Below are 56,126 nucleotides of genomic sequence, written 5' to 3'. Positions count from 1 at the left end.
GACGTTGGAGGCTTTAACCGCACGGTCGGCGGCGCAGATGCAGGCCGCAACGCTCCATGTTTCAACAATGCCTACGGCCTGGCGCTGATCCACGCTGTTTAATCCACTAATCGCAGGAAGTACGCTGGCGTGAATGTTAGGCAGTACCAGACTGTCAACGAGCATATCGCCAGCAAGAGAGGTGCCGGTGGCGATCGCCTGCTGAACTGCACCTACGTCACCGCCGAGCATGAGCAGAAATTTTCCCGGGCAGATGGTTTTGCTTACCAGCAAATTCACATTCGCGCTTTTTAACATGGCATCACCAGCTTCCATTCCTTTGGCAATGCTGGTGAGTTCTAAAATCCCTATAGCCTGAGACATGATTAACCTCTTATTACCGTGATGGATTGTTCAGTAATTTCGCTGACAATACCGTCAATACTGGCGTGGACAGGTGCGCCTAATGCTCCGGACGGCACATCGGCGACGCATTGACCGCGAACAACGCGTTCGCCTTGCTGTACGCATGGAATGGCGCTGGCACCAATATGCTGGCGTAGCAACAGCGTCGTTTTATCTGTGGGATAATCAGTCTCAGCCAGTGGCGCGTCGTGATACCAGTCGTTAAGACCCAGTTTGGTGATAAGGCGCTTAACCGGGATCAGCCGGTACTTGGCCATTTCATCCTCAGGATTTAGCGGCCCTTCATATCGATGGTTGAGCGCCCGCAGCTCGCGTTTAAGCATGCGGTTGATGCGCATCGGTGAAATCCCTACCGGACAAGCCACACTTTCACAGACATTGCATTCTGAACAGGTCAGGGCCGTGAGCAGCAACTGCGGCGTGGCTGCCTGCTGATAATTAACCGCGCGAACCAGCAGGTGCGGTGATAACTCGTGGCCAATCAAGTGCCTTGGGCATAAGTCCGTACACAAACGGCACTGTTCGCAAACGGTTTTCGCGACGGAAAGCACAGTACGTTCATCCTGCATCCGCCGCTGAATCAACGCATGAGACTTAGGCAAAACCAGCAGGCCTCCGGTGGTCTTGCTCACAGGGGTATCCAGAGAGGTAATCAGGCCGCCCATCATCGGACCACCGTTAATAAAGCCGGGGTCATCAACGGTTGCGCCTCCGGCCAGTGCCAAAACGTCGCGTAAAGACATGCCGACAGGGACGGTGAGGGTGATTGGTCTGGCGACCGCACCGTTGACGGTCAGAGTACGACGGGTAACGGGGTACTGTTGTTCTACCGCTCTGGCGATGTTGAGCACGGTCTGGACGTTATTGACCACCACGCCGACGCTGACTGGCAGCGCAGCAGGTGGAACTCTCCGGCCTGTTGCCATCCAGATGGTCAGCACCTCATCACCAGCCGGATAAACATCGGGTAAAATATGTAAGCGGATGCCGGCAGGCAGAAGAGGCGTTAACGCATTGATAGCCTTCTGGTATTTCTCTTTGAGCGCAATAATACCGTCACTGGCGCCGGTAGCCGTCATAGCGTATTGAACGCCGCGGATAAGTCGCTTAGCCTGGACGGCCATCAATTGCTGGTCAACTTTCAGCATCGGCTCGCATTCTGCGGCGTTCACCAGAAACGTATCAACCTGCGCCTGGAGTTTAACGTGTGCAGGAAATCCCGCACCACCGGCCCCAACCACGCCTGCTGCACGCACGCGATCGCGTATCATTTGTGCGTCATAAAGAACATGTTCTGCCGTCATGGCTGTCTTCATAATAATTCCTCAAGCAGTTCCTGAATGGCACTGGCATCGGCTACGCGGGGATTGGTTTGCAACGTGACATCAGCCAGCGCGGCCTGAACCATCGACGGTATACGTTGCGACCAGGTATGCTTCTCGTCTTTCAGTGCATCAATAAATGCAGGCAATGCGCACTGTTTTTTGAGTAGTTCGATATGATGAATCAGCGCATTCAGAGCCGTCGTATCGTTCGCGTTATCCGGGCATAAGTGGCAGGCTTTAGCGAAACGGGCATAGCGCTTTGCGGCCCGGGGATCGCGGGCATTAAAATGAATGACATGGGTCAGCAGCAGCGCATTGGCGAGTCCGTGGGGCAGATGAAACTGGCCGCCCAACTGATGGGCAATCGCATGATTGATACCCAGTCCAGCCTGACTAAATGCCATTCCGGCGAGCGTTGACGCGTTGTGCATTTTTCCTCTGGTTGCCAGGCAGTCGCCTTTACTGACGGCGACAGGCAGGTACTGGAAGACGATTTGTGCCGCTTTCTCAGCCAGTGCGTCGGTAAAGTCGCTGGCCTTCGTAGACACGTAAGCTTCCAGCGCGTGCGTTAACACATCCATGCCGGTATTCGCAGTGATGGCTGGCGGTACGCTGACGACCAGCGTCGGATCGAGGATGGCCATGTCCGGGTAAAGCGCATTATTGAATAATGGATACTTAATGCCTTTGTCCGGATCGCTAATCACGCAGGCGCTGGTCACCTCCGATCCCGTACCGCTGGTGGTAGGGATCGCGACACAGGTTTCAATTTCGATACCGAACTGTCGGCTAAACCAGACGATGGCTTTTGCGGCGTCAAGTGCGGAGCCACCGCCGAAACCAATCACCACATCCGGTTGCAGGGATTGCATTTGTGCGATCCCTTGAACTACCGTACCAATGGTTGGATCGGGTGTGATATCACTGAAAATGCTGATGCGATTATCCGCGGGCAGCGTATTTCGCAGCTTTTCAATCAAGGGAGAACGCGCGAGAAAACTATCGCAGATAACCCAGATGTGCTTATTTTTGAAGCGCTTGAGCACATCCAGACTTCCCTGGCCGCTGTACAATCGAGTTTGCAGTGAAAAGCTTTTCATAACGGCCCCATTAGCGAATAGAAAAACCGTTGGTGAGCACACAACGACGAGAGCGTGCGAAAGTTCGCGCTGACGTTGTGCCTTCACCGGTTGGAGTAGCGATAGTAAAGGTGGTAAAGCCTTCACCGCCGACACCAATACCGGCGTAAGAGGGGCCATTTTTCACAAAGATTGAGGTCTGAAGGGTGCGGGCGGCAAGATTCAGACGTGACACGTTTTGTGAATGCATGATGGCAGTGTGATGCAGTCCCTCTTCAACTTTCAGTGCCAACGCCAGTGCACTGTCAAAATCCTTTACGCTCACGATGGGCAGCATTGGCATCAACTGTTCGCTGGTGACCCATGGATCGTCAGCATTGACGATGCCAATCAACAGGCGAGGTGTTTTTGCCGGAACCGGTATGTCCGCAGCTTCAAGCAGGGCTGCTGGACTCTTTCCAACCAGTTTTTTATTGGCTATGCCTTCAGGCAGACAGGCGGCGCGCAGTTTGTTGATGTCTTCGTTGTGCAGAAGTAACGCGCCAAAAGACTGCATTTGTTGGACCAGTCGTTCAGCAACAGCATCGACAACAATCAGGCTTTTCTCAGCAATACAGGGCAGGTTGTAATCAAAGGATGCGCCGTTGATGATATCTTCCGCCGCCTTAACCAGGTCGGCAGTTTCATCAACAATACAGGGCGGATTTCCTGCACCTGCGCCAATGACTTTTTTCCCGCTTTTCATACCCATAGCAACAATGCCAGGGCCGCCGGTAATCGCCAGAACTGCGATTTTAGGGTGTGCCATCATCTGCTGGGTAGCCTCAAAAGTGGGTTCTGTGACCGTGACGACAAGATTCCGGATCCCGCAGCAGCGGAAGGCTATATCTTCAATCATGGCAATCAGTTTCAGTGATACTGCTTTTGCGCCAGGGTGCGGGCTAAAATAAACGCTGTTTCCCGCGGCCAACATACTGATGCTGTTATTGATGATGGTTTCCGTCGGGTTGGTACTTGGCGCAACGGAGCCAATCACACCAAATGGAGAGTACTCAAACAACACCATGCCACCGTCACCGGTTAGCGCCGTGGTAGTGAGATCCTCGATACCCGGGGTGTTGTCCAGCGCGGCTTTGTTTTTGAGGAATTTATCCTCTTTGTTGCCCATTCCTGTTTCGGCAGCGCTCTCGGCGGCCAGTGAAGCCAGGTGAGGCGTCAGTTCTTCTCGCAGGGCATTGATGATGGCGCTGCGGGTTTTCAATGGACATTGCTGATAACGCAGAAAAGCCTGATACGCGGCATCAATTGCTTCGTTAACGGAAGGAAAAATTCCATTACCCTTAACTTCTGCTTTTGCCGGGGCGAGTTGTTCACTCAAAATGTTACGAATAAGCGTTTCAAGTTCTGAAGTATTCATTGATGTGTTCTCACGTTAATCGCCGCAATGGCCGTTTCTGCAATGTCCATATCCTGCTCAACGCTTCCCCCGCTGATGCCAAGACCCCCAAGGAGTAAACCCTCTCGCCATAATGCGTACCCGCCACCGAAGGTGACGACTTTTCCCTGCATATGGCTTTCCAGACCGTAAAGCGCGGCCCCTGGTTGCACCGCTGATGTCAGCTCGTGCGTGGCGGTTTTCATCGCCACGGCGGTCCAGGCTTTTTTCGGTGCCAGTTCGCTACTGACGAGCAATGCGTCAGGCATGCGCCAGGTCACCGTTTGAGTTCCGTTCGCATCAACAATGCAAATGACGACCGGAACCTGAATTTCTTCTGCTCTCGCCACCGCCGCGCGAGTCAGTTGGTGGAGCTCCTGAAAAGACAGTGACATAGTCGGCTCCTGGGTGGCTGATGTGCGGATGGCTGCGAGATAGCGCTCCGTCACTTTCTGAATAATGTGGCTTTGATGGGCGTCATGATCTTCTGCTCGTGCAAGCGCATATAAGCAGTCGGACAGGCGATTGATGTAACGCATCAATACATGTCTGACGGAGATCTCTGTGGAGAGTTCGACCAGTCGCCGCTCTGCGCGGCGAGCCAGTGTGCGGGCGAAGTGTAGTCGGCTGGCGGCTTCGCTGCGGCCTGGTAAAATAAAGCTGCGTAGGGGCGGTACTCTCCCCATCGCGGTATCGATGGCGGCTTCCAGTGCAGCAATTTCTTCTGAGCTGATGTAGCGCTGTTCTGGCGTTGGCTGTTCGCTTTCGCTTGCCAGTTCGGCGCTGAACCAAAAAAGCTGCAGCTGAATATTTTCAAGCAACTGGCGGTGCTGCGGGTTTTTCGCCGCGCAAACGCACAGGCTAAGCGCTGCATTAAGCTCATCCAGCGTACCATAAGCCTCGACGCGCGGATGCGTTTTACTCACGCGTTGTCCGGTAAAGAGAGCTGTTGTACCGGCATCGCCCGTTCGGGTATAAATCGCCATAGTTCCTCCTAACGAGAAAGCGTGTCGACAATGCCGACGATAGCCAGGTCGATGGCCTCATTCGGGCCGGAAAAAACGTGTCTGGCGCTGGATCCACTGCTGAGTAACACCAGTTCGCCCGTTCCTGCACCGACTGAGTCAACCGCGACTTCATCTCCGGTAGCGGGGGAGGCGGGGAGCTCTCCGTCAGCACTCACCCGACGTACCAGCAAGAGTTTTTTTCCCACCAGTGATGGGGATTTTTGCGTGGAAACCACAACGCCTGTAACCCGGGCCAAATGCATAGCTCACTCCTGCTTAATTAATTGGACATTTCGCGTACCGACAGCTTCCTGAGCCAGAGCCGTCACGACACATCGACGGCGTAGTACCAGTACACCACCCTTCAATTGGGCGACGTCGGCGTAGCTGAGAAGCGTTTCAGGATGCAGCACGATGATTCGTCCCAACTCGTCACTGAACTCCAGCGGCAGACGCGCGAGCTTTTTCACGGGGAGTGCCGGTAGCAGCCGATGCTGTAGAGAGATTTTTACGCGAAGCCCGCATGCCAGCGCCTCGTGGATTGTTACCACTGCGACACTGGACGGACTGCAATCTGCAATTTTTTCCAGTAAAGGCAGGTCTGCCTGAAGGAGGTGCAGTGACGAGTACTGACAACATAATGTCCGGGAATCGATTTCCCGTAACTGTGCGACGCTCAGCGTGATGGTACTTTCCGCGCGTTTTTTTAATCGGGAAACAACCTCCTCGATAATGCGTTGCAGCAGTTCGTTGTTCATCGTGAGGTCACCAGTGTGGCAAATGCCTGCGGATTATCAGCGCCTGCTGCATTGGCTTCGTCTGTATCGATATGCATCTCAAGGCGCATATCCGGCGAAACACGTACGGCGACGTTATCGAAAATCAGTCGGCGTTCATCGCCATTGATTGCCACGGAGACTTTATCTCCATGAGAGACACGCAGTATCAGCGCATCCAGCGGCGACATATGGATATGTCGCTGGGCAACAATAACCCCGGAGGGTAACTCCAGTTCAGCAAAGGGGCTGATAAGACGAATGCCAGGCGTACCCTGAATATTGCCGGACATGCGCAGCGGCGCAGCGATACCTAATGTGCGGGCGTCGGTACGAGATATCTCCACCTGGCTAGTACTACGCAGTGGACCAAGCAGACGCACATTCTTTAACTGACCTTTCGGTCCGACCAGCGTGACGGTCTGATCTGCGGCATATTGTCCGGGCTGCAACAGACCCTTTTTCTCGCTAATCGGCTGATTAGGAAACAGGCGAGTGTAGTCCTCGGCGCAAAGGTGGATGTGGCGATTCGAAATCCCGAGAGGGATAGGGCGTTCACGCATTTCATCCAGTATTTTACTGACCGTTGTTTCCAGTTGCTGTTTATCCATTACGCTTCACCTCGTTTACCAGAGTGCAGACAAAGAGTGCGCGGCTCGCCCTTTTGACGGGGACAAGCAGGGTCAAGACACAGATTGCAGCTAATCAACTCTGCCTGTTGCGCGGCTTCAGGTAATGCAATTTCTGTAGCCATCTCTTCTTGCTCTTGCGATAGATAAGGTATCGGTTCTGGTGCTGGCTCTGGCTGCACGGGCACACTGTGGGAAAGAATGCCTTCTCCGGGCCTGGAAATGACCCTGTGCGCGACCAGTCCATTTCGCAATTCTGCTAAATTAGCACCGGTGGATATAGCCGCCTGAACGGAGGCCACATCCCCGATTATCTTGATCACCGTCCAGCCTGAGCCGTTGGTTTTTTCGAGGCCCACCAGCGTGATGGAGGCGGCTTTCGCCATGACGTCCGCGCAACTGATGGCTAATGCCAGACCACTAACTTCAAGTAATCCCAGTGATTGCTTCACGCTGTGCTCCTTGTTTGCAACGACTTATGCAGATTTAGGTAAAATGGCTTCAACGTCGCTATGCGGACGCGGGATAACGTGGCAGGATTTCACCTCGCCAACGGCGCTTGCTGCTGCGCTTCCTGCATCTACCGCTGCTTTTACGGCGCCGACATCCCCGCGGACCATCACGGTGATCAGGCCTGAACCAATTTTTTCGTAACCAACCAACTGCACGTTTGCGGATTTCACCATGGCATCAGCGGCTTCAATAGCGCCGACAAGCCCTTTTGTTTCAACCAGTCCCAGTGCGTTATTCATACTGCTTTTCTCCTGTGGATTATGAGTGGCATTCGCGGAACGGAATGCCTTTAACCAGCCGCGCAGCGTTATTGCCAATGCTGCGGCGATCATGGCTATTTTGTTGATACGTCAGCGTAAAAAGTGGCGCTGATGTAGGTAAGTTTTTGTAGTGCACGACCAGTTTTTCATGACTGCAGCCAATGCCAACCAGCAATGGTGATTGGCAGGCAGCCAGCCATGCATTGTGGATAACGTCAGTTGAATGGCTCTCCTGAATCACAAAGGGGATCCCTTCTTCCTCAATACCCAGCAGCACGTCATTCCAGACTTCAGCGCAGCCGGTAGTAGTGAAGATAACAATGGCTGGCGTGGTGAGATTACTTTCCATGAGCGAATGCCTTGTACCAGGAGAGAATCAACCCTGTGGCAACCGCATTGCGCGGACCTTCGGTGCCACGAATGTTGCCGCGCCCGGCAACGAGGCGATAATGAGCCAGTGCATCGGTGACCAGTTGCGGAACTTCGAAGTCCAGCGAGGAACCGCCAACCAGCACGACAAAAGGAATGTCCCGAATATTCCCGGTCGGACTTACCTGACGCAGCGCTCTGAGCGCGTTGGTGACGAAAACGCGCTCCTTGGCGCTGCGGCGAATGGCGCGAACTTTCTCCAGCGCCAGTTCGCCCGGCAGTGGCACCAGTTCATCGGGTTTCACCACGCACACGCGGGCAAACACCGTTGGCGGGAGCGGGGTGGGGAAGAACTGGACGCTGCCGTCTTCGTGGCGAAGATGGAACAAGCTTTCAACTTTCGCCAGCGGGTATTTTTTAATTTCTTCAGCGAGATAACGATCATCCAGCCCCAGTTCTCGGGCAATGATCATTGTGACCATATCGCCGGCCCCTGCCAGATGCGTGGCAATAATTTCGCCTTTCGGGTTGATGATAGAGGCGTCAGTAGATCCGGCCCCAAGATCCAGAATAGCCAGTGGACGTGTAGTACCCGGTGTGGTTAAGGCACCCAGAATAGCGGCTTCGGCTTCAGCACCACCAACCTGCACATCAATGTTGAGTTTTTGCGTTATTTCCTGGGCAATCATCGCCATTTGCAGGCGATCTGATTTCACCATAGAAGCAATACCAACGGCCTGTTCCAACGAAAACTCGCCGGCAAGTCCCCCGGTCACGCTGACTGGGACTGAAGTATCAACTGCCAACAGATCCTGAATAAAGATTTCATGACTGGGTTTGTTGGTTAATTCAGCCATTGTCTGGCGTACGTGCTCCAGCATGCCACCAATATTGGTTCCCGCCTCTCCGGTGACGTTATCCAGTTTCGGGCATTCGCCAACCGCTTTCATAATCGCGTCGGCACCTGCCGCGACGTCGACGCGTACTGTTCGTCCTTGCGATTGCAGTTCCAGGTTTCCGGCAGGTATTGCACGAGCTTTCACATCACCTGACGGCGTTTTCACCACTACCGCAGAGCGGTTGCCAATCAGTGCGCGGGCCATGGGGACAATGTTCTTGGTCTCCTCTGCGCTAAGGCTAAAGACAGTCGCGATTCCGTACGGGTTGGAAAGGGTTTCGATAACCTTGCCTGGAACAGCGACCTCAATAGCGGCCAGCATACCCAACGGGATGCGGTCGATATGAAGCACTTCATCGACGATGGGCAGGGGATGAGTCAGACGATTGCTGACCAACACGCCATCGTCCTGCTGCAAAATAACGCCAGTTAACTGGTACCCGGCGCGGACGGAGGCATTTATCATCGTGGCGACATCGGCGAAATCAAATGCAGATGACACTACCAGAATATAGGGCGTATCCGCCGGACGACTAAGCAGGTCTTCCGGCGTAATCGTGATGCCGACGCCTAACCCGACGCCGCCTGGCGTTTTAGGGTTATGACCGATCATAGTGGACTCAGTGATGATGGTTTCGGTGATCGTTTCCATCGCCACGTCGCCAATGACCGGAGTAGCTTCGTTAATACGGATGAGCGCAATATCGCTGACATTGATTCCGGCGTTTTTAGCCGCCAGCGTAAGCGCCTCCTGAATGCCAAACACATTACGCAATGTGCCCTTAATCCCGGTGGTTTCCGCCAGCGCACTGCTGGTGATGCTCAGTGCGCCAGACTCATCCAGGGTAGCCAGAGCGACTTCCGTGGATGAGTTGCCTATGTCAATGCCAGCTATATATCGCATGATCCTGTCCCTGAGTTAGTCGTCGCCTTTGAGTTTTTTACGCTCAACGTACAGCGCTGCCGCTTCACGAACGAAAGCTGCGCAGATCTTTGCCTGATAACGATTTTCGAGATCGTCGGCGATGGCCATCAGCTCGTCTTTCGTTGAGCGGTACGGGCGCAGCGCGTTGTAGATCTCAAGAATACGGTCGTCAGGTACGGCGGTTAGCTCAGCGGCGCGCTCGAAGTTCATCGCCAGCCTGTCACGTCCGGCATCCTTGGCGATTTCCGCCTGGAGGCGCAGCGTTTCAGGGGTGATGCGCATGTCTTGCGCCGTCACTTTATTGCTCAGAACATTTTCGAGCGTGAAGTCATCCAGGGTTTTGTTGGTTGCGGTTTTTACCCACTCAGGATGTTTATTCGCGAGAGGGTAGTCCGAGACTTTCGCGGTATGAGCTGATGAACTCGCCGTGGTCGGAGTTGCGGACTCTCCCTGCAGGCTGTTCATCCGGCTCAGCACATCCCGAACCATCGATTCAATTGCGTCGGTATTCATGGAGTTATCCTTTATCAAAGCGCCACGCGCAGTTCCTGCGGGTTTTTGCCCGTCACGACGTATTTGGTCTCTTTAATGTGCAGAATGGCTGATTTCGCCTGGTACTTAGGACGAGCCATCTGGTCATTCAGCGTAGGGACCGGTTGCGGAGATTCACGCTTGGCATAACGCGCGGCGTTTTTACCGATCTGACGGTAGGTTTCCAGCGTCAGAAGCGGCGCCTGAGGGAACAGCTCCAGGTTAGAAAGCGGCGGTAATCCCTGCTGATGAATAACCGTGGTGCCTTTTGACTGGATGCCGATAGAGATCCCGGAGCCACTCAGGCGGTTACCTTCCACGGCAACAAACGCCACATCAGAGGATTTAAAGCAGCGGATAACGCGCGCTTTAATGCCTTCTTCTTCAATACCGGCAATCACTTCGCGTAAGATATTTTTGTGCGGTATACCGACGATATTGACGGTTTGCGACAGACCAAACGCTGGCCCTACGGCAATAATCACTTCATCCTGCTGCTGGCCCTGTTTGGCTTCGCCAATCTCAGTCAGAAAACTGTCGCCTTGTACCGCTGCAGCCTGTGGTGCGCTAGCCGCTGTCGTTGAGCGGAATGAGACAGGTTTGTCGCTGGTTTGCATTTCAGACAGTACGTCTTCAATTATCTGGCGCAGCAGCTTTTCATTGATTTCCATTTTTCACCCCTTAGCCAAGTTCGTTGGGATCAAGTGCGCCAGGGATGTTTTTGATCTCTTCCCAGCGTTCGCCTTGCAGGCGATAACCTGTTGCCGGACCGGCATAGTCATTGACGTCATTTACTGCGGACAGCACCTGTCCGTCGCCAACGATAATGGCGGAGGTATGCAGATAATCCCCGGTTAACTTGGCTTTCTGGATGTTGAGCATGTCCTGAGCGACATCGGTAAACCCGCCCTGAGCAAGAGCTTTCACCACTTCCAGACCGTTACGGTTTTTATTGATGATCTCTTGCGCAAATTTGATGTCTTCAACGATGTTACGCTCTGGCATATCTTTTGAACCGTGGGCGTAGGTCGCGGCCTCGACTTCTTCGTCGGTGATTGGCGGTAATCCCATCCCGGCGAATACGGCCTGCAGTGCGCGAGCTGCTTTATTGCGAATGGCGATAACGTCTTCTTCTCGCACCGGACGCAGACCACCGTCGACTTTCAGATCGCGCTGGATGACGTTGTAATCGTCAAAATCTTCGGCATCCTCGTTGGAACCGGCGAACATGTTGTCGTAGTTCGGAACAGCGGAATAACCAGATGAAATGAAATCTGTACCCGGCAAGAATTGCATCAGCAGACGAGCAGTACGACGCATATCGGAGTGGGTAAAGGTCTGGTCATTACTGGAGGCACACTCCAGATCCAGTGACGAGCAGATCAGGTTTTCTGCCAGCACCGCGCGAATACCCGATGGCACGGCTGAAGGTACGCCAATGCAACTTACTGAACCGTTTTGCAAACCCTGAACGCCAGCTGCCTTGGTGATGTAAATGCAGCGCGCTTCCAGATAAAGCATCGATTTGCCTTCGGCGTAGCCCATCTGAACTTCTGAACCGGAGCCAGACGTGAAGCGCATTTTCAGGCCGCGTGAAGCGTAAGAAGAGGCCAGAAAACCTTTTGACCATGGCGTATCGTCGCCGTCGGTAAAGACGGGTTCAGTACCGTAGACGGAGATGGTTTCTGCGTAGCAGGTATGACCTAACATACCGAGTTTCAGCTCGGTGGCTTCTTCCAGAGAACACTGAGTTAACACACCTGGGCGTCCAACCTGCGAACCTACCAGCAGTGCAATCGCGTTAAACGGTGCGTAACGTGCAACAGCAACGGTCGTTTCCTGCTCATCAAAGCCACGCCAGGCACCCTCTGCAGCATCGGCGGCAATCTGTACCGGGTTATCTTTGACGTTAGTCACGTGCGCTTGTTGAGATGGGGTACGGCGGGCACGCATTTTCTGCATGGCCATCATCATCTCAACGACGTTCATGTGTGAAACCACTTCCACAATTTTCGCTGGCGTCATTGCCGTGGTCAGAGGAACAATGTCCATACGCTTGACGTTGGGGTCGCAAAGCATATTGGCGAGTTTAACCGAGTCCATCGCCATCACCTCTTCAGCGCGAGCCAGGTTAATGCCGTAGCGCGCGATGAAGTGGTCAATCAGATCAAATTCACTGGCGGATTTGCCGTCCAGTTCAGTGACCATCCCGTTGACGATTTTAATCGACGGCTTAGGGTCGTTCGGGCTTTCCATCGCAATGAAGCCTTCTTCGATCCACTCCTTAACGAAGCCGTCCTGATTCACAGGGCGTTTCGCCAGTGCTTCAAATCTTTTCGATCTCATGAATCAGCCTCACTGATATCAGATATAGGACGGACGGTCGTTTTTGGGATCTGAGCCGAGGGTCGCCAGCACGGTTTTACCGATTTCACGGGCTGAGATAACAGCCTGACGCACGGCCCCTGAGTCACCGGAAATGACCAAAATGGCTTCGTTGCTGAAACTGGTGCCATGGGCGGGGGAGCTGTAGGCCACCACTTCAACATTGGCGGATTTCAGCGCCGTATCGGCCATCAGGACACCTACGGATGCGGGTGCGCCGACGATGACGCCACAGGCACGACCAATCGGTGCGCCAAAGGCTTTTTCCAGCGCGTAGCTGGCGCGTGCGGTGTATTGCATCTCGATGTGACCGGCTTCGTTGGCATAAACGTCGCCAAAGGTGCGATCCAGCTCTTTCAGCGCAACTTCAATCCCGCGCTTCACGTCAGAAACGTCATTACCGCCGAGAATTATTAGCGAACCATGACCAGCGCCGCCTTTGGTATCACGCGGCAACTCGATGCTGACGACTTCAGTATTTGTGGCTTTCACCGCTTCATCAGCGGCCATGATGTGTGGACCCGCACCAGTACGTGCGCCAAGGATGCCAATGGAGCGATAACGCTTTTCAAGTTTCATCGCGTCCAGTAAGGCGCTATCTACGTTGGCGATCACCAGACCGACGGTGTCGCCAATCGCAGTACCGACAAATTCCGTTAAACTGCAGCTCTTCTCTGCCATAGCCGTTTCTCGTGTTGGAGGATTATTTTCAGGGATAGCCTGCTGTTCTGGCGTTGCCACACGAGCAATCACCTGCGCCATGATCTGTTCAACCAGCTCATTGCTGCTCATTAGCTAATTCCCTTCGGTAAGATTTTTTCGACATCGGTATGAGGACGTGGAATGACGTGTACGGCTTTCACTTCTCCCACGTTACGGGCCGCGGCGGCACCGGCATCTGTTGCTGCTTTAACCGCGCCGACATCACCGCGGACAATGACTGTTACCAGTCCCGAACCAATTTTTTCGTAGCCGACCAGCATTACATTGGCTGACTTCACCATTGCATCTGCGGCCTCTATGGCTGCAGTTAAGCCTTTGGTTTCTACCATTCCTAACGCTTCTTGTTGCATAAAGACCTCGCCTGGGTTGTCCCGATTTTCATGACTATAAAAAGAAGCGAGGAAAAAGAATGGCTGACTTGAATGTAGGAGAGAAAAAATAGTGAGGAACTGGTGATATAAAATTGCTGTTAATTATTTTATTGTGTTGTTTTTATTGATCATTTTTAGATTTGTTGATGTGATTATTTGGTTATGTTAATTCCATATTTACACTTTTGAACGTGACAGGTGAAATATCATTTGCTATGCGGGGAAAATGAATTTGTGACGGTTATCTGAAAACAAGATTATGCTATTGGCAATATTTTATTATTTCTAAAATGTACAAATAATAGAGAAATTCCCCGTCATTTGGCTTTGTTTAATAAAAGTGATGGCAAGAATTTGCTATCGCAACACGATTTTTAAAGTCATACCGCCCGCAGATTGCCAACAATTTGCCGACATGGCTTTTTATAGTAAGCCTCGAAGTATTCTACTTGCCAGCAAGGAGTCCGCTGGTAAAGACACGAACTCTGCTTAGAAGGTGTCACAATGAACGATTCACTAAAAGCGCAATGCATTGCCGAGTTTTTGGGTACCGGGTTGTTTTTGTTTTTTGGCATTGGATGCCTGAGCGCCCTGAAAGTAGCCGGTGCCAGTTTAGGGTTATGGGAGATCTGCATTATATGGGGACTGGGGATCTCTCTGGCAGTTTATCTGACAGCAGGGATCTCAGGTGCACATCTCAATCCCGCTATCACCATTGCACTGTGGTTGTTTGCCTGTTTTCCAGGTCGTAAAGTGTTGCCGTACTCCATTGCTCAGGTGGCTGGTGCCTTTGGTGGCGCTCTGCTCGCCTATTTGTTGTATGGCAGTTTGTTTATCGAGTACGAAACCGCCCACCACATGGTGCGGGGTAGCCTCGAAAGTTTGCAGCTTGCCAGCATATTTAGCACTTATCCTGCCGCTGCACTCAGCGTCTGGCAGGCTGCACTGGTGGAAGTTGTGATTACCTCCATTCTGATGGGGATGATCATGGCGCTCACCGATGATGGCAATGGGATTCCCCGGGGGCCGTTGGCACCACTACTGATCGGTATTCTGGTTGCCGTTCTTGGGGCATCGACCGGACCGCTTACCGGATTTGCCATGAATCCGGCTCGTGATTTTGGGCCAAAATTGTTCGCATGGATGGCGGGCTGGGGGGATGTCGCGATGACTGGGGGGCGTGATATTCCTTACTTTATTGTCCCGATCGTGGCACCTATCATTGGCGCTTGTGCGGGGGCAGCAATTTATCGTTACTTTATTGGCAAAAACTTACCGTGTAATAGCTGTAAGCTGGAGGAAAATGAGCGTTAGCTTCACGGAAAATGTTTATTTTTGAAATGTAATAACTGTTTTCGTGATCAGGTTTCCTGAACCGCTTAAAAAGTCTCCCAAGAATGGGAGACTTTTGTTATGTTCGAATACGCCTTTTATCATTGCTCTGGATAGCGAGATGAAAAGCAGATGTAAATAATGTGTTTTATTTATAACAATAAATTAACTGAGAGGTTTTATCATGATTTCTGCGAGTGCCCTGAACTCAGAACTCATTAATAAAATCGCACAGGATTTTGCGCAGGCCACCAGTCTGGCTGTTGTGGTTGTCAATATTCACGGTGATGAAATTTCTGAGCTTTTTAATTTCACTCCTTTTTGCCAGTTGATGCGCCAGCATCCTCAGCATAGTACACGATGTCGTATGAGCGATCGCTGTGGGGGACTGGAAGCTTCAAAATCCGATCAACCCTGCATTTATCGCTGCCATGCCGGACTTACCGACTTCTCCATTCCGCTGGTCATTGCGGGACATCTGGTCGGGTTTGTCTTATGTGGCCAGGTGCGCCTAAGCAATGACGTGGGGCTGGTGGATATTCTGAACGTGGACGACCGTTGGCAAGCCGATCCCGAACTGGTGAGTGAATTTCGTAATGTACCGGAAATGGACTATTCGCGGGTTATTGCTTCCGCGGATTTGCTAAAGCTCATTGTAGAAAATTGTCTTAAAAAACAACTGAATTTCGTCGTAATCAAAGACAATCCGCAGCAGTCAGAACCGGTACGCGCTAACCGCAGTACCAATCCGCATGACAGTAAAATGAAGAAAGCCTTGCGCTATATTGATGCGCATTTATCAGACGAGCTGCGTCTGGAAGATGTTGCCTCTCACGTTTATCTCAGTCCTTACTATTTCAGCAAATTGTTCAAAAAATATCAGGGGATAGGGTTTAACGCATGGGTAAATCAACAGCGAATGGCAAGTGCCAAAGAGTTGCTTTGTCATAGCGACTGGAGCATCGCCAGTATTGCGCGAAATTTAGGCTTTTCACAAACCAGTTATTTTTGCAAAGTATTCCGTCAAACGTACCAGGTTACGCCGCAGGCTTTCCGTCAGCAAATAAATGTCACCTCATCTGAAGAGACAGCTTAAATAGCAATAATTTGCTATTGCCGATTTTTGATATCGTACGCTATGTCAGTCATTATAAAATGAAAAATAACTACAGCAGTCAATAAATTGTCATAGCGCAACAAAATAATAGTATTTGAGGGATAAACTGCACCAGTTTTTATTTTTGTGATGAGATACAGTGTCTGAGTGAAAGACTTTCTTTATTCTTTAATGACGCTTTCATTCAAAAAATGAACATATGAATAAACGGGTTGAGGCCATAACATTGGTTGAATGTACCCGGCAAGATATTAAATTGAATTATTGTCATGAGGTCGTGAATTTGCCTCAAGACACAGAGCCAAATTAAATCGGCTCTTGAACTGACAGGTTTGCCACATTTGTGGTAGGGAAGGGGGTGAGAATCCCCCGCAGCCCCCGCTGCTGTGATGCTGACGACCCCGTATAGACCACTGATCGTAAGATTGGGAAGGACGGGCGAGGACGACGCTAAGCCAGAAGACCTGCCTGTCGGTGACTACCAACAACTTCGGTGGGAAGTGGGTTGCGCAGATGCATACAGTCGAGAGACTGGGTATCTATACACCCCTACCACCCTGAACAGGATCAGGGTATGGCGGCCAGTTTTCACGCATTTGTTCTTGCAGGTACCGGTAGCGGCTGTGGCAAAACCACGGTGACGCTGGGCTTGTTGAGCCTGATGAAAAAGCGCGGTTTACGCGTCCAGCCATGCAAAGTTGGTCCTGATTACCTTGATACTGGCTGGCACACCGCGGTGTGCGGCACGGCTTCCCGTAATCTTGATAGCTTCATGCTACCCACCTCTACACTGAATGCCTTATTTTGCGAGCAGATGCAGCACGCGGATATTGCCGTTATCGAAGGCGTTATGGGGTTATATGACGGCTATGGTACAGACCCTGATTACTGCAGTACTGCGGCGATGGCGAAACAGTTAGGTTGCCCGGTCATCTTGCTGGTTGATGGTAAGGCGGTTTCCACTTCGATAGCCGCCACGGTGATGGGATTCCAGCATTTTGATCCCAGTCTGAACATTGCAGGCGTGATTGTTAATCGGGTCAACAGCGAAACACATTACCAGCTACTCAAAGTTGCCATTGAGCGTTACTGCTCCGTGCCTGTATTAGGCTACGTTCCCCGCATGGAGGGCGTCGCGCTTCCTGAACGTCATCTGGGTTTAGTTACCGCTCGTGAGTCAGTTATCAACCAGCAGCCGTGGCAGGATTTTGCCGCGACGCTGGAACAGACGCTGGATATCGACGCGTTGTTGGCATTAAGCCAGTTAAACACCCTTCCTGTTGGCGAATGGCCCGCGCTACCGGCAGCAGACGCAGGGGTAGGGCTAACGCTGGCCATCGCTGATGACGAGGCGTTCAACTTTTATTATCCGGATAACATTACATTACTGGCGCGTACGGGCCTCAATATTGTTCGTTTTAGCCCGCTGCATGATACCTGTTTACCAGACTGTCAGATGATTTGGTTAGGCGGCGGATATCCGGAACTGCATGCTGCGGCCCTGGCCCGTAATGTCACCATGCTGGAGCAACTGCGAGCGGCGCATCAGCGTGGCGTCGCTATTTATGCAGAGTGCGGAGGGTTGATGTATCTCGGTAGCTCGCTGGAGGACAGCAACGGCGATTGCTGGCTAATGGCGGATATCATTCCAGGACACAGCAAAATGGGCAAACGGCTGACCCGGTTTGGCTACTGCGAGGCACAAGCCACACAGCAAACATTGCTGGCAACGGCCGGTGAAGTCCTGCGCGGGCATGAATTCCACTATTCCGACTTTACCCCTGAAACCCCGGCGGTGATGAATTGCCGCAAGGTGCGTGATGGCAAAACGCTGCAGGCCTGGTCAGGTGGATGGCAGGTCGGAAATACCTTCGCCAGTTATCTGCACGTTCATTTTGCCCAGCGCCCCGAAATGCTCAATCACTGGCTGGCCGCTGCGAGGAATGCGCTATGACGATACTCGCATGGTGCGTTGCCTGGCTGCTGGATTTTATCATTGGTGATCCGCAGAACTGGCCTCACCCGGTGCGCTGGATTGGCAATCTGATTTCTGCCGTGCAACGCGTTGTTCGTCGTTACTGCCATAGCGACCGCGCGCTTCGCATTGGTGGTGCAGTGATGTGGATTGTGGTGGTTGGACTGACCTGGGCTGTGTCCTGGGGGGTACTGGCGCTGGCGCAATCAATTCATCCCTGGTTTGGTTGGGTCGTTGAGGTGTGGATGATTTTCACTGTGCTGGCGGGGCGTTGTCTGGCAAATGCTGCGCTGGATGTAGAGCGTCCATTGCGTGCCAATAATCTTGCCGAAAGTCGGGAAAAACTCTCCTGGATTGTGGGACGTGATACCTCACAGCTGCAACCAAAACAGATCAACCGCGCCGTGGTGGAAACCGTGGCGGAAAACACCGTTGACGGCATCATCGCGCCGTTGTTCTTCCTCTTACTGGGCGGTGCGCCACTGGCGATGGCCTACAAAGCGGTGAATACCCTCGATTCAATGGTGGGGTACAAACATGAAAAGTACCGTGCTATCGGCATGGTCAGCGCCCGTCTGGACGATGTCGCTAACTTTATTCCGGCAAGACTGAGCTGGCTGTTGCTGGGTGTGGCGGCGTTTTTATGCCGCCAGGACGGCGTACGCGCTTTGCAGCTTGGCTGGCGTGATCGCTACAACCATAGCAGTCCAAACTGCGCATGGTCGGAAGCTGCTGTGGCCGGCGCATTAGGTATTCGCCTGGGGGGACCCAATGACTACTTCGGCGAGCGCGTTGAAAAACCGTGGATTGGCGATCAACAACGAGACATTTCTGTAGACGACATTTCCCAAACGATTCGATTGATGTGGGTAGCATCGACCCTGGCACTGGCGCTTTTTATTGCGCTGCGCTGGCTGTGGCTCGGTGTCGCCTGAGGACAACAAAATGCACTATATCCAGCAGCCTCAAGCAATTGAGGCCAAAAGTTTCGACATCATTGGTGAGATTATCAGTGAAACCCGCCCGGACTATCAGTTTGCCAGTCCGTTGCATGAAGCCATCATCAAGCGGGTGATCCACACCACCGCGGATTTCGACTGGCTGGACATTCTGTGGTTTTCCAGCGATGTGCTGGAACAGTTTTGCGCTGCATTGAGTCGCCCGAGCGTGATTTATACCGATACCACGATGGCGCTTTCCGGGATCAACAAAAACCTGCTGGCAAAATTCGGTGGCGAATGCCGCTGTTACATCAGCGACCCACGTGTGGTGCGGGCAGCAAAAGAACAGGGGATCACTCGTTCAATGGCTGCAGTCGACATTGCCGTGAAGGAAGAGGGCGAAAAACTGTTTGTCTTTGGCAACGCGCCAACCGCGTTGTTCCGACTGCTGGAACATGATGCACCTGTCAGCGGTGTGGTTGGCGTACCGGTAGGATTTGTTGGCGCGGCGGAGTCGAAGGATGCCCTGACACAAAGTCATCTGCCCGCCATTGCCGCATTAGGTCGCAAAGGTGGCAGTAACGTCGCCGCCGCTATCGTCAACGCCATGCTTTATCACATGCAGGGGGCGCGATGAGCGACCAGTCCTTCGACACGCCAGTGTGGCACAACGGTAAAGCGCTGCGTAAAGGATACACCACGGGATCGTGTGCGACGGCGGCGGCAAAAGTCGCTGCGTTGATGGTGCTGCGCCAGCATCTGATCCATCAGGTTTCCATTGTGACGCCTTCCGGGGTGACGTTATGCCTGAACGTGGAGTCACCGCATATCGAAGGGCAGCAGGCGATTGCCGCCATCCGCAAAGATGGTGGCGATGATGTGGACGCCACGCATGGGATGCTGATCTTTGCCCGCGTGACGTTAGACGATAGCAAAGAGATCGTCTTACAGGGCGGTGAAGGTGTCGGTACGGTGACCCGTAAAGGGATTGGTTTGCCGGTGGGCAGTTCGGCGATTAACCGGACACCTCGTCAGACCATTGAGTCCGCAGTACGTGAAGCGATTGGACCAAATCGCGGGGCAAAAATTGAGATTTTTGCGCCTGAAGGTGAAGAACGGGCGCAAAAAACCTACAACTCGCGGCTGGGGATTCTGGGCGGTATTTCGATCATTGGTACCACGGGCATTGTTACGCCGATGTCAGAAGAGAGCTGGAAACGTTCGCTATCGCTGGAGCTGGAGATCAAACGCGCGGCAGGGCTGGATCGCGTAGTACTGGTACCGGGTAATCACGGCGAACGTTTTGTGCGTGAGCAAATGGGGATCGACACACAGGTTGTGGTCACTATGAGCAACTTTGTCGGTTACATGATTGAAGAAGCGGTACGCCTGGGATTCCGCCAGATCGTGCTGGTCGGCCACCCCGGCAAACTTATCAAAATCGCGGCAGGGATCTTCCATACCCACAGTCATATCGCTGATGCCCGCATGGAAACGCTGGTGGCTCACCTCGCATTACTTGGCGCGCCGTTGGAACTACTGACGCTGGTCAGCGACTGCGATACCACCGAGGCGGCGATGGAACACATCGAAGCGTATGGTTTCCAGCACATTTATGACCATCTGGCCAGGCGCATCTGTATGCGTGTCCTGCAAACGTTGCGTTTTACCAAAAATCCCCCGACCTGCGACGCCATCATGTTCTCTTTTGATAACCAGGTGCTGGGGAGCAATCGCCCGATCGCCGAGATCGCTGAGGAGATGCAATGTTAACCGTTGTAGGGATGGGGCCCGCAGGGTTGCATTTGATGACGCCGGTGGCGCGCGATGCGGTTGCAATGGCCGATGTGCTGATCGGTGGCAAGCGACATCTGCAGCAGTTCCCGGATTTTGCCGGTGAGCGGTTTGCTCTTGGCGCCAATATTCCGGAGCTATTGAACTGGATAGGCGAACATCAGGCGCAAAACGTGGTGGTGCTGGCATCCGGCGACCCGCTGTTCTACGGCATTGGCACGCGGATGGTGGCGCATTTTGGTATTGAAAATGTGCGCATTATTCCCGGCATTAGCGCGGTGCAGTATCTGTGTGCGCAAGCTGGTATTGATATGAACGACATGTGGCTCACCAGTAGCCATGGTCGCAGTGTCTGTTTTGATGAACTGGCGCGACATAACAAGGTTGCGATGGTGACCGACGCGCTGTGTGGTCCGCGTGAAATTGCACAGCAGTTGGTTGCCAGAGGCAAAGGACATCGCTGGATGGTGATTGGCGAAAACCTGGCGATGGACAATGAGCGTATCCACTGCCTGCCTGTGAGCAAAATTACAGCCGACTATGACATGAATGCAGTGGTGATACTCGATGAAAGATGAGCTTTTTCTACGTGGAGAGAAAGTGCCGATGACCAAAGAAGCGGTACGCGCACTTGCCCTCTCAAAACTTGAATTACACCGCGCCAGTCACCTGATTGATATTGGTGCCGGAACCGGCAGCGTGTCGATAGAAGCCGCGCTGCAATACCCAGGATTACGCGTGACGGCAATTGAGCGTAATCCGGATGCGCTCAGGCTGCTGGACGAAAACCGTCAGCATTTTGCCTGCGCAAATATCGACATTTTTCCAGGTATCGCGCCGATGACTATCGCGGAAAAAGCCGATGCCATTTTTATGGGCGGCAGCGGCGGCCATCTGACCGAACTGATTGACTGGTCAATGCGTCAATTGCATCCCGCAGGGCGGTTGGTGATGACATTTATCCTTCAGGAAAACCTCAACACCGCGCTGGCTCATCTGGACCGTCCTGGCGTACAGGGTGTGGATTGCCTGCAACTGCAGGTTTCCTCACTTACCACGCTGGGTAGTGGTCACTATTTCAAACCGAATAACCCCGTATTTGTTATCGCCTGTCAGAAGGAAGGAACCCATGTCTGAGATTTTTGATCCCCGTAGTGTGTGGTTTGTTGGCGCAGGTCCTGGCGATCGCGAGCTGATTACCCTCAAAGGGTACCGGTTGCTCCAGCAGGCACAGGTAGTTATCTATGCCGGATCGCTGATTAACACTGAATTACTGGAATATTGCCCGGCCGGAGCGGAATGTCATGACAGCGCCGAACTGCATCTGGAGCAGATCCTTGATCTGATGGAAGCGGGTGTGAAAGCCGGTAAAACCGTCGTGCGTTTGCAAACCGGTGATGTTTCCTTATATGGCTCCGTGCGTGAGCAAGGCGAAGAGTTGACTAAACGCGGGATCGACTGGCAGGTGGTGCCTGGCGTTAGCGCATTCCTGGGCGCGGCTGCGGAGTTGGGCGTCGAGTATACCGTACCGGAAGTGTCGCAGAGTTTGATCATTACCCGTCTGGAAGGTCGCACGCCGGTACCGGAACGTGAACAACTGGAGTCGTTTGCCAGTCACCAGACATCGATGGCGATTTATCTTTCCGTCCAACGTATCCACCGGGTTGCTGAGCGTCTGATTGAAGGCGGTTACCCGGCGGCCACGCCAGTGGCGGTGATCTACAAGGCAACCTGGCCGGAAAGTCAGACCGTGCGTGGTACCCTGGCAGATATTGGCGACAAAGTTCGCGACGCAGGGATCCGTAAAACGGCGCTCATTCTGGTCGGTAATTTCCTGGGCTCGGAGTATCACTACTCCAAACTCTATGCGGCGGATTTTAGCCATGAATACCGTAAAGCCTGAATCACTTGCGCTATTTTGCCTGACCCCCGGCGGCGTTGTGCTTGCTAAACGTCTGGCGGCGATGCTGCCGGTAACCTGTTTTACCAGTGAAAAGCTGCTGGAGGAGGGGTTTATTCCCTTCGAAAACGGCTTTGCTAATACCGCCCGCGAAGCGTTTGCGAATTACTCGGCGCTGATTTTTATCGGGGCGACCGGCATTGCGGTGCGCGTGCTGGCCCCGCTGGTCAACGACAAATTTTGCGATCCGGCAGTGGTGGTCATTGATGAACGTGCCCAGCATGTCATTAGCCTGCTCTCCGGTCATGCGGGAGGAGCTAATGCTCTGGCGCGTTATCTGGCGGGGATGCTGGGGGCCGACCCGGTCATTACCACCGCGACGGATGTTAACGATATGGCGGCGCTGGACACGCTGGCGTTTCAGTTAAATGCCCGTATGAATGATTTCCGCTCGGCGGTCAAAATTGTTAACCAGATGCTGGTCAGCAACAAACGGGTTGGTCTGTGGTGGGACGACGAACTGGCACAGGACGTCAGCCATTGCGACCGCCGTGGATTTATCACGGTGACCGACCTCAATCAGCTTCCTGAACTGGATGTGCTGATTTGTATTACCTTGCGCAACAATCTGCCTGAGCTGCCAGTTGTGCACTGGAAGCTGGTACCGCAGCGAGTGGTTGCCGGAATTGGCTGTCGTCGGGATACGCCGTTTCCACTGTTAGCAGCGCTGCTGGCACGTCAACTCGAAGCACAGCGCTTCGACCCGCTGGCGTTAAAAGCCATTGGCAGCATCACGCTGAAAAAAGACGAACAAGGGCTTATCCAGTTGGCCTCCTGTTGCCGCGTGCCTTTCGAAACCTTTACCGCTGACGCGCTGCGTGAGCATGAACACCGTTTTCCGGCCTCATCGTTTGTTCGCAAAACGGTGGGTACAGGAAGCGTTTCCGGTCCTGCAGCCTGGCTGCTGAGCCACGGACAACTGTTAGGCGAGACCCTGCGAGAACAGGGCGTCACGATCACTTTGGGAGTTTCACACTGATGTTAAGCGTAATTGGAATTGGCCCTGGCTCGCAGGCAATGATGACCATGGAAGCCGTTGAAGCATTGCAGGCAGCGGAAATCATCGTGGGTTATAAAACCTACACCCATCTGGTAAAAGCGTTCACAGGCGACAAGCAGGTGATCAAAACCGGGATGTGCAAAGAGATTGAACGCTGTCAGGCAGCGATCGAACTGGCGCAGGCGGGTCACAACGTGGCGTTGATCAGCAGCGGTGACGCTGGGATTTATGGTATGGCCGGGCTGGTACTCGAACTGGTCAGCAAGCAAAAGCTGGACGTTGAGGTCCGGTTGATACCTGGCATGACCGCAAGTATTGCCGCCGCTTCTTTGCTGGGTGCGCCGCTAATGCACGACTTCTGCCACATCAGCTTAAGCGATCTGTTAACGCCATGGCCGGTTATCGAAAAACGCATTATTGCTGCCGGTGAAGCTGACTTCGTTATCTGTTTCTACAACCCACGCAGCCGGGGTCGCGAAGGACATCTGGCGCGTGCATTTGAACTGCTTTCCGCCAGCAAGAGCGCACAAACGCCGGTTGGTATTGTGAAGTCAGCCGGACGTAAAAAGCAGGAAAAATGGCTGACCACGCTCGGTGATATGGATTTTGAACCGGTGGATATGACCAGTCTGGTGATCGTGGGCAATAAAACAACCTATGTTCAGGACGGCCTGATGATCACGCCACGAGGTTATGTGCTGTGAATTATGGTGATGTGCTGGTCATGGGCGGCACCAGCGACGCGCGCATGCTGTGCCAGCAACTGGATGCGGCAAACGTGGCTTACACCCTGTCAGTTGCGACCCCGACGGGAAAGCAGCTGGCGGGAGACATCAAAGGTCAGGTGCGCTGCGGGCGTCTGGAACGTGAGCAAATGATTGCCTGGCTTCAGGAAAATCGGACGCGCTGGGTGATCGATGCCTCGCATCCTTACGCCGAGGTGGTGAGCCGCAACATCATGAATGCCTGCGAAGCGGCGGGCGTACTGCTGAGTCGCTATCAGCGCCCTGAACAGTTAAGCGGTTTAACCCACCCGCACCTGTATACCGTACAGAGCATTCAGCAAGCCAGCGAGGTTGCGCGGCGCTTCGGCGATCGCGTGCTGCTGACGACCGGCAGTAAAGATCTGGCCATCTGGCGCGAAGAGTTGCCTGAAAAAACGTTGCTGGCGCGCGTCCTGCCTGTACCCGAAGTCATTCAGCAATGCGCGGACCTGGGATTTGGCGTCGGTGAGATCTTTGCGCTGTGCGGACCGTTTAGCGCCGAGTTCAACGCTGCGTTTTATCGCCAGTGTCAGGCTGATGTGGTGATCACTAAGGCATCAGGCGCGGAAGGGGGTTATCAGGAAAAAGTGCAACCCTGTCTGGATGCCGGTATCCCCTGCATCGTGATTACACGCCCGGCACCGTTGGTGACGGGAGAAGAATTACTGGAAAGTCAGGCTGCCTTTGCGGCGCGTTTAACGCGCTGGCTGGCCGCGGCTTAAGGAGTTAGAGATGAAAAAGGCGCTTCTGGTGGTCAGCTTTGGCACCAGCTATCACGACACCTGCGAGAAGAATATTGTGGCCTGTGAGCGCGATCTTGCAGCCAGTTGCCCTGACCGCGACCTGTTCCGGGCGTTTACCTCAGGGATGATTATCCGCAAGCTCAAGCAGCGTGACGGCATTGAAATCGACACGCCGCTGCAGGCGCTGCAAAAGCTGGCGGAGCAGGGGTATCAGGATGTCGCGATTCAGTCGCTGCACATCATCAACGGCGACGAATACGAAAAAATTGTCCGCGAAGTACAAAGTATGCGCCCGCTGTTTTCTCGCCTGACGCTGGGTGTACCACTACTGAGCAGCGTTGAAGATTACGCACAACTGATGCTGGCGCTGCAACAGCAGATGCCGGCGCTTGGCGAAAATGAAAAAGTGGTCTTTATGGGGCACGGGGCCAGCCATCACGCCTTTGCTGCCTATGCCTGTCTTGACCACATGATGACGGCGCAGCGCTTCCCGGCTCGCGTAGGTGCAGTGGAAAGCTACCCGGAAGTTGAGGTGCTGATCGAAAGCTTAGGTCAGGAAGGCGTGACGGCGGTTCATCTAATGCCGCTAATGCTGGTTGCAGGCGACCACGCTATCAATGATATGGCCTCCGATGAAGAGGATTCGTGGAAAACGTTGTTTAACGCAGCAGGCATTCCAGCTACGCCATGGCTCAGCGGTCTGGGTGAGAATCCGGCGGTTCGTGCCATGTTCGTCGCCCATTTACAGCAAGCGCTGAACGTAGCGTTGGAGGAAGCAGCATGAGTGGCAAATTGTATGCACTGAGCACCGGGCCTGGTGCTGCCGATCTGATAACCGTGCGCGCAGCACGCACGCTTGGGGCGCTGGATATTCTTTATGCGCCAGCCGGGCGTAAAGGTGGCGATAGTCTGGCGTTGTCGATTGTGCGGGAGTATATCGGTGAGCAGACCGAGGTTCGCTGCTGCCATTTCCCGATGAGTGCCGACAGTGCTGAAAAAGAGGCCGTCTGGGATGAGGTCGCTGCTGCGTTGGTACAGGAAGTGGAAGCGGGTAAACAGGTAGGTTTTATTACCCTCGGCGACGCCATGCTGTTCAGCACCTGGGTCTTTTTACTGCAGCGTATTGGTTCGCCTGACTGGTTAGAAATCGTCCCGGGCGTGACCTCTTTCGCTGCGATTGCCGCGCGTTCGAAAACTCCGCTCGCCATGGAGCAACAATCGCTGGCAGTGGTCTCCTGTACCGCGCCGGAAGCTGAAATTCAGCAGGCGTTAAAGCAGCATGACAGCCTGGTGCTGATGAAAGTGTACGGTCGTTTTGCGCGCATCAAAGCGCTGCTGCAACAAGAAGGCTTGTTGGACTGTGCACTGATGATGTCTGAAGCCACGCTGCCGGGCGAGCAGTGCTGGCGCCATCTCGACGAGGTGAGCGACGATCAGCCGCTGCCTTATTTCTCGACCATTCTGGTCAACAAACAGTGGGAGTATGCACAATGAAGCTTGAACAACAGCTAAAACAGCTGTCTTTCAGCGGGTTGGCAGCGGCGCTATTACTGATGATTGTTCCTGAGCAAGCGTTCGCGATGCACATTATGGAAGGCTTTTTGCCACCGATGTGGGCGCTGGCATGGTGGCTGCTGTTTTTGCCCTGCCTGTGGTACGGGCTGGTGCGCCTGCGCCAAATCGTGCAGGAAGATAACCACCAGAAAGTTTTACTGGCACTGTGCGGCGCCTTTATTTTTGTGCTGTCGGCGCTGAAAATTCCTTCCGTTACCGGAAGTTGTTCACACCCTACCGGCGTAGGCCTGGCAGTTATCCTGTTTGGACCAGGCGTAGTGGCCATCCTCGGGGCAATCGTTTTGCTGTTCCAGGCTCTGCTGCTGGCGCACGGTGGTTTGACGACGCTTGGCGCTAACGGTATGTCGATGGCGGTAATCGGCCCGGTTGTTGGGTATATGGTGTGGAAGTTGGCCTGTCGCGCGGGGTTCCGCCGTGATGTTTGCGTCTTCTTGTGCGCGATGCTGGCGGATCTTGTTACCTATTTCGTCACCTCAGTGCAACTGGGCGTGGCGTTCCCGGATCCGTCTGCTGGCGCTACCGGTTCAATCATTAAGTTCATGGGAATTTTCTGTCTGACGCAGATCCCCATCGCGATTGCGGAAGGGTTACTCACCGTGCTGATTTACGATCAGCTAACCAAACGCCAGTTAATAACCGCACAAGGACATTAACGATGAAAAAGACGCTGATTATATTGGGCATGGTAGTGGCGCTGGTGATCCTGCCGTTCTTTATCAACCACGGTGGTGAATACGGCGGCTCGGACGGTGAGGCGGAGAGTCAGATTCAGGCTATTGCCCCGCATTATGAGCCGTGGTTCCAGCCGTTATATGAACCGGCAAGCGGTGAGATTGAAAGCCTGCTGTTTACGCTCCAGGGATCGCTGGGCGCAGCCGTAATTTTCTACATATTGGGTTACACCAAGGGCAGGCAACGTCGTGATGACCGGGCTTGACAGGCTTAGCTATCAAAGCCGCTGGTTTCATGTCTCACCGGTGCGGAAATTTCTGCTCTGGCTAATGATGATGATTCTGGCCTTTACTCTGCCCCCGCTGGGGCAGGGTATCGAGATGTTGCTGATAGCGGCGCTCAGTTGCTGGCTGCTGCGGGTTTCTTTCTGGCGCTGGTGTCGCTGGATGGCGTTACCGTTTGGCTTTCTGCTGGTGGGCGTCGTGACGATTTTGTTTAGCGTCAGTCGCGACCCGCATACCTTACTGGCCAGCGTACCCGTGGGCAGCTACTGGTTGGGCGTTAGCGCCCCAGGACTTGTCACCGCCAATGAAACCTTCTGGCGCAGCCTGGCTGCGCTGGCGGCAACGTTCTGGCTGGTGCTGAATTTACCGTTTCCGCAGTTAATTATCCTGCTCAAACGTGCACATGTCCCACGACTGATGACCGAGCTGATTCTGCTGACCTGGCGCTTTATTTTTATCCTGTTAGACGAGGCACTCGCCATTCATCGCGCACAAACGCTGCGTTTTGGTTATCGTAGCTTGCCATTAGGCTATCGCTCGCTGGCGATGCTGGTGGGATTATTGTTTACCCGCGTGTTGATCCGTTATCAGCAAATGACCACCACACTGGATATCAAACTGTATCAGGGTGATTTTCACCTGTAAGGAAAAGTATGCTTGCCACCTCAGCGCTTTGGTTTCGCTACCAGGATGACCCGATTCTCAAAGGGCTAACGCTGGACTTTTCTCAACATGCCGTCACCGGACTGGTGGGGGCCAATGGCTGTGGGAAGTCCACGCTGTTTATGAACCTGAGCGGTTTACTGCGCCCACAACAGGGGGCGGTGATGTGGCAAGGAAAACCACTGGATTACAGCAAGCGCGGCCTGCTGGCGCTACGTCAGCAGGTGGCAACGGTATTTCAGGACCCCGATCAGCAAATCTTTTATACCGACATCGACAGTGACATCGCGTTTAGCCTGCGTAATCTCGGCGTGGACGAGGCTGAAATTGTCCGTCGGGTGGACGATGCCTTGACGCTGGTCGACGCCCAGCATTTTCGCCGTCAGCCCATTCAGTGTTTAAGCCACGGGCAAAAAAAACGCGTGGCGATTGCCGGGGCGCTGGTGCTGCAAGCGCAGTATCTGTTACTGGATGAACCCACCGCCGGTCTCGACCCATCAGGGCGTACGCAGATGATCGAGATTATCAAACGCATTGTGGCGCAAGGAAATCATGTGGTTATTTCCAGCCATGATATTGATCTCATCTATGAAGTCAGCGATGCGGTGTATGTTTTACGTCGCGGAGAAGTGCTGACGCACGGCACGCCGGGGGACGTTTTCGCCCGTACCGATCTTATTGAACAAGCCGGGTTAACTCAGCCATGGCTGGTGAAATTGCACACCGAGCTGGGCTTCCCGCTGTGTAAAACAGAGGCTGAATTTTTTAGTTGTATGCGAGAGAACGCACTGAAGGAGGCGTCATGACGCAGGCGATAATGTTGCAGGGAACGGCATCTGATGTGGGTAAAAGCGTGTTGGTCGCCGGGCTGTGTCGTATTTTTTATCAGGATGGGCTGCGTACCGCGCCGTTCAAATCGCAAAACATGGCGCTGAACTCTGGTATTACGCCAGAGGGCAAAGAGATGGGCCGCGCGCAAATTTTTCAGGCTGAAGCCGCTGGCATTACGCCAGATGTGCGTATGAATCCGGTGCTGCTTAAACCGACCAGCGACCGTAAAGCGCAGGTTGTGCTGATGGGCAAAGTGGCAACCGATATGGATGCGGTCAGTTACCACGAGTACAAACCGCGTCTGCGGGATCAAATCCTGTCAGTTTATAACAGTCTGGCGCAAGAGTTCGATGTGCTGGTGCTGGAGGGGGCGGGAAGCCCGGCCGAGATTAACCTGCGCGATCGCGATATCGTCAATATGGGCATGGCTGAAATGGCGCAATGTCCTGCCATTTTGGTGGCGGATATCGACCGTGGCGGGGTGTTTGCCTCCATTTACGGCACGCTGGCGCTATTGCACGATCATGAACGCGCCAGGGTCAAAGGGGTGATCATCAATAAATTTCGCGGCGATGTGGCGCTGCTGTATTCCGGTATTGAGCAAATTGAAGCGCTGACCGGGGTGCCGGTACTGGGCGTCATGCCATGGCTGGATGTGGATCTGGAAGATGAAGATGGCGTTGCGCTGCAAAAGGGCAAATATTTGCGCACTGATAAACGCGACATCGACATCGCCGTTGTGCAAATCCCGCACATTTCTAACTTTACTGATTTCAATGCGCTTGCCGCACAGCCGGATGTGCGCGTGCGCTATGTGCGCCAGCCTGAAGAACTGGCGGGGGCCGATCTGGTGATTCTGCCCGGCAGCAAAAATACGCTGGGCGATCTTGTGTGGCTGCGTGAGAGCGGAATGGCGCACGGCGTCGTGCAATTGCATCGTAATAATGTGCCGGTGGTGGGGATTTGCGGCGGCTATCAAATGCTCGGCGATACGATCATCGATGAAGTGGAGTCAGGGCTTGGCACGCTGCCGGGTCTGGGCTTGCTCAATACCGTCACCCATTTTGCCCAGCACAAAACCACCACTCTGGTTGAGGGAAAAATGTCCTCCTCGCTGCCTGACTGGCTGGCGGGCGCGGCAGGGTTATCCGTTCGTGGTTACGAAATCCATATGGGCGAAACGACGTTAACCGAAGAATGCCGGTCGGTGATGACGCTGCGCAAAGACGGCGGCAATGTGGCTGACGGCGCGGTTACGCCGGATGGCCTGGCGTTTGGTACTTATCTTCACGGTCTGTTCGACAGCGATGAATTTACCCGGGCGCTGGTTAATGGCCTGCGCGTACGTAAAGGGTTAGCACCGCTGGATTCCACCTTCCATTACGCGCAATATAAATCGCAGCAGTTTGATCTGCTGGCGGATGCGATGCGGCAACACATCGATATTGAGAAAATTTATACCATCATGCAGCAACACCGGGAGCCCGTATGATGATTCTGGTTACCGGCGGTGCGCGTAGCGGCAAGAGTCGACATGCGGAAGCGCTGATCGCGGATTCTCCAAACGTTTTGTATATCGCGACTTCGCAGATCTTTGATAAGGAGATGGCGGCGCGAATTCAGCATCATCGCGATGGACGCCCTGCGCACTGGCGTACAGCTGAACGCTGGCAACATCTCGATGAACTGATAACGGCAGAAAACGATCCGCAGGAAGCCATTTTGCTGGAGTGCATTACCACGATGGTGACCAACCTGCTGTTTGCACTGGGCGGTGACAGTGACCCGGATAGCTGGGATTACGCGGCGATGGAGCAGTCGATCGAGGATGAGATCCGTTCGCTGATTGCTGCCTGTCAGCGCTGCCCGGCAAAGGTTGTGCTGGTGACCAACGAAGTGGGAATGGGGATTGTTCCGGAGAACCGTCTGGCACGGCATTTTCGCGATATTGCAGGACGCGTGAATCAGCGACTGGCGGCAGCAGCCGATGAGGTCTGGCTGGTGGTATCAGGAATTGGAGTCAAAATTAAATGAGTAAGTTGTTCTGGGCAATGCTCTCTTTTATCAGTCGCTTGCCCGTTCCTGCTCGCTGGTCGCAAGGACTGGATTTCGAGCACTATTCACGTGGCATTGTTATGTTCCCGCTGATTGGCGTGGTGCTGGGCGGGCTTACGGGGCTGGTCTTTATGGCGCTACAGGCCTGGTGCGGTATCCCACTGGCGGCGCTGTTTGCAGTGTTGACCCTGGCGCTACTGACCGGCGGTTTTCATCTTGATGGCCTGGCGGATACCTGTGACGGTATTTTCTCTGCCCGTCGACGCGAACGGATGCTGGAGATCATGCGCGACAGCCGGCTGGGAACCCACGGCGGACTGGCGCTAATTTTCGTGTTGCCGGCAAAAGTGCTGGTAGTGAGCGAACTGGCTTTGCGTGGCACACCGATGTTGGCGGCGCTTGCTGCGGCTTGTGTCGCCGGGCGGGGCTGTGCTGTTTTGCTGATGTATCGACATCGTTACGCGCGCGAAGAAGGGCTGGGCAACGTCTTTATCGGCAAAGTCTCCGGGCGTCAAACCTGCGTCACGTTGGGATTTGCGGCGATCCTTGCCGCCGTACTACTTCCCGGTATGCGTGGTGTGGCAGCACTGGTCGTTACGTTGGTGGCGATCTTCATTCTTGGGCAGTTATTAAAACGCACGTTAGGTGGGCAAACCGGCGATACGCTGGGTGCGGCCATTGAACTTGGCGAGTTGGTTTTCCTGCTGGCTCTGCTTTGAGTCAGTCAACATACTGGAACCCTTATGCAGACTTTATCCTCTTTACTTCACGCGATCCCTTCTCCCGATAGCGCTGCAATGTTGCGCGCGCAGCAACATATTGATGGCCTGCTTAAGCCGCCGGGAAGTCTTGGGCGACTCGAATCTCTCGCTGTGCAACTGGCCGGTATGCCAGGCCTGAAGGGTGTGCCGCATGTGAATGGCAAAGCGATGCTGGTGATGTGTGCCGATCATGGCGTGTGGGATGAAGGGGTTGCCGTTTCGCCTAAAATCGTCACGGCTATTCAGGCTGCTAATATGACGCGTGGGACGACCGGCGTTTGCGTGCTGGCTGCTCAGGCGGGGGCAAAGGTACATGTGATTGATGTCGGCATCGATGCTGAACTCATTCCCGGCGTGGTGAATATGCGCGTGGCGCGCGGCTGCGGTAATATTGCTCAAGGCCCGGCAATGCGCCGTTCTCAGGCCGAGGAACTGCTGCTGGAAGTTATCCGTTATACCCATGAGCTGGCCAGGGATGGCGTAACGCTGTTTGGCGTCGGTGAACTTGGTATGGCCAATACGACCCCCGCGGCGGCAATCGTCAGCGTATTGACCGGCAGCGATGCCGAGGATGTGGTCGGTATCGGCGCTAACCTGCCGCTCTCGAGGGTAGGCAATAAGGTTGATGTTGTACGGCGAGCCATTGCCGTCAATCAGCCGGATCGCAATGACGGTATTGATGTGCTGGCAAAAGTGGGTGGTTTTGATCTTGTCGGTATGGCGGGGGTGATGTTAGGTGCGGCGTCTTGCGGTCTGCCGGTCATCCTGGATGGTTTCCTGTCTTATTCGGCGGCACTGGCTGCCTGTCAGATAGCGCCGGAGATTAAACCTTATCTGATCCCGTCGCATTTCTCCGCCGAGAAGGGCGCTCGTACTGCACTGGCGCACCTGGAACTGGAGCCGTATCTCAACATGGGAATGCGTTTAGGCGAAGGCAGTGGTGCCGCGCTGGCGATGCCCATTGTTGAAGCGGCCTGCGCGATGTATAGCAATATGGGGCAGTTAGCTGCCAGTAATATTGTATTACCGGATGGCAAAGAAGCGTAGCCGCTCACGACCCCGCTTTATGGCGGGGGTTTTTATGTGCATTCTCGTCGTAACCCCCTAAAACAGATAAAAAAGCTATACTTAATGGATATCTGCTGCGACGAAGGAAAGGAAAAAGATGCGTCGTGTAAAACTGCTGTGTGCTCTTGTTATGCTGCTCGCGAGTCAGGGATCGCAGGCGGTGAGCTACCCATTGCCTCCTGAGGGCAGCCGTCTGGTGGGAAGCCCTTTGACGATAACGATTCCCGCTGGTAATACTCAGCCCCTGGAGGCTTTTGCCGCACAGTATGGACAGGGATTGAGTAATATGCTCGAAGCCAATCCTGGTGTGGACGTATTTCTGCCAAAGTCGGGTTCCACACTGGTGGTGCCACAACAGTTGATATTGCCTGATACCGTACGTGAAGGCATCGTCATCAACGTCGCAGAAATGCGGCTCTACTATTACCCTGAGGGTGCTAATACGGTAGAGGTATTACCTATTGGTATTGGGCAGGCCGGGAGGGAAACTCCGCGCAACTGGGTCACGGCGGTCGAACGTAAACAGGAAGCACCAAGCTGGACGCCCACGGCAAATACCCGGCGGGAGTATGCTGCTCGTGGGGAAAGCTTACCGGCGTTTGTGCCTGCCGGGCCTGACAATCCGATGGGACTGTACGCTATCTATATCGGCAGGTTGTACGCCATCCATGGTACTAATGCCAACTTCGGTATTGGGCTACGCGTGAGCCAGGGCTGCATCCGTCTGCGTAATGACGACATCAAATACCTGTTTGATACTGTGCCAGTTGGCACGCGTGTTCAGATTATTGACCGACCGGTAAAATTCAGCACCGAGCCAGACGGTAGCCATTGGGTTGAGGTTCATGAACCGCTGTCCCGCAATCGCTCCGAATATGAATCTGACAGAAAGGTTCCGCTGCCCATCACCCCCGTTTTGCGTACTTTTATCAGCGGGAATGACGTGGATGTGAATCGTGGGAATCAGGCGCTGGAACGCCGTTCCGGGATGCCGGTGAATATCAGTCTGGTGCAGACACATTAGCGATGCCACTACGCGGCTCTTTCTTAGCCCTGACTATGGTGGGCCGCTTTTTTAAGCTGATACTGACCCATTTTCACAAAACCGATATGGTCCGCCATCAACTGAGCTTCGTGCTCGCTGTGGGTAACCAGCAGCGCGGTCTGGCCAGCAGCGCGTAAAATATCCCGAACCTCATTACCAAGGCGCTCGCGTGTGCGCTTATCCAGACTGGAGAAGGGTTCATCCAGCAGTAAAATTTCTGGGTGTGGCGCCAGCGCGCGGGCTAACGCGATGCGCTGCTGCTGCCCGCCAGAAAGTTCATGAGGGTAATGGTTAGCATGACTGTGCAATTCCACCATTTTCAACAGCTCCGTCACTCTGGCCTGTTGCGCTTCACGTGGCATACGCCGTAAACCGAAGGCGATGTTTTGTTGTGCGGTCAGATGGGGAAATAAGGCGTATTCCTGAAAGACCATGCCGACATGACGTTTTTCCGGGGGCAAATGAACGCCGGGGCCAGCGATACGCCGCTCTGAGACATAGATCTCTCCACACTGCAGTCGTTCAAAACCGGCAACTGCACGCAACACCGTTGTTTTCCCACAGCCTGAAGCGCCAAGCAGACAGGCAATTTCTCCTTTGCGTACCGACATTGAGAATCCGCTCAGGACCGGTTGCTGGCTGTTGCCGTAGGCAACGTGCACGTCCTGGAGTCGTAATGCGATTTCTGACATTGTTGCTCTCTTAACCACGGCGAGTCATCTGGTGACGCACCAACAATATAACGGGCAGTGTACCTGCTAAAACAATCATTAGCGCGGCGATAGCACCTTCTTCATAGGTCCCGCGGGCCGCTTCTGCATACAGCAGAGTGGCCAGCGTTTCGAAATTTACCGGGCGCAACAGCAGCGTTGTTGGCAGTTCTTTCATCGCATCGGCAAAAACCAGCAATGCGCTGCTCACTAATGCCGGACGCAGTAACGGAAAATGAACGCGGGCAAATGTTCCGGCACCGTTTTCGCCGAGCAATCGTGAAGCCTGTTCGAGTGACGGCGGGATGCGGCCCAGACCGGAGTCCAGCGCGCCGATGGCAATTGCCTGGAAACGCATCGCGCAGCAAATGACCAACAAAATACCGCCAGACATCAGCGGTAACCCGCGAATATCCAGTAAGTCGGCCAGCCAACGATCGACAGCCATCGCTGGGGGCAAAAAACCAATCGCCAGAATCGTTCCGGGCACCGCATAACCGAGGGAGGCCAGACGCATCACGCCACGACGAAAGCCAGGCATCGCGTTGTCTGCTGCGCTATGGCGTGCGCTCCAGGCCACCAGCAAGCTGACGCAAATCACCACCAGCGTGGTTCCTGCTGCCAGCAAGAGCGTATTTTGTAATGCTGAAAGCAACGAGGCGGAAAGGGGGCTCGTGTCCCCTAAGCGTTTGGCACTTTCCCACATCAAAAAGAGAACCGGGGCCACAAAGCCCAATATAACCGGTAGCGAAATGACCGCGCCGAGTAGCCAGCCACGCCAGCCGGGCACGCGAGTGGGTTGGATTTCCCGCAGGCTGCGGCTGCTGAATCCTTGCTTTCTGCGCCCGTAAAATTCCAGCGTCAGAATGAAGAAGATAAACATCAGCATCATGCAGGCGATTTGTGCGGCGGCGGATAAATCAGAGCGAGAGATCCACGTGGTGTAGACGGTAACGGTTAACGTTTGTACGCCGAGGAACTCCGATGCACCAATATCGTTGAGCGTTTCCAGAAGTGCCAGGCTGATGCCGACAGCCAGTGCCGGGCGCGCCATTGGCAGGGCGACCCGGAAGAACGTCCCGGCAGCGCTGCATCCCAGCGTACGGGCAGCCTCAAGTAAATGGGCCGGTTGACTGATAAACGTGGCGCGGGTCGTCAGGTAGACGTAAGGATAGAGCACTAAACCGAGCAAAATAATCGCGCCGGAAAGCGAACGCAAATCCGGTAGCCGGAACTGCCGTGGACTGTCAAAGCCCAGCAGGAAGCGGATAAAGGTTTGCAGAGGGCCAATCGGATGCAGTAGATCGAGCCAGGCAAAGGCGACGATGTAGGTTGGCATCGCCAGCGGCAGCAGCAACGCCCAACTGAGGATCTTACGTCCAGGAAAGTCCCATGCTGTGATGGCCCAGGCGCTGCCTACGCCAATCACGCCAACCAGCACTGCCACACCGGCTAACAGCAGTACGGTATTTTTTAATGCTGCAGGCAGCACAAACGTAATGAGATTGTCCCAGTGCGATAAATCTGACTGGGTAGCTTGCCAGATAAGCGCAATGATGGGAGTCAGGACGCCAAGCGCAATGCAAAGCGCCCCAAGGTGCAACGGCGTTAATAATGACTGCGGCCCGGAAACCAGGCCGCGTAACGTCGGAAACTGTAGAAGTTTATTGATCGAATCCAACTTTATCTACCAGCAGACTTGCTTGTTTACGGTATTTCACGATTTCGGTTAACGGAATTTTATCGACATCGATCTCACCAATTGTGGCGTTGATCACCGGATCGAGAGTGACACCTTTCAGTACCGGGTATTCGAAGTTCGCTTTTGCGTACTGCTGCTGGGCAGGTGCGGAAACCAGATATTCCATCAACTTAACGGCATCGGCTTTATTGGGGGCATAGCGTGCTACTGCCGCGCCGCTGATATTGACGTGCGTGCCGCCATTTTCAAAGGTTGGCTTAACGACTTTAATTGCATCGCCCCACTGACGTGCATCGCTGCCTTCTTTGGCGTTTTTCATATGGCCGACGTAATAGGAGTTCGCCAGGCCAATATCGCAAATACCCCCGAGGATATCGCGGGCAACGTCACGGTCGCCGCCAGTCGCTTTACGTGCCAGATTCGCTTTCACGCCACGCAGCCATTCTTCCGTTTTTGCTTCGCCGTGATGGGCAATCATCGCGGCGATCAGCGCCGTATTGTACGGATGCTGACCGGAACGAATACAAACCTTACCTTTGTACTCGGGGCTGGCGAGCTGTTCGTAATGCCAGTTATCGATTGGCATTGACTTCTCGGCGTACAACACTCGCGCACGCATTGACAGCGCAAACCACTGATTATCCGCACCGCGGAGATTGGCCGGAATAGCCGCTTTCAGTGCTTCTGACTCCACGGGTTGTGTCACACCCGCTTCGACTAAATCGATAAGGTTCCCGGCGTCAACGGTCATCAGCAGGTCGGCAGGGGAGTTTTTACCTTCCGCTTTAACACGCTCAAGCATGCCGTCCTTGATATAGACCGTGCTGACTTTTATACCGCTGGTTTTCGTCCAGCTATCAAGCAGGGGCTGAATCAGGCCCGGTTCACGGGTGGTATACAGCGTTAACGCATCCTGGGCGAAAGCCGGCAGGCTGACAGAGAGGACGAGAGCAGAAGCAAGCGTGATACGGCGCAGTCCAGTGCGAGGCAGAGCATTCATCGTTTATATCCCAGCGTAATTGGAACGTACAGTGACCCGGGCAGGGGCTCATTTTTTGCCTGCGTACAATAAATGATAATCACTAGCAATTACAATCATTGCAAAGTGTAAATAATTTACATTTACATAACTTTAATCAACGGTGTGAAGTGGCCTGTCCCTGTTATGGATAAGATATTTAGCATCCATGAATACACTGGGTTGCCGGCTGCCTGGCGTTACCAGACGTAATCACTTAAGCCCGCGTAATAAACGAGACAAAGTGATTAAGTACCCGGCTGACTTCGCGGCTTTTTAGCCATATCATCATGGTGTTCACTTTACCTATCTGTGGCGTAATCGTATGACTGCGGACAGGGAAGTTATTCTCATACTGTCTGACAATATTTTCTGGCAACAGCGCAATCCCCATCCCGGCACTCACACAGCCAAGGATCGCCTGAAAAGAGCCAAATTCCAGAGGATCGGCGTAATCGATCCCCTGTAGGCGCAGCCATTCTCCCAGGCGGGAGCGATAGTTGCACCCTTTAACAAAAACCAGCGGCCTTGTCACCTGGAGGTCAGCGCCAGTAATGACATTCTGGTGCTCTGCCGCTGTTACCAGTACCAGCGTTTCCTGACATAACACGTGTGATTGCAGGGGCGAATTTTCCATATGCAGTCCCTGATGATCGGCAACGAATGCGATTTCCAGTTCATTGTTCAGAATGTGTTGCACCAGCGCCTCAGTAGGGGAGGTTTTCAGGTTTAACTCAATGGAAGGCATTTCGCGGTGGAAATTCGCCAGTATCGAAGGGAGACGTACCGCTGCGGTCGTTTCCATTGCACCAATTCGCAATGGTCCCGCCACTTTTGTTCCCAGCATCGACAATTCTGCTTCCTCTAACAACGCCAAAATTTTGTTGGCGTAACGCAGAAGCAGTTCGCCCTCAGGGGTAATGTAGAGTCGATTTTTCTCGCGCACAAACAGAGAGACATCAAGGCTGGCTTCCAGCTGTTTAAGGCGGGTTGTGACATTCGAAGAAACGCAGTTCAGACTACGTGCAGCAGCGGATATGGAGCCCGTTTCCGCCACCGTTTTAAACAAGTTCAGAGAGGTACTGTTCATAGAAGCATCACTCAAAGTGAATGTTTTCGTTATTTTTATTAACTTTTTATTATCATTTCCTTGTGTAAGATAACAATCAAACTTAATTCGTCTTTTGAGGCCAAAATATGGATCTCGATCACAGTGCTGTTGGCCTCCGTCAGTTGAGTACTGCTGTATTTGGTATGATCGTCTTGACCTTAGGAATGGGCATCGGGCGCTTTTTATATACGCCTATGCTCCCGCTTATGCTTCATGAAGGACTGTTTACCTTTTCACAATTATCCATAATTGCCAGCGCCAACTACGCAGGTTACCTTGTTGGCAGCCTCCTTTTCTCTTTTGGTATTTTTAGCGCTGTCAATAAGTTAAGAGTGTTGTTACTGGTCTCAGCACTACTTACCGTCGTGCTGATTTTTTTGATGGCAAAAGTGACCCAGCCAGAAATTATTTTGTTAATCAGGTTCCTCGCAGGTGTGGCAAGCGCGGGAATGATGATATTTGGTTCAATGCTGGTCCTTCAGCATACTCATAACCCTTTTGTTATCGCCTCTTTGTTTTCGGGCGTAGGAATGGGCATTTTTATCGGCAATGAATATGTCATTGCTGGCGTATCCTACGCCTTAAATTCACATGTGTTGTGGATTGGCGCAGCCATAATTTCAGCGATACTTTTCGTCATACTGACGATGCTATTGCCGAAAGATAAGTATATGATCTCCTCAGTAACAGCTGCCGCAGGTGCGGAGTCGGATATCCAGTGGTGGAATTTAGCCTTACTGTATGGCCTGGCGGGGTTCGGTTATATCATTGTCGCCACGTATTTGCCGTTAATGGCCAGGGGGGGTGGCAACACTTTTTTAGCCGACCATATCTGGTCTATTGTCGGCCTTGCTGTTATTCCTGGCTGCTATGGCTGGCTCTGGGCTGCTCGCAAATGGAATATATTATCCTGCCTGAGCGTTAACTTAATTGTGCAAGCGAGTTGCGTAGTCATGGCCATATTTATTAACTCGCCACTGCTGTTAACCATTAGTTGTATTGGATTTGGCGGCACATTTATGGGTACAAGCTCTTTGGTCATGCCGCTGGCTAGAAAAATAAGCGCACCCGAGAAGATTAATCTCCTCGGTCTTGTTACGCTGACATATGGGATAGGGCAAATCCTCGGCCCATTAGTTGTCAGTGTCTTTCAGAGTAATAAAAATGGGATGACCTACTCCATATTGCTGGGGGCAGCCTCGTTATTTATCGCAGCAGCGATTAGTTATTGGCAATACAACAAAGTTAAATATTCTGGAAAATAATGATAATAGTTATATTCCAGCTAATAACCTTAATAGTTCTTGCGGCAGAACTCGTTTTCAAAAGCAGTATGACTCTGTTCTGCTGTTTAACGGGTTTGCGCTCTTCTATCTGTGCGCATTTCCCATAATTATCTGGTTTACAGGAGTTTTTATGCCCTATGTAAATATTAAGATCACCAAAGAAGGTGTTACTGATAAACAAAAGAAACAGCTGATGGAAGGTGTTACTCAGCTACTGGTGGATGTGCTTAACAAAAATCCTGACACCACTATTGTGGTTATTGACGAAGTCGATACTGATAACTGGGGAATTGGTGGCGTACCGGTGACCGAATTGCGTGAAAAAGCCAGTAAAGAGTGAATCTGATGGCGGGGGGCGTGGGCTCCTCGCCTCATATCAGTTTGTGATAGAACAATTGACCTGGAGAGGGCGTCGATGAGAGTGTTGGCAGGTATTATCCTCTGTTTTCTCGTCGGGCAGGGATTCACGTTCTGTAATGTTCCACTGGGTATGATGTTTGGTGCCCTCTTTACCGTGATTATACTTAAGCGGGTTGGGATCTCCGTAACCTCAATGCCGGGGAGTATAACGGTCATCCAGCTTTCTCTCGGTATCTCAATCGGGATGATGTTTAGGGATTTTTCATATGGTGAACATCGTCAGTTCAGTCTTTTTTTTGCTCTGTTATTACTCTGCTTATCTTTGCAATTTACCTTGAGCTACTTCTGGTGTGTGCGGCGGTTGGGCTGGAGTAAAGAAGAGGCGCTTTTGGGTGCGGTGCCCGGAGCGATGGCGGCGGTGCTGGCGCTAGCCTCCCATATTAAGACTCCGCCACAAAAGATTGTTATCTCGCATTCTCTGCGTCTCATTACCCTGACGTTTCTGGCTGGCTACTTACAGCCCGACTGGAAGCCATTCTGGCCTGATGTTTTAGTCGCAATGCCATAATAACAAAAAGCCCGCTCAAGTTTCCTTAAGCAGGCTTCTTAAATATGGCTCCTCTGACTGGACTCGAACCAGTGACATACGGATTAACAGTCCGCCGTTCTACCGACTGAACTACAGAGGAATCGTTGTGGAGGCTTATCTTAGCGGCGAAAAAACTTTTGTCAAACCCCAATTCCTACATTGAGGAGCAATTGATGCTTCTCTCGACAGTTTGTTGCATTTACAGACATTTTAAATAGAAAAAACTTTGCAGCTTTTTTGATTCTCCCTCATCATTTGAAATGAGGTTTCAACTTTCTTCATTAAGGTCCACTTTGAACGTCTCCGCAGCCTTACGCCAGGTCGCATCCCGCACGCCCTGGTATGCCAAACGCAAGCGTTATAAAGTTCTCTTTTGGCGCGAAATTACCCCGCTTGCTGTCCCCATTTTTCTGGAAAACACCTGTGTACTCTTGATGGGAGTACTGAGCACCTTCCTGGTGAGCTGGTTGGGTAAAGAAGCTATGGCAGGTGTCGGGCTCGCCGACAGCTTCAACATGGTCATCATGGCATTTTTCGCCGCCATCGACCTTGGCACAACGGTGGTGGTTGCTTTTAGTCTCGGAAAGCGCGATCGCCGACGCGCCAGAGCCGCAGCCAGACAATCACTGGTGATCATGACGATATTTGCTGTTGTACTGGCGGCGGTGATTCACTATTTCGGTGAGCAGATTATTGATGTCGTGGCAGGAGAAGCCACCCCTGATGTAAAAGCGCTGGCGCTAACCTATCTGGAATTAACCGTGCTCAGCTACCCTGCGGCGGCAATTGCGTTAATTGGCAGCGGCGCACTGCGCGGTGCCGGAAATACCAAAATACCGTTATTGATTAACGGTGGTATGAATATCCTGAACATTATCATCAGTAGCATCCTGATCTACGGCATTTTTTCCTGGCAAGGGCTGGGATTCGTTGGCGCAGGTCTGGGGTTGACGATTTCACGTTACATTGGTGCCATCGCCATTGTATGGGTGCTGATGATTGGATTTAACCCCGCGCTGCGCATTCCCCTGAAGAGCTATTTTAAACCGCTGAATCTTGCCATCATCTGGGAAGTTATGGGGATTGGTATTCCTGCCAGTATAGAGTCAGTCCTGTTTAACGGTGGCAAGTTACTTACGCAGATGTTTGTTTCAGGTATGGGTACCAGCGTCATTGCCGGTAACTTCATTGCCTTTTCGATAGCGGCACTGATCAACCTGCCGGGAAACGCTTTAGGTTCCGCGTCTACCATCATTACCGGCAGACGTCTGGGAAATGGACAGATTGCTCAGGCGGAAATCCAGTTGCGGCATGTATTCTGGCTCTCCACAATCGGATTAACCGCCATCGCCTGGCTAACCGCCCCGTTTGCTGGGGTAATGGCTTCGTTTTATACCCACGATCAGGATGTAAAAGAGGTCATTGTCATCCTGATTTGGCTGAACGCGGCATTTATGCCGATATGGGCAGCATCATGGGTTCTTCCTGCTGGATTTAAAGGTGCGCGTGACGCCCGTTTCGCTATGTGGGTCTCCATGTTGGGAATGTGGGGCTGTCGTGTTGTCGCCGGCTACACCCTCGGGATCGTATTAGGCTGGGGTGTCGTTGGCGTCTGGATGGGGATGTTCTTCGACTGGGCAGTACGGGCCGCGTTATTTTACTGGCGTATGGTCACAGGCCGTTGGCTGTGGAAATACCCTCGTCCTGAACGTGAAAAGTGTATAAAACAACCGTCTGCGTCTGAATAAGCGACGAAATGAAGAATATTTCAGCAAACGATCGCAAATATCCATTCAGGCTTTGACAATGCAGACAGGCATCGCTAATATTCGCCCCGTTCACACGATTCCTCTGTAGTTCAGTCGGTAGAACGGCGGACTGTTAATCCGTATGTCACTGGTTCGAGTCCAGTCAGAGGAGCCATATTTAAGAAGCCCGCTTAAGGAAACTTGAGCGGGCTTTTTGCTTTTTAGCTTTTCAGTAAATCCACCCGACATGCAGGTGGATACTTTACAGACTGGGTATTATCAGAACTGGTAGCTGGCAGTGAGGCTGACGTTACGCGGCTCACCATAGACGATAGAGCCTTCGACATTGGTATCGTAGGTTTTATCGAACAGGTTATTGATATTGCCCTGGAGGGCGAAATTCTTCGTTACCTGGTAGCGAGTGAATAAATCCACCAACGCGTAGCTTCCCTGTTCTGCACGGAACGTGCCGTATGGCGTCACGGTATCGCTATACACTCGATTCTGCCAGTTAACTCCGCCCCCCACGGTCAGTGCCGGCAGGGCAGGCAGATTATAACGGGTGAACAGTTTTACCGTAGTACGCGGCAGGTTCGGATTGACGGCATTGCCGTCGTTGTCATCCGCAACGTACCGCGTTGCGCCGAAAGTCATCTGCCAGTTATCCGTGATCGCACCGTTCACTTCGAATTCAACGCCTTTGCTGACCGTTCCATCCATCGCTGTATAGGCCGTGTCGCCATTGCTACCGGCGATTGGTACGCCGGTTGATTGCGCCACGTTATCCTGCTCAATGCGGAATACGGCGAGGGTGGTGGTTAAACGGCTGTTCATCCAGTCTGATTTCAGACCAACCTCGTAGTTGTTGCCGGTAATAGGGGAGAGATATTTACCGGAACTGTCGCGTTTGTTCTGCGGCTGGAAGATAGAGGTATAGCTGGCGTAAGTGGACCAGTTATCATCGATGTCATAAACCAGACCCGCATAGGGCGTGGTGTGGTTTTGTTCCATGCTGTAGGTCAAGGTGTCGATACGCCAGTTGGTATAGCGCGCGCCGACGATCAAATGCAATGGGTCGGCCAGAGAAATGCGTGTCGCGGCGTACAGCGATTTCATGTGCGTGGTATCGTCCTGAGCCAATGACTGCGGGTTCCAGTTGGTTTCCGGGAAGTTACCATTGTAGGTATAGAAGCTGCCGATTTCGTTGGGGAAAACGTTCGCCCACGAGCTCTCATAACGGTTATTTTGCTTGCTGTAACTGCCGCCCAGCATCAGGTTATGCTGACGACCAAACAGGTCGTAGCCACCATCGGCAAAGAGATCGACGGCATCGACTTTACGCTTGCCGCTGTTCCAGCCTGTTCCACCCACGTAATCATAGCCCGGTCCATAGTTGCCATAGGGACCGATCAGTGTGCCGTCAGCTTTATTAACGTAAGCGTCGACGTACATCATCTTGCTGTCGAACTTGACCTCGGAATGTGTGGCATTCAGGGTTGTTTGCCAGGTATCCGCGAAACGCTGTTTGAGTGACACGAAGACTTTGTTGATGTCTTTGTCATTGTAAGTCCAGTCCGGCGCGGTGCTGCGCGAGCGGTCGTAGCTGTTTTTGCTGCCATCGGTATTCCAGCGCGGCAAGCCGCCCCAGGTTGGACTGTTGATATCAATACGCTGGTATTCGTAACCTGCTGACAGGCTGGTGGTGTCGCCCAGATCGGCATCGACAATCCCCGAGAAAAACATTTTTTCATTGTTGTAACGGTCAAGCCAGGAATCGTTATTTTGATAACCCGCCACGATGCGGGCACGCACGTTGCCGTCTGCCGTCAATGGGCTTTGCAAATCCGTCACATAGCGTTGCTTATTCCAACTGCCGTATTCCGCGGAGACATTCCCCGTGAACTCGCGGCTGGTTGCATGTTTACGGATCATGTTAATTGATGCCGAAGGATTCCCCGTGCCGGTCATTAACCCGTTTGCACCACGAACCACCTCTATACGTTCAAACAAGGCCGTGTCAGAAAGGGCATCGCCGAGGTTCCAGCGGGATTCAAAATAGGTCGGGATCCCATCGACCATGTAGTTATCGATCTGGAATCCGCGAGAGAAATAGCTGCTGCGATCAGAGTCCGCCTGGCTTTTACTGATCCCCAGGGTGTTATCCATCACATCACCCAGTGTCTGGAGTTGCTGATCTTCCATACGCTGTTGGCTGACGATGCTGACAGATTGCGGGATATCTCGCTGTGTCATCTGCATTTTTGTGCCTGCGGATGTCGATTTAACGCTGTAATCCTGCTCATCACTGGATGTGGCGGAGGCTGAACCATCAACGATCACGGTCTCTTCTGCGGAGGCGGCGAGGCTGGTACAAGGCAATAACGCAGCCGTAATACAGGCTGCCAGGAGGGATGGGACAATGGCAGAACGATGCTGTTCGTCCCTGTAGTGTGTTGTGAAAGACATCGGAAAGTCCTTGATAATTATTAATATTAAGTTCGAATCACGTGACTGCGTAATGAACCCTTTGGCTGTTAATTATTTTTCTTTCATGAGAATGCAAATGCGAAATATACGCATTCATATTCAATGTGTAAACAAATGCTACGCATAAATGAAATATTGTTTCAGTACTATGTCTGAGCGATAGCGCCGGGAAATGGTTATAAGAACAGCGCTGGCAGGGCTTTTTGCTTAAAAAATCGAGGGTTAAAGTTGAAAGAGCGTGAGTAACTCGCTCATACTCTATACTCGCAGAGTCACCCGGCGTAGCATGGCACAACGCATGGGCTCTTAATGAAAAAGGAAAACGTCGTGGCAGAAGAAACTATATTCAGCAAAATTATTCGTCGTGAAATTCCGTCGGACATCGTATACCAGGATGAACTGGTCACTGCGTTTCGTGATATTTCACCTCAGGCACCAACGCATATTCTGATCATCCCGAACGTTTTAATCCCAACCGTCAACGATGTGACGGCAGAGCATGAGCAGGCGCTGGGACGAATGATCACAGTGGCGGCGAAAATCGCTGAGCAGGAAGGCATTGCCGAAGATGGATACCGTTTGATTATGAATACCAACCGTCACGGCGGTCAGGAGGTGTATCACATTCATATGCATCTGCTGGGTGGACGTGCGCTTGGTCCAATGCTCGCGCATAAAGGTCTTTAAAAATGACCAGAGGATGCATTGCGCTTACGTTGGGTCTGCTGTTGCTGGCTGGCTGCCGTTCACACCCGGAAATTCCGGTCAGTGATGAACAGTCTCTGGTGATGGAATCAACAGTACTGGCGGCGGGTATCACCGCAGAGCCGCCTGAATTAACAACGTCTGATATTCAGGCCTCAGCATCCTCACGACTCTATAACGAAAGACAAGAACCCGTTACCGTTCATTATCGGTTTTACTGGTATGACGCCAGAGGGCTGGAGATGCACCCTCTGGAAGCGCCACGCAGCATGACTATCCCGGCTCGTTCGTCGGTAACGCTGTACGGCAGCGCCAATTATCTGGGGGCGCACAAGGTTAGGCTTTATCTTTATTTGTAAGGGGTGAATCTTGAAGATCAAAATGAATCGCTACGCATTGATTGCCGCGCTGGCGATGTTTCTCTCTGGTTGTGTGGCTCAACGTGAGCCCGCGCCGGTAGAGGAAGTGAAGCCAGTACCGGAACAACCCGTGCAGCCGCAACAGCCAGTTCCGGTTGTACCAACGGTGCCAACCATACCGCAGCAGCCGGGTCCGATTGAACACGAGGACCAAACGGCGCAGCCAACCCCACGTCAGCGTCATTATGACTGGAACGGGGCAATGCAGCCGATGGTCGGCAAAATGCTGCAAGCTGAGGGTGTGAAAGCTGGGGGCGTACTGCTGGTTGATAGCGTAAATAACCGTACCAACGGCTCGTTAAACGCGGGTGAAGCCACCGAGACTTTGCGAAATGCGCTGGCGAATAATGGTAAATTTACCCTGGTTTCTGCGCAGCAGTTGGCAGTAGCCAAGCAGCAGTTAGGTCTGTCGCCGAACGACAGCCTGGGAACACGCAGCAAAGCGATTGGTATTGCCCGTAACGTTGGCGCGCAGTATGTGCTCTATTCCAGCGCTTCCGGTAACGTCAATTCACCTGCGCTGCAAATGCAATTAATGCTGGTACAAACTGGCGAGATAATCTGGTCAGGTAAAGGTGCCGTTCAGCAACAATAACAAACTGACGCGCGATGAAGTTCTGTCGCGCTATTTCCCGCAGTATCATCCCGTCGCAGCCAGCCAGAGCGGCCTAAGCGGCGGGAGCTGCATCATCGAATATCAAGCCCACCGTTTAGTGCTGCGCTGTCATCACGATCCTTACGCGCCAGAATCGCATTTCTTACGCCACTATCATGCGTTAAAGCATTTGCCAGAAAGTCTTGCGCCGCGTCCTCGCTTTTATACGCGCGGATGGATGGTCGTCGACTTTTTTCACGGTAAGGTAGAATCCAGATTACCGGACGCCGACGAACTCGCTGGCTTATTGTATCATCTGCACCAGCAGCCCCGATTCGGCTGGCGAATCAGCCTGCTGCCGCTACTCGAGCAGTACTGGCAGTGTAGCGATCCAGCACGTCGTACGCCATGCTGGTTGCGCGCCCTGAAGCGGCTAAGAAAAAGCGGTGAGCCTCGACCTTTGCGCCTGGGGCCGCTGCATATGGATGTCCACGGCGACAACATCGTACGTACAGACTCAGGGCTGCGGCTGATTGACTGGGAATATGCCGGCGACGGTGATATCGCGCTGGAGCTGGCGGCGGTATGGGTCAGCGATGAGTCCCAGCACCAACGGCTGATTAGCGCCTACGCCCAACGCGCGCATATTGAGCAAGACGCGCTCTGGCGACAGGTCAGGCGATGGCAACCCTGGATAATGATGCTGAAGGCGGGGTGGTTTGAGTATCGCTGGCAACAAACCGGCGACCGACAATTTATCAGGCTGGCCGATGAAACCTGGCGGCAGCTAACAATGAAAGGATAAGGAGAGCAGTGTGGGCCCAGTAATGTTGGATGTCGAAGGGTATGAGCTGGACGCTGAAGAGCGTGAGATTCTGGCACATCCACTGGTAGGCGGGTTGATCCTCTTTACCCGAAATTATCATGACCCGGAACAGTTGCGTGAATTAGTGCGTCAGATCCGCGCGGCATCGCGTAATCATCTGGTGGTGGCGGTAGATCAGGAAGGCGGCAGGGTGCAGCGTTTTCGCGAAGGTTTTACCCGTCTGCCTGCGGCGCAATCTTTTGCTGCACTGCATGGGCTGGAAGAGGGAGGCAAGCTGGCAGAGGACGCCGGATGGCTGATGGCCAGTGAAATGATCGCGATGGATATTGATATTAGCTTCGCGCCCGTTCTGGATGTGGGACATATCAGTGCTGCGATTGGTGAACGTTCTTATCATGCCGAACCCGCGCAAGCGTTGGCGATGGCAACCCGCTTTATTGATGGCATGCATGCGGCCGGAATGAAAACTACCGGTAAACACTTCCCCGGACATGGTGCAGTGACGGCGGATTCGCATAAAGAAACGCCAACCGATCCGCGTCCGGAAGCCGAGATCCGCGCGAAAGATATGTCGGTATTCCAGACGTTAATCACTGAAAACAAACTGGATGCCATTATGCCGGCGCACGTCATTTACAGCGATGTAGACCCGCGACCCGCGAGCGGCTCACCCCACTGGCTGAAAACAGTACTGCGCCAGGAGCTCGGTTTCGATGGCGTGATTTTCTCCGACGATTTGTCGATGGAAGGCGCAGCAATTATGGGGAGCTACGCAGAGCGCGGACAGGCATCGCTGGATGCCGGTTGCGATATGATCCTGGTCTGCAATAATCGTAAGGGTGCGGTCAGTGTTTTAGATAATCTGTCGCCGATCAATGCAGAACGTGTTACACGTTTGTATCATAAAGGTTCATTTTCACGTCAGGAACTGATGGACTCGGCTCGCTGGAAGACAGTAAGCGCCCAGCTCAACCAGCTTCATGAGCGTTGGCAGGAAGAGAAAGCAGGTCATTAACGCAAGTTTGGCGAGGATGCGATGATTATCTATTTACACGGTTTTGACTCTAACAGTCCGGGCAACCACGAGAAAGTATTGCAACTGCAATTTATTGACCCGGATGTCAGGCTGATTAGCTACAGTACGCGGCATCCTAAACATGATATGCAGCATCTGCTGAAAGAAGTGGACAAAATGTTGCAGCTTAATGTGGATGATCGACCGTTGATTTGCGGCGTTGGGCTGGGGGGGTATTGGGCTGAACGGATTGGTTTCTTGTGTGATATTCGTCAGGTGGTGTTTAACCCTAACCTGTTCCCGTATGAGAATATGGACGGGAAAATTGACAGGCCGGAAGAGTATGCTGATATCGCCACAAAATGTGTGACCAACTTCCGCGAGAAAAATCGCGATCGCTGCCTGGTTATTCTGTCACGCCATGATGAAGCCTTGAATAGCCAGCGTTCGTCGGAGGAGCTGCATCATTACTATGAAATTGTATGGGATGAAGAACAAACGCATAAATTCAAAAACATCTCCCCGCATTTGCAGCGAATCAAAGCGTTCAAGACGTTAGGTTAATCTTTACTGAGCGTTTAAAAAGCCAGCCTCCGGGCTGGTTTTTTTATTCTTAAAGTCTGGGTTGTCTATCTTTTCAGCATCAAAACTTGATACACATCAATTTTGGTATGACCAATGCACCGTTCGTGTTATTCTCACTCTCGAGGAACATTTTCATTATCGTAACTTGTTGTTAATTAAAGGCTATATGCATAACTTTTAATTAACAATTGGTTAATAAATTTGAGGGGGTCACGTTGACTACACCATTGAAAAGGATCGTGATTGTCGGCGGCGGTGCTGGCGGACTGGAAATGGCGACGCAGTTGGGTAAAAAACTGGGTCGTAAGAAAAAGGCAAAAATCACGCTGGTAGACAGAAACCACAGCCACCTGTGGAAACCGTTGCTGCACGAAGTGGCAACAGGATCGCTGGATGAAGGTGTTGATGCGCTGAGCTATCTGGCGCATGCCCGAAACCACGGATTCCAGTTCCAGCTGGGTTCGGTGATGGATATCGATCGTGAAGCGAAAACCATCACGATTGCTGAGCTGCGAGACGAGAAAGGCGATCTGCTGGTCCCTGAGCGTAAAGTGCCATATGACACGCTGGTGATGGCACTGGGCAGTACGTCCAACGATTTCAACACGCCGGGCGTCAAAGAGAACTGTATTTTCCTCGATAACCCGCACCAGGCGCGTCGCTTCCACCAGGAAATGCTGAATCTGTTCCTGAAATATTCTGCAAACCTGGGCGCGAACGGCAAAGTGAATATCGCTATCGTCGGCGGTGGTGCAACGGGGGTAGAACTCTCCGCTGAGCTGCACAATGCGGTAAAACAGTTGCACAGCTATGGTTATAAAGGGCTGACCAATGAAGCGCTGAACGTCACACTGGTGGAAGCCGGTGAACGTATTTTGCCAGCGTTGCCGCCGCGTATTTCCAGCGCCGCGCATAACGAGTTAACCAAGCTGGGCGTACGTGTACTGACTCAGACGATGGTCACCAGCGCTGACGAAGGTGGGTTGCATACCAAAGATGGCGAGTACATCAAAGCTGATCTGATGGTGTGGGCAGCAGGTATCAAAGCGCCAGACTTTATGAAAGAGATTGGTGGTCTGGAAACCAACCGTATCAACCAACTGGTGGTTGAACCAACCCTGCAGACGTCGCGTGATCCGGACATCTATGCGATTGGTGACTGTGCTTCCTGCGCACGTCCGGAAGGGGGTTTTGTGCCGCCGCGTGCCCAGGCTGCGCACCAGATGGCATCCTGCGCGATGAACAACATTCTGGCGCAGATGAACGGTAAACCGCTAAAAGCGTATCAGTATAAAGATCACGGTTCTCTGGTTTCTCTCTCCAACTTCTCTACCGTGGGCAGTCTGATGGGCAACCTGACGCGTGGCTCAATGATGGTGGAAGGGCGTATTGCGCGCTTTGTCTACATTTCACTGTACCGTATGCACCAGATTGCGCTGCATGGTTACTTCAAAACCGGCCTGATGATGTTGGTTGGCAGCATTAACCGGGTGATTCGTCCGCGTCTTAAACTGCACTAATACTGGCTTATAATGCCGGATGGAATGCTTCATCCGGCACTTTCTTTCAGAGTTCTCTGAATCATGCTGCTTTACCCCCTTTCTACGCGATTTTCATCCGTAATCTGATTGGCATTATTTACCTTCTGTTGCAAAGTTGTTGCTAATAGCAAAAAAGGAGGAAGTCCCGTGAATAAATCAATGTTGGCGGGTATAGGGATTGGCGTAGCTGCTGCGCTGGGTGTGGCAGCGGTGGCCAGTCTAAACGTTTTTGAGCGTGGCCCACAGTTTGCACAAGTCGTCTCTGCAACACCGATTAAAGAAACGGTAAAAACACCGCGCCAGGAATGTCGTAACGTAACGGTTACTCACCGTAAACCTGTACAGGATGAAAACCGTATTGCCGGTTCCGTGCTGGGTGCGGTTGCCGGGGGCGTAATTGGTCATCAGTTTGGTGGTGGCCGCGGCAAAGACATTGCGACCGTTGCCGGTGCGCTAGGTGGCGGTTATGCAGGTAACCAGATTCAGGGGTCAATGCAGGAAAACGATACGTACACGACCACACAACAACGTTGTAAAACAGTGTATGACAAATCAGAAAAAATGCTGGGCTACGACGTAACGTATAAAATTGGCGATCAGCAGGGCAAAATCCGCATGGATAAAGATCCCGGTACGCAAATTCCGCTGGATAACAACGGCCAGTTGGTTCTGAATAACAAGGCGTAAAATAGCGTTATCATGAATATTAGCCCCCCATCGCTCAGGCTGGGGGGCTTTTTTTATCAGAAGGTTAAGGCATAGTTCAAACCAAAGGTGCGACCCCGACCTTTGTATTCATACAAGGATGGACTGCCATAAGTCGGGCTGTAGAGTAACGGTGCACGCTGTCCCCAGAGGGTGGTGTACTCTTCATTCAGCAGATTCTCAACGCTAAAGGTCAGTTTACCCAGCGGGAGCTGATAGCTGCCGATAAAGTCCATCGTATTGTACCCATCCAGCTTGTTGCCACTGGCGTCGCTCAGGTCAAATGTCTGCTGGCTCTGTACTCGCAGCGACCACGGTTCCGGTGCCCAGCCAACCCATGCGGTTGCTTTAGATGGCGAAGCCAGAGTGACATCCCATTTTTGCCATTTACCGTTTTGCTTCACTTCCGATTTAATGATGTTGAAGTTACTTCCCAGACTCCAGTCTGTATCCGCAATGAAATAATCTACCGCGCCTTCAAGGCCATAAATCCGGCGATCGTCGGGTTGTACGTTAATGGTCATATCGTTGCGGTTAACGACGATCGATTTATCAGACGTGGAATAGTAAGCGGCGAGCTGTGTACGCAGGTTATCGCCGGTGTAGCGCCACCCCAGTTCGTAAGAGTTAACTTTAATGCCTTCCAGACGTGAATCCGCTACGTTAACACTGCGCTGGAGCTGATAATGATCGCCAACCAGCGAGTAGGTACCGTTGCCGTAGTATTTTCCGGGGTCGGGAAGTTCCACACCTTGAGAGAAGTTGAACCAGGTCTGCTGGCGATCGGTCAGGTGTGCGAGGATGCCCGCGTTAAACAGGAAGTTATCATAGTCTGCTTTGCCACCCGGGATACTATCAGCAGAGTTCGCCAGACCCGTTGCGATGCCTTGTTGTTGCGTATAGCCGACAAAATCATCAACGCGGTTTTCAGTCCACTGGTAGCGGATACCGCCGCTGAGCGTAAAGATGTCATTAATGTCGTAGCTGTTTTGCAGGAAAGGCGCGAAGTTGGTGATGCTGTAACCGGGATAGCGCCCGGTGGTGTAGGCCGTTCGGTTATCCATACCGCCAGAGGGGAGGGAATAAGCCAGATCGAAGAATTCTTGATTGGAATCGAATGTTTCGTGATCGGCGTCGATACCCCATGTCAGTTCCCAGTTTTCCATCAGCTGGCTGTTGAGGGTGATTTTGGCACCAAACTGGTCAGTATCCTGCTGTGATGCGGAGAAACTGGTGACCTTACCTTTGCTCAGCGTAGGGAAGGGATAGAATTTAAGTGATTCGTCACGGTAATAGATCTGGCTGACCAGATTCTGGCCGAAGAAATTGGCATCGGAATATTGCAGACTGATCAGATGCCGTTCCGTGCCGGGGATACGGTCGGAATTGAGACCGCTGCTGGTATGAGCGTTGCCGGTTCCCGTCACGGCAGACATGTTCTTGCCGAGATCCAGTCCGTAGTCGTCATCTCCCTGGCTTTTGTAGTACTGCGTAACCAGCTGCAGCTGGCGGTTGTCATCAAGCTCAATCGTCCCGGTACCCATCAGATCCAGGCGATCGGAATGCTGCAGACCGGTTTGGGTATTATCGAGCATTAAGGCGTCGTGGTTGGCATCATACCACCCCCCAAACCGTTGATAAGCGACAGACATACGTCCGGATGCGCGGTCGGTTCCTCCGCTAACTGCGGCGGCAACACGTTCGTCATGATCGTTACTGTTGTTGAACCCGCTTTTGCTGCCCAGCTCGAGTTCGACTTCACGCTCAGGCTGACCTTTTTTGGTGACGATGTTGATCAAACCACCGGTACTTCCGCCGCCATACAGCGATGTTGCCCCGGAGATAACTTCAATGTGTGCAATATTAAACGGATCAATGGAGTCGAGCTGGCGGCTGTCGGTGCGGGAAGAGTTGAGACGAACACCGTCAATAAGCACCACGATGGCACGACCACGCATGTTCATCCCGTAGTTGGTTCGTCCCTGGCTGCTGACGTCGATTCCGGGGATCAACTGAGCAAGAACATCCTTAAACTCTTTCCCCCCCTGAACCTGCTGTTCAATCTCGCTTCCTTCGATAACCCAGGTCGTTTGCGCCATCTCTGCCACGGTGCGTTGGCTCCGGTTGGCGCTGACGATGAGATTATCTTCCTCAGCTGCAATAGCCGGCAGAGTTAAAGATAACAGGAGAGGATTGAGCACCCAGAGACGCTTATGCATTTGTGTTCCTTTTAAAAAAGTCGGTCTGTTTTTGTTAGGGCGGTAGAGAAACCGATGGTTACATTGTGTAACAGGCGTTAAAACAAATGCGAATATTGATGATAATAATTTTTGTTATCAACATATTTTACAAAAAATGATCGGATAAGATGATGAAAACAATGAAAAATGTGTGGGTAATGTGCGGAAATTCTACCGGGAGCAGCATAAGCTCCCGGTGATGACATTAAGACGTGAGTCGTGTGGAAAGGGTTAATCTTTAATCAGTTCAGGCCACAATCGTAACGTGGTGTGCGCGATCTGCATCAATTTTTCGAATGTGGCTCCTTCGCGGGCGCTGATCGACATACCCTGCAAAACACAGTTCAGATATTCAGCCAACTTTTGTACATCGCAGTGTGCCGGTATTTCACCCTTTTCCTGTCGTTGATGCAGAAACTGAGCCAGCGTCTGCTCCTGCATGGCGTGACGGGATTTAACCGTGTGCGCAATGTCCCGGGAGGAGGCGGCCAGCGTAGCGGATGTGTTAATCATAAAACATCCCGCAGGCGTGTCTTTACTGGTGAAGCAGGTCGCTATTGCGGTGAAATAGTCCCCGAGTGCAGATTCGAGGCTTTTTTCTTCACAAAAAAGTTGGGCTTCGTGTTTTGCCGCGAATCGACTGATATAGCGGTCCAGCACGGCACGAAACAGTCCTTCCTTATTGGTGAACTCCGCATACAGCGTAGGCGCTTTTGCCCCGGTTGCTTCTACGAGATCGGCGAGCGATGTCGCTTCATATCCGTGCTGCCAGAAGAGTGTCATGGCCTTATCAAGCGCGGCTTCCCTGTCGAACACTTTTGGTCGGCCACGGCTTTTTTTTGCACAACTTGTCGTTTCAGTTGTCATGGTGCCGTTGTACCTGGTTGGGTTTATTGAATAACCATTATAAAAATAATCGCGCAGACACTCCAGTGCATTCACCCTAAAAATAATTTAATGCTATTAATATGAAAAATAAGACCTTTGTGCTTTAAATAACAATCGTTATAAAAAAATATTGACGTGTGACCTGGATCACATCTATGATTTACCTATCGATCGTTAAGTTAATCGCTTACGGCACACATTCATCTGCTAAAGGTCACTATCATGAAAAACGTAAAAACTCTTTTTGTCGCTGCTGTCCTGAGCTCACTTTCATTTGCAAGCTTTGCCGCTGTTGAAGTTCAGGCTACACCGGCAGGCCAACAGAAAGTCGGTATTATCTCTGCCAACGCCGGGACTAACTTAGGTTCTCTGGAAGATCAACTGGCACAGAAAGCAGATGAAATGGGTGCGAAGTCATTCCGTATTACTTCTGTTACCGGTCCTAACACTCTTCACGGGACGGCAGTTATCTACAAATAAGTTGTAAACCCTCGCTATGCCACTGCGAATTCAATAAAAAAACCCCCGCGGGGACAAACCGGCGGGGGTTTTTTTATGACCTGAATTTACAGCGTTTGTTCAGGAACATCGTGGTGGCGTGTCACGTCTACAGGCATACCTGAACGTAGCTCCATTGCATGCTCCATCACAACTGCGTCTGTTTGTGCCGCATCTTTAAACGTCTGCATTGGCTTGTTCAGTACGATCGGCAGTAATTGCGGATCGTCATTGATTTTTTCGGACAGCGGCTGGTGTACTTCAACCAGGCGCATGCCATCAGGCTCAACGGATGCTTTGATCGGCGTATTGATAATATTGACCTTGGTTCCGGGCGTTACCTGACGGAACAGGGTTTCGATATCTCCGTCGCGCAGACGAATACAGCCGGAACTGACGCGCATTCCGATGCCAAAATCCGCGTTGGTTCCATGCAGCAAATACACACCGCCGTAAGCAGCTAAGCGGATAGCATGATGCCCCATCGGGTTATCCGGCCCGGCAGGTACTACGGCAGGGAGGTCGATACCATTGGCTTTATACCGTGCGCGGATATTCGCCGTTGGTGTCCAGGTCGGGTTGGCACGCTTATCAGAGATGGTGGTGACCATTGTTGGCGTCAGGGTGTCGCCGCCTAACTGGCCAATGCCAATGGGATACACGGTCACCGATTTTGTCCCTGGCTGGTAATAGTAAAGACGCAGTTCGGCGAGGTTAATGACAATCCCTTCGCGTGGGGCATCTGGCAGCAGAGTTTGCAATGGGATGGTTAAAACACTGCCCGGGCGAGGTACGTATGGATCGACGCCGGGGTTAGCCTGCAGCAGCGCTAAAAAGCCGACGTTGTATTTTTTCGCAATGGCTTCCAGCGATCCGCCGTTGTTTTC

The 56,126-nt window shown here is 52.6% G+C and carries 61 protein-coding genes, 2 tRNA genes and 1 riboswitch (2 of these 64 cut by a window edge); of the genes, 37 read left to right on the top strand and 26 right to left on the bottom strand.

Annotated elements, in window-relative coordinates:
• The 17 genes in view from pduT to pduA are tightly spaced (at most 24 nt apart) and all read right to left on the bottom strand, a layout consistent with a single transcriptional unit that may run on beyond the window.
• A protein-coding gene (gene pduT / locus SK32_RS07660; RefSeq protein WP_048212005.1) for a propanediol utilization microcompartment protein PduT crosses the window boundary here: on the bottom strand, positions 1-363 show its 5' portion. 192 nt of this gene lie to the left of the window's left edge; 363 of the gene's 555 nt are visible here — the first part of the coding sequence; the start codon lies at positions 361-363; its stop codon lies beyond the left edge, outside the window.
• A 2-nt stretch (positions 364-365) separates the two neighbouring features.
• On the bottom strand, positions 366-1,721 hold the full coding sequence (gene pduS, locus SK32_RS07655) for a cobalamin reductase PduS (RefSeq protein ID WP_048212004.1): 1,356 nt from the start codon (positions 1,719-1,721) through the stop codon (positions 366-368).
• The gene (locus tag SK32_RS07650) at positions 1,718-2,830 is read right to left on the bottom strand and encodes a 1-propanol dehydrogenase PduQ (protein WP_048212003.1); all 1,113 of its coding nucleotides are present in this window, start codon (positions 2,828-2,830) and stop codon (positions 1,718-1,720) included. The genes pduS and SK32_RS07650 overlap by 4 nt, the downstream gene beginning before the upstream one ends.
• A gap of 10 nt (positions 2,831-2,840) precedes the next feature.
• On the bottom strand, positions 2,841-4,226 hold the full coding sequence (gene pduP / locus SK32_RS07645) for a CoA-acylating propionaldehyde dehydrogenase PduP (RefSeq protein WP_048212002.1): 1,386 nt from the start codon (positions 4,224-4,226) through the stop codon (positions 2,841-2,843).
• Complete coding sequence (gene pduO / locus SK32_RS07640; protein ID WP_048212001.1) at positions 4,223-5,230, bottom strand: two-domain cob(I)yrinic acid a,c-diamide adenosyltransferase PduO; 1,008 nt, start codon at positions 5,228-5,230, stop codon at positions 4,223-4,225. The genes pduP and pduO overlap by 4 nt, the downstream gene beginning before the upstream one ends.
• Before the next feature lie 8 nt (positions 5,231-5,238).
• Positions 5,239-5,514, bottom strand: a complete 276-nt coding sequence (locus tag SK32_RS07635; protein WP_048212000.1) for a EutN/CcmL family microcompartment protein — start codon at positions 5,512-5,514, stop codon at positions 5,239-5,241.
• A 3-nt stretch (positions 5,515-5,517) separates the two neighbouring features.
• Positions 5,518-6,009, bottom strand: coding sequence for a microcompartment protein PduM (pduM, locus tag SK32_RS07630; protein ID WP_048211999.1), 492 nt, complete (start codon positions 6,007-6,009; stop codon positions 5,518-5,520).
• Positions 6,006-6,638 (bottom strand): phosphate propanoyltransferase, encoded by a 633-nt coding sequence (locus SK32_RS07625; RefSeq protein WP_048211998.1) that lies wholly within the window; start codon positions 6,636-6,638, stop codon positions 6,006-6,008. The genes pduM and SK32_RS07625 overlap by 4 nt, the downstream gene beginning before the upstream one ends.
• Positions 6,638-7,108, bottom strand: coding sequence for a BMC domain-containing protein (locus SK32_RS07620; RefSeq protein WP_048211997.1), 471 nt, complete (start codon positions 7,106-7,108; stop codon positions 6,638-6,640). The genes SK32_RS07625 and SK32_RS07620 overlap by 1 nt, the downstream gene beginning before the upstream one ends.
• 24 nt (positions 7,109-7,132) lie before the next feature.
• Positions 7,133-7,408 (bottom strand): propanediol utilization microcompartment protein PduJ, encoded by a 276-nt coding sequence (gene pduJ, locus SK32_RS07615; protein WP_001057752.1) that lies wholly within the window; start codon positions 7,406-7,408, stop codon positions 7,133-7,135.
• 19 nt (positions 7,409-7,427) lie between these two features.
• Positions 7,428-7,778, bottom strand: coding sequence for a glycerol dehydratase reactivase beta/small subunit family protein (locus SK32_RS07610; RefSeq protein ID WP_048211996.1), 351 nt, complete (start codon positions 7,776-7,778; stop codon positions 7,428-7,430).
• Positions 7,768-9,600, bottom strand: a complete 1,833-nt coding sequence (locus tag SK32_RS07605) for a diol dehydratase reactivase subunit alpha (RefSeq protein WP_048211995.1) — start codon at positions 9,598-9,600, stop codon at positions 7,768-7,770. Before SK32_RS07605 ends, SK32_RS07610 begins: the two co-directional genes overlap by 11 nt.
• A 15-nt stretch (positions 9,601-9,615) precedes the next feature.
• The gene (gene pduE / locus SK32_RS07600) at positions 9,616-10,134 is read right to left on the bottom strand and encodes a propanediol dehydratase small subunit PduE (protein WP_048211994.1); all 519 of its coding nucleotides are present in this window, start codon (positions 10,132-10,134) and stop codon (positions 9,616-9,618) included.
• A gap of 14 nt (positions 10,135-10,148) precedes the next feature.
• Positions 10,149-10,823: a propanediol dehydratase medium subunit PduD gene (gene pduD, locus SK32_RS07595; protein ID WP_005128021.1), complete on the bottom strand. Its 675-nt coding sequence runs from the start codon at positions 10,821-10,823 to the stop codon at positions 10,149-10,151.
• 10 nt (positions 10,824-10,833) lie between these two features.
• Positions 10,834-12,498 carry a propanediol dehydratase large subunit PduC gene (pduC, locus tag SK32_RS07590; RefSeq protein ID WP_005128020.1) on the bottom strand — a complete coding sequence of 555 codons (1,665 nt, stop codon included), beginning with the start codon at positions 12,496-12,498 and terminating at the stop codon, positions 10,834-10,836.
• 18 nt (positions 12,499-12,516) lie between these two features.
• The gene (gene pduB, locus SK32_RS07585; RefSeq protein ID WP_048211993.1) at positions 12,517-13,329 is read right to left on the bottom strand and encodes a propanediol utilization microcompartment protein PduB; all 813 of its coding nucleotides are present in this window, start codon (positions 13,327-13,329) and stop codon (positions 12,517-12,519) included.
• Entirely contained in the window at positions 13,329-13,610 is a 282-nt protein-coding gene (pduA, locus tag SK32_RS07580) for a propanediol utilization microcompartment protein PduA (RefSeq protein ID WP_003030255.1), read from the bottom strand. Before pduA ends, pduB begins: the two co-directional genes overlap by 1 nt.
• Before the next feature lie 525 nt (positions 13,611-14,135).
• Here pduA and pduF point away from each other — a divergent pair.
• The 23 genes from pduF to ldtA all read left to right on the top strand — a co-directional run bounded on the left by pduF (position 14,136) and on the right by ldtA (position 34,190).
• Positions 14,136-14,945, top strand: a complete 810-nt coding sequence (gene pduF / locus SK32_RS07575; RefSeq protein WP_048211992.1) for a propanediol diffusion facilitator PduF — start codon at positions 14,136-14,138, stop codon at positions 14,943-14,945.
• A gap of 202 nt (positions 14,946-15,147) precedes the next feature.
• Positions 15,148-16,059 (top strand): transcriptional regulator PocR, encoded by a 912-nt coding sequence (gene pocR, locus SK32_RS07570; protein ID WP_048211991.1) that lies wholly within the window; start codon positions 15,148-15,150, stop codon positions 16,057-16,059.
• 332 nt (positions 16,060-16,391) lie between these two features.
• Positions 16,392-16,566, top strand: a riboswitch (cobalamin riboswitch).
• An 88-nt stretch (positions 16,567-16,654) separates the two neighbouring features.
• On the top strand, positions 16,655-18,034 hold the full coding sequence (locus SK32_RS07565) for a cobyrinic acid a,c-diamide synthase CobB (RefSeq protein ID WP_048211990.1): 1,380 nt from the start codon (positions 16,655-16,657) through the stop codon (positions 18,032-18,034).
• On the top strand, positions 18,031-18,990 hold the full coding sequence (gene cbiB / locus SK32_RS07560) for an adenosylcobinamide-phosphate synthase CbiB (protein WP_048211989.1): 960 nt from the start codon (positions 18,031-18,033) through the stop codon (positions 18,988-18,990). Before SK32_RS07565 ends, cbiB begins: the two co-directional genes overlap by 4 nt.
• A gap of 10 nt (positions 18,991-19,000) precedes the next feature.
• Complete coding sequence (locus SK32_RS07555; protein ID WP_048211988.1) at positions 19,001-19,633, top strand: cobalt-precorrin-8 methylmutase; 633 nt, start codon at positions 19,001-19,003, stop codon at positions 19,631-19,633.
• Positions 19,630-20,769, top strand: coding sequence for a cobalt-precorrin-5B (C(1))-methyltransferase CbiD (cbiD, locus tag SK32_RS07550; protein WP_048211987.1), 1,140 nt, complete (start codon positions 19,630-19,632; stop codon positions 20,767-20,769). The genes SK32_RS07555 and cbiD overlap by 4 nt, the downstream gene beginning before the upstream one ends.
• Entirely contained in the window at positions 20,763-21,368 is a 606-nt protein-coding gene (locus SK32_RS07545; RefSeq protein ID WP_048211986.1) for a cobalt-precorrin-7 (C(5))-methyltransferase, read from the top strand. Before cbiD ends, SK32_RS07545 begins: the two co-directional genes overlap by 7 nt.
• Entirely contained in the window at positions 21,358-21,927 is a 570-nt protein-coding gene (locus SK32_RS07540; RefSeq protein WP_048211985.1) for a decarboxylating cobalt-precorrin-6B (C(15))-methyltransferase, read from the top strand. The genes SK32_RS07545 and SK32_RS07540 overlap by 11 nt, the downstream gene beginning before the upstream one ends.
• Entirely contained in the window at positions 21,920-22,693 is a 774-nt protein-coding gene (locus tag SK32_RS07535) for a cobalt-precorrin-4 methyltransferase (protein WP_005123046.1), read from the top strand. The genes SK32_RS07540 and SK32_RS07535 overlap by 8 nt, the downstream gene beginning before the upstream one ends.
• Positions 22,674-23,729, top strand: coding sequence for a cobalt-precorrin 5A hydrolase (cbiG, locus tag SK32_RS07530; RefSeq protein ID WP_048211984.1), 1,056 nt, complete (start codon positions 22,674-22,676; stop codon positions 23,727-23,729). Before SK32_RS07535 ends, cbiG begins: the two co-directional genes overlap by 20 nt.
• Positions 23,729-24,454 (top strand): precorrin-3B C(17)-methyltransferase, encoded by a 726-nt coding sequence (locus SK32_RS07525; RefSeq protein ID WP_048211983.1) that lies wholly within the window; start codon positions 23,729-23,731, stop codon positions 24,452-24,454. Before cbiG ends, SK32_RS07525 begins: the two co-directional genes overlap by 1 nt.
• A complete protein-coding gene (locus SK32_RS07520; RefSeq protein ID WP_048211982.1) occupies positions 24,451-25,236 on the top strand; it encodes a cobalt-precorrin-6A reductase in 786 nt (261 codons plus the stop codon). Before SK32_RS07525 ends, SK32_RS07520 begins: the two co-directional genes overlap by 4 nt.
• A 10-nt stretch (positions 25,237-25,246) precedes the next feature.
• Positions 25,247-26,041, top strand: coding sequence for a sirohydrochlorin cobaltochelatase (gene cbiK, locus SK32_RS07515; RefSeq protein WP_048211981.1), 795 nt, complete (start codon positions 25,247-25,249; stop codon positions 26,039-26,041).
• Positions 26,038-26,751 (top strand): cobalt-factor II C(20)-methyltransferase, encoded by a 714-nt coding sequence (locus SK32_RS07510; RefSeq protein WP_005123035.1) that lies wholly within the window; start codon positions 26,038-26,040, stop codon positions 26,749-26,751. Before cbiK ends, SK32_RS07510 begins: the two co-directional genes overlap by 4 nt.
• Complete coding sequence (gene cbiM, locus SK32_RS07505) at positions 26,748-27,485, top strand: cobalt ECF transporter S component CbiM (RefSeq protein ID WP_048211980.1); 738 nt, start codon at positions 26,748-26,750, stop codon at positions 27,483-27,485. The genes SK32_RS07510 and cbiM overlap by 4 nt, the downstream gene beginning before the upstream one ends.
• Positions 27,486-27,487: 2 nt before the next feature.
• Positions 27,488-27,769: an energy-coupling factor ABC transporter substrate-binding protein gene (locus tag SK32_RS07500; RefSeq protein WP_003030289.1), complete on the top strand. Its 282-nt coding sequence runs from the start codon at positions 27,488-27,490 to the stop codon at positions 27,767-27,769.
• Complete coding sequence (locus SK32_RS07495; protein WP_048211979.1) at positions 27,756-28,433, top strand: energy-coupling factor ABC transporter transmembrane protein; 678 nt, start codon at positions 27,756-27,758, stop codon at positions 28,431-28,433. Before SK32_RS07500 ends, SK32_RS07495 begins: the two co-directional genes overlap by 14 nt.
• 8 nt (positions 28,434-28,441) lie before the next feature.
• Entirely contained in the window at positions 28,442-29,257 is an 816-nt protein-coding gene (locus SK32_RS07490; RefSeq protein ID WP_048211978.1) for an energy-coupling factor ABC transporter ATP-binding protein, read from the top strand.
• The gene (locus tag SK32_RS07485; RefSeq protein ID WP_048211977.1) at positions 29,254-30,774 is read left to right on the top strand and encodes a cobyric acid synthase; all 1,521 of its coding nucleotides are present in this window, start codon (positions 29,254-29,256) and stop codon (positions 30,772-30,774) included. The genes SK32_RS07490 and SK32_RS07485 overlap by 4 nt, the downstream gene beginning before the upstream one ends.
• A complete protein-coding gene (gene cobU / locus SK32_RS07480; RefSeq protein WP_048211976.1) occupies positions 30,771-31,316 on the top strand; it encodes a bifunctional adenosylcobinamide kinase/adenosylcobinamide-phosphate guanylyltransferase in 546 nt (181 codons plus the stop codon). Before SK32_RS07485 ends, cobU begins: the two co-directional genes overlap by 4 nt.
• A complete protein-coding gene (cobS, locus tag SK32_RS07475) occupies positions 31,313-32,056 on the top strand; it encodes an adenosylcobinamide-GDP ribazoletransferase (protein WP_048211975.1) in 744 nt (247 codons plus the stop codon). The genes cobU and cobS overlap by 4 nt, the downstream gene beginning before the upstream one ends.
• Positions 32,057-32,080: 24 nt before the next feature.
• A complete protein-coding gene (gene cobT, locus SK32_RS07470; protein WP_048211974.1) occupies positions 32,081-33,145 on the top strand; it encodes a nicotinate-nucleotide--dimethylbenzimidazole phosphoribosyltransferase in 1,065 nt (354 codons plus the stop codon).
• 118 nt (positions 33,146-33,263) lie between these two features.
• Complete coding sequence (ldtA, locus tag SK32_RS07465) at positions 33,264-34,190, top strand: L,D-transpeptidase (RefSeq protein ID WP_048211973.1); 927 nt, start codon at positions 33,264-33,266, stop codon at positions 34,188-34,190.
• 23 nt (positions 34,191-34,213) lie between these two features.
• Here ldtA and SK32_RS07460 read toward each other — a convergent pair whose 3' ends face one another.
• The 4 genes from SK32_RS07460 to SK32_RS07445 form a co-directional block, all read right to left on the bottom strand.
• Positions 34,214-34,903, bottom strand: a complete 690-nt coding sequence (locus tag SK32_RS07460) for an ABC transporter ATP-binding protein (RefSeq protein WP_048211972.1) — start codon at positions 34,901-34,903, stop codon at positions 34,214-34,216.
• A gap of 10 nt (positions 34,904-34,913) precedes the next feature.
• Positions 34,914-36,602, bottom strand: a complete 1,689-nt coding sequence (locus SK32_RS07455) for an ABC transporter permease (RefSeq protein WP_048211971.1) — start codon at positions 36,600-36,602, stop codon at positions 34,914-34,916.
• Positions 36,586-37,623, bottom strand: coding sequence for an extracellular solute-binding protein (locus SK32_RS07450; RefSeq protein WP_048211970.1), 1,038 nt, complete (start codon positions 37,621-37,623; stop codon positions 36,586-36,588). Before SK32_RS07450 ends, SK32_RS07455 begins: the two co-directional genes overlap by 17 nt.
• Before the next feature lie 235 nt (positions 37,624-37,858).
• Entirely contained in the window at positions 37,859-38,731 is an 873-nt protein-coding gene (locus tag SK32_RS07445; RefSeq protein ID WP_048211969.1) for a LysR family transcriptional regulator, read from the bottom strand.
• Positions 38,732-38,838: 107 nt separating this feature from the next.
• Between SK32_RS07445 and SK32_RS07440 the strand changes: the two genes are divergently transcribed.
• From SK32_RS07440 to SK32_RS07430, 3 genes are all read left to right on the top strand, one after another.
• The gene (locus SK32_RS07440; protein ID WP_048211968.1) at positions 38,839-40,017 is read left to right on the top strand and encodes an MFS transporter; all 1,179 of its coding nucleotides are present in this window, start codon (positions 38,839-38,841) and stop codon (positions 40,015-40,017) included.
• Between the two features lie 151 nt (positions 40,018-40,168).
• On the top strand, positions 40,169-40,378 hold the full coding sequence (locus SK32_RS07435) for a 2-hydroxymuconate tautomerase family protein (protein ID WP_048211967.1): 210 nt from the start codon (positions 40,169-40,171) through the stop codon (positions 40,376-40,378).
• Between the two features lie 75 nt (positions 40,379-40,453).
• On the top strand, positions 40,454-40,966 hold the full coding sequence (locus tag SK32_RS07430; RefSeq protein WP_082193760.1) for an AbrB family transcriptional regulator: 513 nt from the start codon (positions 40,454-40,456) through the stop codon (positions 40,964-40,966).
• Positions 40,967-41,011: 45 nt separating this feature from the next.
• Here the strand turns inward: SK32_RS07430 and SK32_RS07425 are convergent.
• Positions 41,012-41,087, bottom strand: a tRNA-Asn gene (locus tag SK32_RS07425).
• 160 nt (positions 41,088-41,247) lie between these two features.
• On the opposite strand from SK32_RS07425, the gene SK32_RS07420 reads away from it, so the two are divergent.
• On the top strand, positions 41,248-42,735 hold the full coding sequence (locus SK32_RS07420; protein WP_137378669.1) for an EmmdR/YeeO family multidrug/toxin efflux MATE transporter: 1,488 nt from the start codon (positions 41,248-41,250) through the stop codon (positions 42,733-42,735).
• Between the two features lie 99 nt (positions 42,736-42,834).
• Positions 42,835-42,910 (top strand) — tRNA-Asn (locus tag SK32_RS07415).
• Between the two features lie 104 nt (positions 42,911-43,014).
• Here SK32_RS07415 and fhuE read toward each other — a convergent pair.
• On the bottom strand, positions 43,015-45,201 hold the full coding sequence (gene fhuE, locus SK32_RS07410; protein ID WP_048211965.1) for a ferric-rhodotorulic acid/ferric-coprogen receptor FhuE: 2,187 nt from the start codon (positions 45,199-45,201) through the stop codon (positions 43,015-43,017).
• A gap of 348 nt (positions 45,202-45,549) precedes the next feature.
• Between fhuE and hinT the strand changes: the two genes are divergently transcribed.
• The 8 genes from hinT to SK32_RS07370 all read left to right on the top strand — a co-directional run bounded on the left by hinT (position 45,550) and on the right by SK32_RS07370 (position 51,595).
• Positions 45,550-45,909, top strand: a complete 360-nt coding sequence (hinT, locus tag SK32_RS07405; RefSeq protein WP_005121105.1) for a purine nucleoside phosphoramidase — start codon at positions 45,550-45,552, stop codon at positions 45,907-45,909.
• 2 nt (positions 45,910-45,911) lie between these two features.
• On the top strand, positions 45,912-46,286 hold the full coding sequence (locus tag SK32_RS07400) for a YcfL family putative periplasmic lipoprotein (RefSeq protein ID WP_048211964.1): 375 nt from the start codon (positions 45,912-45,914) through the stop codon (positions 46,284-46,286).
• A gap of 22 nt (positions 46,287-46,308) precedes the next feature.
• Positions 46,309-46,941 (top strand): penicillin-binding protein activator LpoB, encoded by a 633-nt coding sequence (gene lpoB / locus SK32_RS07395; RefSeq protein WP_048212601.1) that lies wholly within the window; start codon positions 46,309-46,311, stop codon positions 46,939-46,941.
• Positions 46,922-47,746 (top strand): thiamine kinase, encoded by an 825-nt coding sequence (gene thiK, locus SK32_RS07390; protein ID WP_048211963.1) that lies wholly within the window; start codon positions 46,922-46,924, stop codon positions 47,744-47,746. The genes lpoB and thiK overlap by 20 nt, the downstream gene beginning before the upstream one ends.
• A gap of 10 nt (positions 47,747-47,756) precedes the next feature.
• Positions 47,757-48,782 (top strand): beta-N-acetylhexosaminidase, encoded by a 1,026-nt coding sequence (gene nagZ, locus SK32_RS07385; protein WP_005121101.1) that lies wholly within the window; start codon positions 47,757-47,759, stop codon positions 48,780-48,782.
• 21 nt (positions 48,783-48,803) lie between these two features.
• Entirely contained in the window at positions 48,804-49,346 is a 543-nt protein-coding gene (ycfP, locus tag SK32_RS07380; RefSeq protein WP_048211962.1) for an alpha/beta hydrolase YcfP, read from the top strand.
• A gap of 236 nt (positions 49,347-49,582) precedes the next feature.
• Positions 49,583-50,887, top strand: coding sequence for an NADH-quinone dehydrogenase (gene ndh, locus SK32_RS07375; protein ID WP_048211961.1), 1,305 nt, complete (start codon positions 49,583-49,585; stop codon positions 50,885-50,887).
• A gap of 168 nt (positions 50,888-51,055) precedes the next feature.
• Positions 51,056-51,595, top strand: coding sequence for a glycine zipper 2TM domain-containing protein (locus tag SK32_RS07370; protein ID WP_048211960.1), 540 nt, complete (start codon positions 51,056-51,058; stop codon positions 51,593-51,595).
• Between the two features lie 56 nt (positions 51,596-51,651).
• Here SK32_RS07370 and SK32_RS07365 read toward each other — a convergent pair whose 3' ends face one another.
• Together SK32_RS07365 and comR are read right to left on the bottom strand one after the other, a co-directional pair.
• Entirely contained in the window at positions 51,652-53,832 is a 2,181-nt protein-coding gene (locus SK32_RS07365) for a TonB-dependent siderophore receptor (RefSeq protein WP_048211959.1), read from the bottom strand.
• 252 nt (positions 53,833-54,084) lie between these two features.
• Complete coding sequence (gene comR, locus SK32_RS07360; RefSeq protein WP_048211958.1) at positions 54,085-54,720, bottom strand: TetR family copper-responsive transcriptional repressor ComR; 636 nt, start codon at positions 54,718-54,720, stop codon at positions 54,085-54,087.
• 243 nt (positions 54,721-54,963) lie between these two features.
• Between comR and bhsA the strand changes: the two genes are divergently transcribed.
• Positions 54,964-55,221: a multiple stress resistance protein BhsA gene (bhsA, locus tag SK32_RS07355; RefSeq protein ID WP_040231961.1), complete on the top strand. Its 258-nt coding sequence runs from the start codon at positions 54,964-54,966 to the stop codon at positions 55,219-55,221.
• Positions 55,222-55,307: 86 nt separating this feature from the next.
• Here bhsA and ldtC read toward each other — a convergent pair whose 3' ends face one another.
• Positions 55,308-56,126, bottom strand: the 3' portion of a protein-coding gene (gene ldtC / locus SK32_RS07350; protein ID WP_048211957.1) for a L,D-transpeptidase LdtC. 147 nt of this gene lie beyond the right edge of the window; the window shows 819 of its 966 coding nt (coding positions 148-966); the start codon falls outside the window, past its right edge; the stop codon is at positions 55,308-55,310.

Origin of the sequence: Citrobacter sp. MGH100 (assembly GCF_001034465.1) — a bacterium.
Taxonomy (GTDB): domain Bacteria; phylum Pseudomonadota; class Gammaproteobacteria; order Enterobacterales; family Enterobacteriaceae; genus Citrobacter; species Citrobacter youngae.
This window is presented reverse-complemented; position numbering and strand designations above follow the sequence as displayed.

Coding starts and splice junctions, on each gene's coding strand:
- pduS (WP_048212004.1), bottom strand. CDS start 1,721: ATGAAGACAGCCATGACGGCAGAACATGTTCTTTATGACGCACAAATG.
- SK32_RS07650 (WP_048212003.1), bottom strand. CDS start 2,830: ATGAAAAGCTTTTCACTGCAAACTCGATTGTACAGCGGCCAGGGAAGT.
- pduP (WP_048212002.1), bottom strand. CDS start 4,226: ATGAATACTTCAGAACTTGAAACGCTTATTCGTAACATTTTGAGTGAA.
- pduO (WP_048212001.1), bottom strand. CDS start 5,230: ATGGCGATTTATACCCGAACGGGCGATGCCGGTACAACAGCTCTCTTT.
- SK32_RS07635 (WP_048212000.1), bottom strand. CDS start 5,514: ATGCATTTGGCCCGGGTTACAGGCGTTGTGGTTTCCACGCAAAAATCC.
- pduM (WP_048211999.1), bottom strand. CDS start 6,009: ATGAACAACGAACTGCTGCAACGCATTATCGAGGAGGTTGTTTCCCGA.
- SK32_RS07625 (WP_048211998.1), bottom strand. CDS start 6,638: ATGGATAAACAGCAACTGGAAACAACGGTCAGTAAAATACTGGATGAA.
- pduJ (WP_001057752.1), bottom strand. CDS start 7,408: ATGAATAACGCACTGGGACTGGTTGAAACAAAAGGGCTTGTCGGCGCT.
- SK32_RS07610 (WP_048211996.1), bottom strand. CDS start 7,778: ATGGAAAGTAATCTCACCACGCCAGCCATTGTTATCTTCACTACTACC.
- SK32_RS07605 (WP_048211995.1), bottom strand. CDS start 9,600: ATGCGATATATAGCTGGCATTGACATAGGCAACTCATCCACGGAAGTC.
- pduE (WP_048211994.1), bottom strand. CDS start 10,134: ATGAATACCGACGCAATTGAATCGATGGTTCGGGATGTGCTGAGCCGG.
- pduD (WP_005128021.1), bottom strand. CDS start 10,823: ATGGAAATCAATGAAAAGCTGCTGCGCCAGATAATTGAAGACGTACTG.
- pduC (WP_005128020.1), bottom strand. CDS start 12,498: ATGAGATCGAAAAGATTTGAAGCACTGGCGAAACGCCCTGTGAATCAG.
- pduB (WP_048211993.1), bottom strand. CDS start 13,329: ATGAGCAGCAATGAGCTGGTTGAACAGATCATGGCGCAGGTGATTGCT.
- pduA (WP_003030255.1), bottom strand. CDS start 13,610: ATGCAACAAGAAGCGTTAGGAATGGTAGAAACCAAAGGCTTAACTGCA.
- pduF (WP_048211992.1), top strand. CDS start 14,136: ATGAACGATTCACTAAAAGCGCAATGCATTGCCGAGTTTTTGGGTACC.
- pocR (WP_048211991.1), top strand. CDS start 15,148: ATGATTTCTGCGAGTGCCCTGAACTCAGAACTCATTAATAAAATCGCA.
- SK32_RS07565 (WP_048211990.1), top strand. CDS start 16,655: ATGGCGGCCAGTTTTCACGCATTTGTTCTTGCAGGTACCGGTAGCGGC.
- cbiB (WP_048211989.1), top strand. CDS start 18,031: ATGACGATACTCGCATGGTGCGTTGCCTGGCTGCTGGATTTTATCATT.
- SK32_RS07555 (WP_048211988.1), top strand. CDS start 19,001: ATGCACTATATCCAGCAGCCTCAAGCAATTGAGGCCAAAAGTTTCGAC.
- cbiD (WP_048211987.1), top strand. CDS start 19,630: ATGAGCGACCAGTCCTTCGACACGCCAGTGTGGCACAACGGTAAAGCG.
- SK32_RS07545 (WP_048211986.1), top strand. CDS start 20,763: ATGTTAACCGTTGTAGGGATGGGGCCCGCAGGGTTGCATTTGATGACG.
- SK32_RS07540 (WP_048211985.1), top strand. CDS start 21,358: ATGAAAGATGAGCTTTTTCTACGTGGAGAGAAAGTGCCGATGACCAAA.
- SK32_RS07535 (WP_005123046.1), top strand. CDS start 21,920: ATGTCTGAGATTTTTGATCCCCGTAGTGTGTGGTTTGTTGGCGCAGGT.
- cbiG (WP_048211984.1), top strand. CDS start 22,674: ATGAATACCGTAAAGCCTGAATCACTTGCGCTATTTTGCCTGACCCCC.
- SK32_RS07525 (WP_048211983.1), top strand. CDS start 23,729: ATGTTAAGCGTAATTGGAATTGGCCCTGGCTCGCAGGCAATGATGACC.
- cbiK (WP_048211981.1), top strand. CDS start 25,247: ATGAAAAAGGCGCTTCTGGTGGTCAGCTTTGGCACCAGCTATCACGAC.
- SK32_RS07510 (WP_005123035.1), top strand. CDS start 26,038: ATGAGTGGCAAATTGTATGCACTGAGCACCGGGCCTGGTGCTGCCGAT.
- cbiM (WP_048211980.1), top strand. CDS start 26,748: ATGAAGCTTGAACAACAGCTAAAACAGCTGTCTTTCAGCGGGTTGGCA.
- SK32_RS07500 (WP_003030289.1), top strand. CDS start 27,488: ATGAAAAAGACGCTGATTATATTGGGCATGGTAGTGGCGCTGGTGATC.
- SK32_RS07495 (WP_048211979.1), top strand. CDS start 27,756: ATGACCGGGCTTGACAGGCTTAGCTATCAAAGCCGCTGGTTTCATGTC.
- SK32_RS07490 (WP_048211978.1), top strand. CDS start 28,442: ATGCTTGCCACCTCAGCGCTTTGGTTTCGCTACCAGGATGACCCGATT.
- SK32_RS07485 (WP_048211977.1), top strand. CDS start 29,254: ATGACGCAGGCGATAATGTTGCAGGGAACGGCATCTGATGTGGGTAAA.
- cobU (WP_048211976.1), top strand. CDS start 30,771: ATGATGATTCTGGTTACCGGCGGTGCGCGTAGCGGCAAGAGTCGACAT.
- cobS (WP_048211975.1), top strand. CDS start 31,313: ATGAGTAAGTTGTTCTGGGCAATGCTCTCTTTTATCAGTCGCTTGCCC.
- cobT (WP_048211974.1), top strand. CDS start 32,081: ATGCAGACTTTATCCTCTTTACTTCACGCGATCCCTTCTCCCGATAGC.
- ldtA (WP_048211973.1), top strand. CDS start 33,264: ATGCGTCGTGTAAAACTGCTGTGTGCTCTTGTTATGCTGCTCGCGAGT.
- SK32_RS07460 (WP_048211972.1), bottom strand. CDS start 34,903: ATGTCAGAAATCGCATTACGACTCCAGGACGTGCACGTTGCCTACGGC.
- SK32_RS07450 (WP_048211970.1), bottom strand. CDS start 37,623: ATGAATGCTCTGCCTCGCACTGGACTGCGCCGTATCACGCTTGCTTCT.
- SK32_RS07445 (WP_048211969.1), bottom strand. CDS start 38,731: ATGAACAGTACCTCTCTGAACTTGTTTAAAACGGTGGCGGAAACGGGC.
- SK32_RS07440 (WP_048211968.1), top strand. CDS start 38,839: ATGGATCTCGATCACAGTGCTGTTGGCCTCCGTCAGTTGAGTACTGCT.
- SK32_RS07435 (WP_048211967.1), top strand. CDS start 40,169: ATGCCCTATGTAAATATTAAGATCACCAAAGAAGGTGTTACTGATAAA.
- SK32_RS07430 (WP_082193760.1), top strand. CDS start 40,454: ATGAGAGTGTTGGCAGGTATTATCCTCTGTTTTCTCGTCGGGCAGGGA.
- SK32_RS07420 (WP_137378669.1), top strand. CDS start 41,248: ATGAGGTTTCAACTTTCTTCATTAAGGTCCACTTTGAACGTCTCCGCA.
- fhuE (WP_048211965.1), bottom strand. CDS start 45,201: ATGTCTTTCACAACACACTACAGGGACGAACAGCATCGTTCTGCCATT.
- SK32_RS07400 (WP_048211964.1), top strand. CDS start 45,912: ATGACCAGAGGATGCATTGCGCTTACGTTGGGTCTGCTGTTGCTGGCT.
- lpoB (WP_048212601.1), top strand. CDS start 46,309: ATGAATCGCTACGCATTGATTGCCGCGCTGGCGATGTTTCTCTCTGGT.
- ycfP (WP_048211962.1), top strand. CDS start 48,804: ATGATTATCTATTTACACGGTTTTGACTCTAACAGTCCGGGCAACCAC.
- SK32_RS07365 (WP_048211959.1), bottom strand. CDS start 53,832: ATGCATAAGCGTCTCTGGGTGCTCAATCCTCTCCTGTTATCTTTAACT.
- comR (WP_048211958.1), bottom strand. CDS start 54,720: ATGACAACTGAAACGACAAGTTGTGCAAAAAAAAGCCGTGGCCGACCA.
- bhsA (WP_040231961.1), top strand. CDS start 54,964: ATGAAAAACGTAAAAACTCTTTTTGTCGCTGCTGTCCTGAGCTCACTT.